Origin of the sequence: Bradyrhizobium sp. UBA2491, assembly GCF_002341725.1 — a bacterium.
Taxonomy (GTDB): domain Bacteria; phylum Pseudomonadota; class Alphaproteobacteria; order Rhizobiales; family Xanthobacteraceae; genus Bradyrhizobium.
On the sequence record NZ_DDOP01000079.1, the window covers coordinates 12,592 to 68,930 of the forward strand.

The window sequence follows — 56,339 nt, forward strand, 5'->3', positions numbered from 1 at the left end:
GAACCAGTCGTCCTTGTTGCCTTCCTCGAGTACGGCTTGCAGCGACGCCAGACCGATCGCCATCGTGGCGATGCCGAGCCAGTCGCCCTCGCGGAGCAACTGCAACTGCATCGGTTGCCGCTCCAGCGTGAGATAGAGGGTCGTGACCATCACCACGGTCGGGACCACGTTGACGAAGAAGATGGTCTGCCAGCCGTAATTCTCGGTCAGGTAGCCGCCGATGGTCGGGCCGATCGCCGGGGCAAAGGTCACGGCGAGCGCGAACATGGCTAGCCCGATCGGCTGCTGCACTTTCGGCAGCTTGGTGAAAACAAGCGTGAAAGCCATCGGGATCAGCACGCCGCCGAAGAAACCCTGCAAGCCGCGCATCGCGATCATCGAGGGCAGGTCGTGGGTGAAGGCACAGGCGACCGAGAAGGCCGCGAACAGCGTCGCGAAGCTGAGGATGATCTTGCGGAAGGAGAAGACGCGGCTGAGATAGTCGGTCAGCGGGATCACCACGATCTCGCCGATCAGATAGGACGTCGAGATCCAGGAGCCGTTGTCGACCCCGGTGCCGATGCCGCCTTCGATGTTGAGCAGCGAGGCGTTGGTGATCTGGATGTTGAGGATCGCCATGAAGGCGCCGATCATCGCCGCGACGATGGAAATCCACACCGCCATGCTGGCGCGGTTGGGATCGACCGCGGTCGCTGCCGCGCGGGGCGCGGCAGCCGGGGAGGAGAGCGCGAGGTCGGACATGGCATCACCTATTTGAAGGAGGCGACAGCGAGCTTGGGAGAGGTGCCGGAGCGCGGCGCCTCGGCAGGTTGTGACGCAGTTGCGATGGTCGGGATCACGGACATGCCGGGCCGCAACTCGACAGGCGTCGCGTCGAGCGCGATCTTGACGGGGATGCGCTGCACCACCTTGGTGAAGTTGCCGGTGGCGTTATCCGGCGGCAGCAGCGCGAACTCCTGGCCGCTGGCGGGCGCCAGGCTGTCGACATGGCCGCGCACGACCTGGCCCGGGAACATGTCGACCTCGATCTCGACCGGCTGGCCCTTGCGGACATTGGTGAGCTGCGTCTCCTTGTAGTTCGCGATCACATAGGCGCCGGTGGCTGGCACCAGCGACATCAACTGCGTGCCGGCCTGGACGAACTGGCCGGTGCGCAGGGTGCGGTTGCCGACCACGCCGTCGATCGGCGCACTGATGGTGGTGTAGCCGAGGTTCAGCTCAGCCTGATGCTGGAGCGCGGTGGCGCGTCCCTGCGCCGCGACAGCCTGGGCGATGTCGGCCTTGAGCAGCTCGACCTGGCGGAGCGCGGAGGCGAGGTTCGCGGTGTCGCGGGCCACGGCGGCCTGCGCGCTGGCGTAACGCGACTGCGCCTGCTGCGCGTTCTGCACGCTGCCGAAGCCGGTGCCGGCGAGGTCGGTGTAGCGCTTGTTCTCCTGCTCGGCGAAGGTCTGCGTCGCGCTGTCGACGGCGAGCGTCGCGCGAGCGGCTTCGATCACCGAATGCTGCACGTCGAGCTGGGCGCGCTTGCTGGTGATCGCGGCTTCCGCGGCCGCGACGTCGGCCTTGGTCTGGTCCAGCGCCACCTTGAAATCGCGATCGTCGATCCGTGCCAAGATCTGGCCGGCGCGCACGTGCTCGTTGTCGCCGACCAAGACCGCGCTGAGATAGCCGGAGACCTTTGGCGCGATCGTCGTGTTGTCGGCCTTCACATAGGCGTCGTCGGTCGAGACCTGAAAGCGGCCGACCGTCCAGTAATCCCAGCCGTACCAGCCGCCGCCCGCGAGGACGGCGAGGGCCGCGCCAGCCAGCAGCAGGCGGCGCAGCTTGCCTTTCGCAGCGGTCGGCGCCGGGGCCTCCGCGCTGCCGATCAATTGCTTGGCGGTCTCGGCCGGAACCTGGCTCTCGGCCTTGAAGGCGGTCTCATGTTGGCTCATGGCAGTCGCTCCTGGAGCTCTCTATCCCTCTGGCAAACCGTGGGAATTCTGATCTCGGCGACCCGGGATAATTAGGAAACTTGATGTTTTCCAAAATAGAGCCCATATTGGGAGTGTCAATAGAATGACAGGCATCATCCAAAAGCATGGCTCGGCGATGAACCGGAATGACAAAGATCAGACTGAGCAGGCTCTGGCGGTGCCGGAGCGGCGCGGCCGCGGCCGGCCGCAACTGCGCTCCGACGAGGAGACCCGCGCGCTGATCTATGATGCTGCGCGGCGCGAGTTCTCGGCGCGCGGCTTCGCTGCGGCCAGCATCGCCGACGTCGCCTGCCGCGCCGGCGTCTCCACCAAGACGCTGTACCGGCTGGTGCCGACCAAGCTGGCGCTGTTCGAGGGCACGGTGACGGACCGGATGGACCGCTTCATCTCCGCGGTGAATCTCGGCGCGTGCGACGGTCGCGATATCGCAACCGCACTGGAGCGGGCGCTGCTGGCCTGTGCCGAACTCATCCTCGATGTCGAGGTCATCGCGCTTCAGCGCATCATCCTGGCCGACAGCGACAAATTCCCCGATATCGCCGAGATGTTCTACGAGAAGGCGATGCAGCGGACGCTTGGCGCGCTGGCGGCGTGGCTGGGCGTGCAGCAGGGGCGAGGACGGATCGCCGTCGATGACGCGCAGGCCGCCGCGGGCATGCTGCTCGGGATGCTCGTCTTCCAGCCGCAACGCGACGTGATGTACGGCCACCGGCCGCCGTTGTCGCGGGCGCAGGTCGAGGCCCGGGCCAAGGCCTGTGCGACGCTTTTCCTGTCCGGATGCGCGGTGCCGGCCGATCAGAGCCGATCCAGCTTCGACCGCTGATGCTGCCGCGCTACTTGGCCGCCACCGCCGACGCCGGAGGCTGCGTCAGCACCTGGCGGATCATCCGCGCGAGATCGGCCTTGCGGTAAGGCTTCGGCAGCAGCGTCACGTCGGGATCGAGACGGCCGTGGTGGATGATCGCATCCTCGGTATAGCCCGAGGTGAACAGCACCCGCACCGAGGGCAGCTTTGCGACCACGGCATCGGCCACCTGCCGGCCGTTCATGCCGCCGGACATGATCACGTCGGTGAACAGCACGTCGCAGACGAAGCCGTTGTCGACCGCGGCCAATGCTTCCGGCCCGTTGGCCGTGACCATGGTGCGGTAGCCGAGCTGCTCGAGCTGAGCGCTGACGTAATTGCGGACCAGTGGATCGTCCTCGACCACCAGGATGGATTCATGGCCGCCGCGCGTGTCGACCGGAGGCGGCGGCTCGACGTCGACCATGTCGCCCATGCTGCGCGGCAGATAGAGCTTGATCGACGTGCCGTGGCCCTCTTCGGAGTAGATCTTGAGGTGGCCGTCGGATTGCTTGATGAAGCCGTAGACCATGCTCAGCCCGAGGCCGGTGCCCTTGCCGGTGTCCTTGGTGGTGAAGAACGGTTCGAACACCTTGTCGCGGATCCCTGCGGGGATTCCGCCGCCGGTGTCGCTGACCGCGACCATCACATACTCGCCCGCGCGCACGTCGGGGTTGGCGGCGGCATAGACCTCGTCGAGAATGACGTTGCTGGTCTCCAGCATCAGCTTGCCGCCATCGGGCATCGCATCGCGGGCATTGACCGCCAGATTGAGCAATGCGGTCGCCATGTGGTTGGGATCGATGAAGGCCGGCCAGGCATCTGGCTCGAGCGCGGTGTCGATCTCGATCTGCTCGCCGAGCGAGGGGCGCAGCAGCCTGGCTGTGTCCTGCACCAGCGTGTTGAGATTGGCTTCCCGCGGTTGCAACGGCTGCTGCCGCGAGAACGCCAGCAAATGCTTGGTCACCTCGGCGCCGCGAAACGCTGCATCGCTGATCATCTTCGTCACCGACGACAGCGCGGCATCGTGCTCGACGGCCTCGGCGAGGATGTCGATCAGGCCGGTGATCACGGTCAGGATGTTGTTGAAGTCGTGCGCGATGCCGCCGGTGAGGTGGCCGACGGCCTCCATCTTCTGCACCTGGCGCAGCTTCTGCTCGGTTTCAAGCTGCTCGCGGGCCTCCTCGACCTCGCGGGCGCGCATGAAGATTTCCGCTTCCATCTGCTCGGTGCGCTCGCGCAGCCGGTCGGTCAGCTTGTCCTGCTCGGCGCCGCGCTGCTTCAGCTGGATGAAGCTGGTGACGTCTTCGACCCGATGGATGATGTAGGTGAATTGTCCGCTCGGCCCGAACACCGGCGTGTTGCGCGGGCTCCAGTAGCGTTCCTCGAAGCCGCCGCCCTCCGACTCGGGCTTGCGGATGTCATATTTCTGCACAGACATGGTGTCGGGGCGGCGGAACTGGACCACGCGCTCCAGCGAGGAGCGCAGATTGCGCACCCCGTCGGCGGCTGGATCAGCCGGATTGTCGGGAAAGACTTCGAACAGCCCACGGCCGAGGATTGCGGCGCGCTCGGTCCTGGTGGCGCGCAGATAGGCGTCGCTCACGGCCACAATGCGGAACTCAGGCTGGGTCAGCACCAGATAGAGGCCGGGCACCGCCTCGAATAACGCCTTGAAGTCAGGCATCGGCGGGGACTGGTTCTGCAGTTCATCCTCCCTCGCAGGGATACGGTCCACTAGGTGACCGCGATCAAGATGTGGCACGCGTTTGGCGGAACTTCAATGCCTAACATACGGCACCGGCTTGGTCTTTTCGATCGTGCCGGCGCCGCGGCTCTAGCGCGAATTGGGCAGATAGCGCCAGCCCTCCTTGCCGAGGAAATCCAGCATGGCCTGCGCGGGCGGCAGCAGGATCTTGTCGGTGCGCCTGATTGCGTGCCACTGCCGGACGATCGGCAGGCCCTTGACCTTGAGCACCACCAGCCGGCCGTCCTCCAGCTCGTGAAAAACCGTGTGCTGGGAGATGAAAGCGATGCCGAGACCGGCCATGACCGCCTGCTTGATGGTCTCGTTGCTGTCCATCGCCATGCCGAGCTTCGGCTCCAGTCCGACCCGCTCGAAATATTGCTGCATCAGCATCCGCGTGCCTGAACCTTGCTCGCGGGTGATGAAGGTTTCATTGGCGAGCTCCGGTGCGGCGACGTGCCGCCGTCGTGCCAGCCGGTGATCGGGTGCGGCGATGATGAAATGCGGATGCCGGCCGAGCGGCTTCATCTCGACCTCGACATCGGCGGGCGGCCGGCCCATGACGGCGATGTCGAGATCATAACCGCGCAGCGCGTCGCGGATCTCCTCGCGGTTGCCGATCCGCAGCGTCACTTCGATCTTGGGAAAGCGGCGCGAGAACGCCGCGATCGCGAACGGCACGAAGTATTTCGCGGTCGAGACCGCGCCCATCGCCACGCGTCCGCCGCTGCGGCCGGCGATCATGTCGAGCGATTGCTCGCAGTCCTTGAGCGCCGCCTCGATCCGCTCGACCAGCGTCAGCACATGCGCGCCGGCATCCGTCACCGCCATGCCGTCGCCGGTGCGCTGGATCAGCGGCAATCCCGCAAGCGCTTGCAGGTTGCGGAGTTGCAGCGTCACCGCCGGCTGCGTCAGGTTGAGGCGGTTCGCCGCCGACGTGATCGAGCCCGCCTCATGCACGGTGGACAGTGCGCGCAGCTGGCGGATCGTCAAGTCGCGCGAGAAGTTGCCGGCCATGCCGAATTCCATAAGAAAAACTTTGCCCGGACCAAAGATAATGAAATTTCCCTAATTGGGCAATTCGCGCGTTGATACGGCGAAGGCGACTCCATGAGGTCGCCTCTCGAAGCCTCGGGACAGAGGGCGCGATCATAGGGAGAGGCCGGTGGAGACCAGTCCTGCATTGCATGCCCATCTGGAGTGGCCGGCGCGGCAAAACCCGTTGCGCGCCGCGACCGTCAAAGTCATCGAAGCGCTGGCCGGTGCCGCGATCGAACTCTCGCGCATCATCGCGGCCGGGCCGCTCGCCGGCATCCGCGGCGAGGGCGGCGGTATCAACCCCGACGGCGATCGCCAGACCTCCATCGATATCGTCGCCGACCGCCTGATGCGCGATGCGTTGCGTACCGTGCCGGTCGCTGGCGTCCTGTCGGAGGAGATCGAATTGCCGGAGACGATCGATTGCGACGCGCCGCTCTGCGTCGCGATCGATCCGCTCGATGGCTCGGCGAACCTCGCGAACAACATCTCGGTCGGCACCATTTTCTCGATCCGGCCGAAGGGCCACGACGTCATCTCGACCTTCTTCGAGCCCGGCACGGCGCAATGCGCCGCCGGCTGCTTCATCTACGGTCCGCAAACGGTGCTGGTGCTGGCGCTCGATCAACATGTCGACTGCTTCACGCTCGACCCGCGAACCGGCGAGTTCGTCCTGACCGCGCGGGACCTGCGGGTGCCGCAGGGCGCGTCGGAGTTCGCCATCAATGCCTCGAACCGGCGGCACTGGAGCGGCCCGGTGCGCAACTACATCGACGACTGCCTTGCCGGGGTCAACGGCGAACTCGGCCAGGACTACAACATGCGCTGGATCGGCTCGCTGGTGGCGGAAGCCTACCGCATCCTGATGCGCGGCGGCGTGTTCCTGTATCCGGCCGATGCGCGCAAGGGATACCGCGAGGGCCGGTTGCGTCTGCTGTACGAAGCCCACCCGATCGCGCTGATCATGGAATGGGCCGGCGGCGCCGCGTCGAGTGGCCGCTCGCGGATCCTCGAATTGTCGGCGCGGACGCCGCATCAGCGGGTGCCGCTCATCATGGGATCGGCGCGCGCCGTGCGCGACGTCGATGCGATCCACCTGACCGTCGAGCCGTTGTTCGAGAGCAGCGATGCCCCGCTGTTCGCGCGGCGCGGCCTGTTCCGCTGACGGAGGATCGTATGTCTCGCAGGCATCCCATCATCTCGATCACCGGCTCGTCCGGCGCCGGCACCACCTCGGTGAAGAAGACGTTCGAGAACATCTTCCGCCGTGAGAACGTGGTCGCGGCCTATATCGAGGGCGACGCGTTCCACCGCTACGACCGCGCCGAGATGCGCAGCCTGATGGCGGAGCGGGCCGAGCGCGGCAACAAGCACTTCAGCCATTTCAGCCCCGAGACCAATCTGTTCGAGGAGCTGGAGAAGCTGTTCAGCGACTATGCCGAGACCGGCACCGGAACGACGCGGCACTATGTGCACGATGACGAGGAGGCACGGCTCTACGGCGCCAAGCCAGGCACCTTCACCGCATGGGAAGCACTGCCGGAGAATTCCGACCTGCTGTTCTATGAAGGCCTGCATGGCGCCGTGGTCACCGACAAGGTGAACGTGGCGCAGCACGCCGACCTCAAGATCGGGGTCGTGCCGGTGATCAACCTCGAATGGATCCAGAAACTGCATCGCGATCGCAGCCACCGCGGCTACTCCACCGAGGCGGTGACCGACACCATCCTGCGTCGCATGCCGGACTACGTGAACTACATCTGCCCGCAATTCACCGAAACCGACATCAACTTCCAGCGCGTGCCGACGGTCGACACCTCGAACCCGTTCATCGCGCGCTGGATCCCCACCCCCGATGAATCGATGGTCGTGATCCGGCTGAAGAACCCGCGCGGCATCGATTTTCCGTATCTGCTCTCGATGATCCCGAACAGCTTCATGTCGCGCGCCAATTCGATCGTGGTTCACGGCGCCAAGCTCGACCTCGCGATGCAGCTCATCCTGACCCCGCTGATCCTGCAACTGATCGAACGAAAGAGGCGAACGATATGACCGCGCTTGCGTCCGTTGCCCGCCGCCCCGACGTCAGCCACGACGAGATGGCCAACGCGATCCGCTTCCTCGCCATCGACGCGGTGGAGCGGGCGAAGTCCGGCCATCCCGGCATGCCGATGGGCATGGCCGATGTCGCGACCGTGCTGTTCACCGACTTCCTGAAATTCGATCCGGCCGATCCGGCCTGGCCCGACCGCGACCGCTTCGTGCTGTCGGCAGGGCACGGCTCGATGCTGCTCTATGCGCTGCTCTACCTGACCGGCTACGAGAGCATGACGCTCGATCAGCTCAAGGCGTTCCGGCAATGGGGATCGCAGACCCCGGGTCATCCGGAGCATGGTCATACGCCCGGCGTGGAGACCACGACCGGTCCGCTGGGGCAGGGCATCGCGACCGCGGTCGGCATGGCGCTCGCCGAGCGATTGATGAACGCGCGCTTCGGCGACGACCTCGTCGACCATTACACCTATGTGATCGCCGGCGATGGTTGCCTGATGGAGGGCCTCAGCCATGAGGCGATCTCGCTCGCCGGCCATTTGCGGCTCAACCGCCTGATCGTGCTGTTCGATGACAATCACATCTCGATCGACGGCGCCACCTCGCTGTCCTGCTCGGACGACCAGGTTGCACGATTCCAGGCCAGCGGCTGGAACGTGTGCCGCATCGACGGCCACGATCCGCAGGCGATCACTGCTGCGATCCGGCAGGCGCGGTCGAGCGATCGTCCGTCGCTGATCGCCTGCCGCACCGTGATCGGGTTCGGCGCGCCGAACCGGCAGGGCAGTGAGAAGGTGCATGGCGCGCCGCTCGGCACCGACGAGGTGGCGAAGACCCGCAGCGCGCTGCACTGGCCGTATCCGGCCTTCGAGATTCCCGATGCCGTGCTGGCCGAATGGCGCGAGCTCGGCGGCCGTGGCCGCGATGCGCGGCGCGCCTGGATCGAGCGGTCGCGTGCCGCCTGCAAGGGCGAGCGGTCTCCGTTCCATGATGCGCTGAACCGGAGACTGCCCTGCGCCTATGTCGAGGCGATGACGAAGCTCGTGCAGCGCTTTGCAAGCGAGAAGCCGAAGCTCGCCACCCGCCAGGCCTCGCAGCAGGTCATCGACGTGATCGCGGACGCCTTGCCGAACCTGCTCGGCGGCTCCGCCGACCTCACGCATTCCAATCTCACGCTGGCGAAGTCGCAGGTTCCGGTGCGGCCGGACACGCTCGACGGCAGCTACATCCACTACGGCATCCGCGAGCACGGCATGGCGGCGGCGATGAACGGCATCGCGCTGCATGGCGGCTTCATTCCTTATGGCGGCACCTTCCTCAGCTTCGCCGACTACAGCCGGCCGGCGATCCGTCTCGCGGCACTGATGGGCATCCGGGTCATCCATGTGATGACCCATGACTCGATCGGGCTTGGCGAGGACGGGCCGACGCACCAGCCGGTCGAGCATCTGGCGGCGCTGCGGGCGATCCCGAACCTGCTGGTGTTCCGTCCGGCCGACGCGGTCGAGACCGCGGAAGCCTGGGACTGCGCGCTGAGGGCGGAGAGCTCGCCGTCGATCCTCTGCCTGTCGCGGCAGGCGCTGCCGACGGTTCGCGACGGCAGCAAGGACAACCAGGTCGCGCTCGGCGCCTACGTTCTGGTCGAGCCGGCCTTCGGGCGTGACGTCACCCTGATTGCAACGGGTTCGGAGGTGGCGATCGCGCTCGAAGCCGCAAAGCTGCTGGCGGAAGGAGGAGTGCAGGCCGCGGTCGTCTCGGCCCCGTGCTTCGACCTGTTCCGCCAGCAGCCGAGCGACTATCGCGCAGAGGTGCTGGGCAGTGCGCCGCGCGTCGGCGTGGAAGCTGCCGTCGAAGGCGACTGGACGCGCTGGCTCGGTGACGACGGCGCTTTCGTGGGCATGACCGGCTTCGGCGCTTCGGCGCCGGCCGACGTGCTGTACCGCGAGTTCGGCATCACGCCCGCGGCGGTCGCTGCCGCAGCGAAACAGCTCATTCAACGAGCGAATTGAAGGGAGGACGCCACGATGGCGCGGATCACACTGAGGCAATTGCTGGACCATGCCGCCGAACGCGGCTACGGCGTGCCGGCCTTCAACATCAACAACATGGAGCAGGGCCTCGCCATCATGGAGGCGGCGGCGGCCTGCGATGCGCCGGTCATCATCCAGGCCTCGCGCGGCGCGCGCTCCTACGCCAACGACATCATGCTGGCGAAGATGATCGATGCGCTGGAGGAGATGTATCCGCAGATCCCGCTCTGCCTGCACCTCGATCACGGCAACGAGGAGGCGACCTGCGCCACCGCGATCCGCTACGGCTTCACCTCGGTCATGATGGATGGCTCGCTGAAGGCCGATGCCAAGACCGCGGCCGACTATGACTACAATGTCGACATCACCCGCCGGGTCGTCGAGATGGCGCACTGGGTCGGCGCCTCGGTCGAAGGCGAGCTCGGCGTGCTCGGCTCGCTGGAGCACGGCGGCGGCGAGCAGGAGGATGGTCATGGGGTCGAAGGCACGATCGGCCACGATCAGCTTCTCACCGATCCCGACCAGGCGGTCGACTTCGTGCGCGCCACCAAGGTCGACGCGCTCGCGATCGCGATGGGCACCTCGCATGGCGCCTACAAGTTCACGCGCAAGCCGGACGGTGAAATCCTGGCGATGCGGGTGGTCGAGGCGATCCACGCCCGCCTGCCGAACACCCATCTGGTGATGCACGGCTCGTCCTCGGTGCCGCAGCCGTTGCAGGACACGTTCAATGCGTTCGGCGGCGAGATGCCGCAGACCTGGGGCGTTCCGGTCGAGGAGATCGTCCGCGGCATCAAGCATGGTGTGCGCAAGGTCAACATCGACACCGATTGCCGGCTGGCGATGGCCGCGGCCTTCCGCAAGGTCGCCACGCAGTCGAAGAGCGAGTTCGACCCGCGCAAATTCCTCAAGCCCGCGATGGATGCGCTGCGCGAACTTTGCCGCGACCGCTTCGAGCAATTCGGCACGGCCGGCAATGCAGCGCGGATCAAGGTCGTTGCGCTGCCGGAGATGGCCCGGCGCTATCGCGCCGGCGCGCTCGATCCGCAGATCGGAAAGATCACCCAGGCCGCCTGAGCAATTGGCCAGCAAAAGACAGGAGATTGAGATGAACATGCAGCAGTCGATCACCGTGCGCGGCAAGGATCGCTACAAGTCCGGCGTGATGGAATACAAGCGGATGGGCTATTGGGAGCCGAATTACGAGCCCAAGGACACCGACGTCATCGCGCTGTTCCGCGTCACGCCGCAGGACGGCGTCGATCCGACCGAGGCCTGCGCCGCGGTGGCGGGCGAGTCCTCGACCGCGACCTGGACCGTGGTGTGGACCGACCGGCTGACCGCCGCGGAGAAGTACCGCGCAAAATGCTATCGCGTCGATCCGGTGCCGAACTCGCCAGGCAGTTATTTCGCCTATATCGCCTATGACCTCGATCTGTTCGAGCCGGGCTCGATCGCGAACCTGACCGCGTCGATCATCGGCAATGTGTTCGGCTTCAAGCCGCTGAAGGCGTTGCGGCTCGAGGACATGCGGCTGCCGACCGCCTATGTGAAGACCTTCCAGGGCCCGGCGACAGGGATCGTGGTGGAGCGCGAGCGGCTCGACAAGTTCGGTCGGCCGTTGCTCGGCGCCACCGTGAAGCCGAAGCTCGGCCTGTCCGGCCGCAATTACGGCCGCGTCGTCTACGAGGCGTTGAAGGGTGGGCTCGACTTCTGCAAGGACGACGAGAACATCAATTCGCAGCCCTTCATGCATTGGCGCGACCGCTTCCTGTATTGCATGGAAGGCGTCAATCGCGCACAGGCGGCTACCGGCGAGGTCAAGGGCACCTACCTCAACGTGACCGCGGCCACCATGGAAGACATGTACGAGCGCGCCGATTTCGCCAAGCAGCTCGGCTCCGTCATCATCATGATCGACCTCGTGATCGGCTACACGGCGATCCAGTCGATGGCGAAATGGGCGCGCCGCAACGACATGATCCTGCATCTGCATCGCGCCGGCCACTCGACCTACACGCGTCAGCGTTTGCACGGAGTCTCGTTTCGCGTGATCGCCAAATGGATGCGGCTCGCCGGTGTCGATCACATCCATGCCGGCACCGTCGTCGGCAAGCTTGAAGGAGACCCGGCGACGACGCGTGGCTACTACGACATCTGCCGCGAGGACTTCAACCCGATGACGCTCGAGCATGGCGTGTTCTTCGATCAGCCTTGGGCAAGCCTCAACAAGATGATGCCGGTCGCCTCGGGCGGCATCCACGCCGGCCAGATGCACCAATTGCTCGATCATCTCGGCGAGGACGTCGTGCTGCAGTTCGGCGGCGGGACCATCGGTCATCCGAAGGGTATCCAGGCCGGCGCCACCGCCAACCGCGTTGCGCTCGAAGCCATGATTCTCGCCCGCAACGAGGGCCGCGACTACGTCCACGAAGGTCCGGAGATCCTCGCCAAGGCCGCCCAGACCTGCACGCCGCTGCGCGACGCGCTCGAGGTCTGGAAGGACGTGAGCTTCAACTACGAGTCGACTGACTCGCCGGACTTTGCCCCGACCGCGACCCCGGCAACGTGACGCAGCGAAAGGAGAACCGACATGAGAGTGACCCAAGGCTGCTTTTCTTTCCTGCCCGATCTCACCGATGAGCAGATCGCAGCGCAGGTGCAATACTGCCTCGACAAGGGCTGGGCGGTGAACATCGAGTTCACCGACGACCCACATCCCCGCAACACCTATTGGGACATGTGGGGTCTGCCGATGTTCGACCTGCGCGATGCCGCCGGCATCATGAAGGAACTCGCCGATTGCCGCCGTGTCTATGGCGAGCGCTACATCCGCATGAGCGGGTTCGATTCTTCCCATGGCTGGGAATCCGTGCGCATCTCCTTCATCGTCAACCGGCCGAAGAATGAGCCCGGCTTCCGGCTCGAGCGGCAAGAGGTCGGCGGCCGGAGCGTTAGTTATACGACCAGGGCTTACGCGCTGGATCGCCCCGAGGGCGAACGCTACGCAGATCAGTGACCGCGTCCGGTTGGCAAGCCAGGCGAATTGCTCCCTCGACCGCCTGGTCCGGATGCACTTCTCCGTCGTCGCCGCAGCGGCGACGGAGCTTTTCTGAAAGCGAGAGGATAATGACGCAAGCGCAGGAACAAGTCCAAGAACAGACCAGCGAACTTGTCGACGAGCAGATCAGCGAGACGCCACCCGAGACCATCGACCTCAGGCTCGAATTCGCCGATCTCGGAATCGGCGAGGTGCTCGACCAGCTCGATTCCGAACTGATCGGCCTCAAGCCCGTGAAGACCCGCATTCGTGAGATCGCCTCGCTGCTGCTGGTCGAACGCATCAGGCAGAAGATGGCGCTGGCGACCACGTTTCCAACCTTGCACATGTCGTTCACCGGCAATCCCGGTACCGGCAAGACCACCGTTGCGCTCAAGATGGCCGGCATCCTGCACAAGCTCGGCTTCGTGCGCCGCGGCCACGTCATCAGCGTGACGCGCGACGATCTCGTCGGGCAATATATCGGCCACACCGCGCCGAAGACCAAGGAGATCCTGAAGAAGGCGATGGGCGGCGTGCTTTTCATCGACGAAGCCTATTACCTCTATCGCCCCGAGAACGAGCGCGACTACGGCCAGGAGGCGATCGAGATCCTGTTGCAGATCATGGAAGCGCAGCGCGAGGATCTGGTGGTGATCCTGGCCGGCTATGGCGACCGGATGGAGAAATTCTTCCAGAGCAATCCGGGGTTCCGATCGCGCATCGCGCATCACATCGACTTCCCGGACTATTCCGATGGAGAGCTGCTCTGGATCGCCGAGCTGATGTTGCAGCAGCAGAATTATCGTCTGTCCCCGGAAGCGCGCGAGGCCTTCGCCCGATACATTGCCATCCGCAAGCAACAGCCGCTGTTTTCCAATGCGCGCTCGATCCGCAACGCGCTCGACCGTATCCGGTTGCGCCAGGCCAACCGGATCGTGGCCAAGCTCGATCGCACGCTGACGGCCGACGACGTGATGTCGATCGAGGCCGGCGACGTGCTGGCCAGCCGGGTGTTCGGCAAGGGGACCGGCGCGGCGGGCGAGGGGCGATGAACGAGGCGCTCGCGGCGATCCGCACCAGGGCGGCGCGCGAGACGATCGCAGGCGCCCGCGCGCTGATCTTCGACGTCGACGGCACGCTCGCCGAAACCGAGGAGGTGCACCGCCGCGCCTTCAACGCGGCGTTCGCCGAGGCCGGCCTCGACTGGTTCTGGGATCAGGTCACTTACGCGCGGCTGCTTCGGGTGGCCGGCGGCAAGGAGCGCATCCGCGCCTTCGATCAGCGCAATCCGGTTCCGTCGCTGAGCTTCGCCGAGATCGCCGGACTGCACCGCATCAAGACCGCGCGCTATGCCGCGCTGATCGCGGCCGGCGGCTGCCCGTTGCGGCCGGGCGTGCGTGCGCTTGTTGGCAACGCGCGCCGGCGTGGCCAGCGGCTGGCGATCGCGACCACGACCTCGCACGGCAACATCGACGCGCTGCTTTCGGTCGCGCTCGGGCTGGGCTGGGCCGATCTGTTCGAGACGATCGTCGCCGGCGACGATGTTCCGCGCAAGAAACCCGCGCCCGACGTTTACGTCGAGGTGCTGGCCAGGCTCGCGCTTGCGCCGGCGGACTGCATCGCCGTCGAGGATTCCGGCAACGGCCTCGCCGCCGCTGCGCGCGCCGGGATTCCCGCGATCATCACCCGAAGCGCGTATTTCGGCGATGATGATTTCACCGGGGCGCTGCTGGTGGTCGATGATCTCTCCGAGATCGACGAATAGGGGACGCAGCCGGGCAACTCGCTCCGATCAATTTATTCAGATACTTAAATAAATCGCGCTTGCATCCATCCCATAGTAGGGGCAACCTTGGCCGGAAGCAGTGCCGATCCGCCATACGCTCTGGCGGTAGGTGATAAACAGCAACAATTCCGGGAGATGGCGCCTCATGATCCTCAGTGCCCTGGATCAATTTATTCGGTTGATTGAATAAATCGTGCTTGCATCCATGGTAAGGTAGGGGCACCATCCACCCAAGATTGCCAGATGCAGGACCAAGCTACCGGAAGTTATGGGGGACGTTGGTGCTTGCAAGAATTCCGGGAGACAGCGCCTCGTGATCCTCCAGGTCTACGCCTCGTTCGTCCCACGGCATGACCGGCGGGTGACCGGGCACGGCGGGATCGACAGAGGTGATCGCGCGGAGTGAGCATGGCGCTGTTGACGGGTTCAATCGACATTCCGCGATTTCGGTTCGTGACGGCCCGGTGCCGATCGGGCATCGCTGGAGATCTGCGACCAGCCAACGAATGATCGCCATCGATTGATGCTGGCGACGGTATTTCAACTCAAAAAGGCCAAGGGAGAGACGCATGTTCAAACTGAAAGTCTCGGTGTTTGCGCTGGCGTTGGCATGTCTCGGCGGGGCCGCGTCGGACGCGTCCGCCCAGAGCAAGCCGACCATCGGCATCGCGATGCCGACCAAATCCTCGGCGCGCTGGATCGACGACGGCAACAACATGGTCAAGGTGCTGAAGGAGCGCGGTTACGGCACCGACCTGCAATATGCCGACGATGACATTCCGAACCAGCTCTCCCAGGTCGAGAACATGGTGACTAAGGGCGCCAAGGTGTTGGTCATCGCGGCGATCGACGGCACCACGCTGTCCGACGCGCTGAAACAGGCCAAGGCGCAAGGCATCACGGTCATCGCCTACGACCGTCTGATCCGCGACACGCCGAATGTCGATTATTACGCGACGTTCGACAATTTCCAGGTCGGCGTGCTTCAGGCGAGCTCGCTCGTGAATGCCCTCGGGCTGAAGGACGGCAAGGGGCCGTTCAACATCGAACTGTTCGGCGGCTCGCCCGACGACAACAACGCCTATTTCTTCTACGATGGCGCGATGTCGGTGCTGAAGCCCTACATCGACAGCGGCAAGCTGGTGGTCGCCAGCGGCCAGATGGGTATGGACAAGGTTGCGACCCTGCGCTGGGACGGCGCCACCGCGCAGGCGCGCATGGACAATCTGTTGAGCGCGTTCTACGGCAAGAAGCGCGTCGATGCCGTGCTGTCGCCCTATGACGGCCTGTCGATCGGCATCATCTCCTCGCTGAAGGGCGTCGGCTACGGCAGCAAGGACCAGCCGATGCCGTATATCAGCGGCCAGGATGCCGAGGTGCCCTCGATCAAGGCGATGCTGCGCGGCGAGCAATACTCGACCATCTTCAAGGACACCCGCAATCTCGCCAAGGTCACGGCCGACATGGTCGACGCCGTGCTGAGCAAGAAGGAGGTCACCGTCAACGACACCAAGACCTACAACAACGGGGTCAAGGTGGTTCCCTCCTATCTGCTCAAGCCGGTCGTGGTGGACAACACCAATTGGGAGAAAGTCCTGATTGACAGCGGCTACTATAAGCGCTCGCAATTCGACTAGGGCGGGCGAGCGGGAAGCGCCGCGCCGAGGCCGACTGACATTGCGGGACATGATCCGATGACGGCAATGCTGGAGATGCGCGGCGTCAGCAAGAGCTTTGCCGGCGTGCAGGCGTTGCGCGACGTCGGTTTCACCGTCGAAGCCGGCCAGATCCATGCGCTGGTCGGCGAGAACGGTGCCGGCAAGTCGACCCTGATGAAGGTGCTGAGCGGGGTCTATCCCGCCGGCAGCTATGACGGGTCGATCCTGTTCGACGGCGAGGAGCGCCGGTTCGGCGACATCAACGATTCCGAAGAGCTGGGGATCATCATCATCCACCAGGAGCTGGCGCTGATCCCGCTGATGTCGATCGCCGAGAACATCTTTCTCTCGCGCGCGCCGTCGCGGTTCGGGGTGGTGGATCGCAACGCCGTGTACCGGCGGACCGCCGAGCTACTGGCGCAAGTCGGCCTGCGGGAATCGCCTGATACGTTGGTCACCGACCTCGGCGTCGGCAAGCAGCAGCTGGTCGAGATCGCCAAGGCGCTGTCGAAGCGGGTGCGCCTTCTGATCCTGGACGAGCCGACCGCGAGCCTCAACGAGGCCGACAGCGCCGCATTGCTGGACCGGCTGCTGGCGTTCCGCGAGCAGGGCATCGCCTCGATCCTGATCTCGCACAAGCTGAACGAGGTCGCGCGCGTCGCCGACCGCATCACCGTGCTGCGTGACGGCCGCACCGTCGACAGCATCGATTGCCGGACCGAGCAGGTCGACGAGGACCGGATCATCCGCAGCATGGTCAACCGCGACCTCGCGCATCGCTTCCCGGAGCGCAACGTTGCGATCGGCGATCCCGTGATGACGGTCGAGAACTGGTCGGTGTATCATCCGCTGCACACCGCCCGGCAGGTGATCAAGAACGTCGACTTCACGGTGCGGCGCGGCGAGGTGGTCGGCATCGCCGGCCTGATGGGCGCCGGCCGCACCGAGTTTGCCATGAGCCTGTTCGGCCGCGCCTGGGGCTACAACATCACCGGCAGGATCAGCCTCGACGGCCGCGAGACGCATCTTCCGAACGTGCCGGCCGCGATCCATGCCGGCCTTGCCTATGTCACCGAGGATCGCAAGCAGCTCGGGCTGGTGCTCGCCGACGACGTCCGCAAGAACGTGACGCTGGCGAGCCTCCGCCAGGTGTCGGAGCGCGGCGTGATCGACGATGTCGTCGAGCTGAAGGCCGCGAGCGATTACCGCAACCGGATGCGGATCCGCTGCTCCGACGTCTATCAGGAGACCGGGCAGCTCTCGGGCGGTAACCAGCAGAAGGTGGTGCTGTCGAAATGGCTGATGACCGATCCGCAGGTGCTGTTGCTGGACGAGCCGACCCGCGGCATCGACGTCGGGGCGAAATACGAGATCTACTGCATCATCAACGAGCTCGCGGAGGCCGGCAAGGGCGTCGTGGTGATCTCGTCGGAAATGCCGGAACTGCTCGGCATCTGCGACCGGATCTGCGTGATGAATGACGGCGCTTTCGTCGGCGAGTTCGGCAAGGACGAGGCCACGCAGGAGAAGATCATGCGCGCCATCATGCGCAATGTCCGGATCTCAGGAAGCGTCGCCCATGATGGTGCCGTGCGGGTGGCAGGAGGAGCGCAATGACCGACAAGACGGTGTCACTTCCCGAGGCGCCCAAGCATTCCGGCTTCATCAAGAACAATCTGCGCAACTATGGCATGCTGCTGTCGCTGCTGGCGATCATGCTGTTCTTCGAGATCGTGACCGACGGCACGCTGTTGCAGCCGGTCAACCTCACCAATCTCGTGCTGCAGAACAGCTACATCGTGATCATGGCGCTCGGCATGCTGCTGGTGATCGTGACCGGGCATATCGACCTGTCGGTCGGCTCGGTCGCCGGTTTCGTCGGCGCGGTCGCGGCGGTGCTGATGGTGACGTACCACGTCAGCTACCCGATCGCGTTCATCGCCTGTCTGCTGGTCGGTGCCGCGATCGGCGCGGCACAGGGCTACTGGGTGGCCTATTTCAAGATTCCGTCCTTCATCGTGACCCTGGCGGGCATGCTGGTGTTCAAGGGCCTTGCGCTCGCGGTGCTGCAAGGCCGGTCGGTCGGGCCGTTTCCGCCGACCTTCCAGAAACTCTCCTCGGGCTTCATCCCCGAGCTGTTTCCGAGCGCCGGCACGCTCTATCCGACCTCGCTTGCGATCGGCATCGTGCTGGCATTCGCGCTGGTGCTGGCGAGCGCCAGGGGGCGCGCGCGCGAGCAGTCGCACGGCATCGAGGTCGAGCCCTACGCGTTCTTCGTCGCCAAGAGCATCGCGCTGGCGGGCGCGGTGCTCTACTTCACCTATCTGATCGCCTCGCATCGCGGCCTGCCGAACGTGCTGGTCATCATGACCGTGCTGATCGCGCTGTATGGCTTCGTCACGCGGCGCACGGTGATCGGCCGGCAGATCTATGCGGTGGGCGGCAATGCCAAGGCCGCGAAGCTCTCCGGCGTCAAGACCGAGCGGCTGACCTTCTTCACCTTCGTCAACATGGGCGTGCTGGCCGCGCTGGCCGGGCTGGTGTTTGCGGCCCGGCTCAACACCGCGACCCCGAAAGCCGGTCTCGGCTTCGAGCTCGACGTCATCGCCGCCTGCTTCATCGGCGGCGCGTCGGCCTATGGCGGCGTCGGCCGGGTCGGCGGCGCGGTGGTCGGCGCCATGATCATGGGCGTGATGAACAACGGCATGTCGATCCTCGGCATCGGCATCGATTACCAGCAGGTGATCAAGGGCCTCGTGCTGCTCGGCGCCGTCTGCATCGACGTCTACAACCAGCGCCGCTGACCGCCACGCGGTCATATTTCTGCGGTAAGGTGCCTGCGCAATGCAGGAGAATGCCGCGTGAAATTGTCCCATGCCGATGCGCTGAACATCGGGAACATCCTCGCCGAAGTCGGCCACCGCGAGATCATGCCGCGGTTCCGCCGCGTGCGCGAGATCGAGGTCCGCACCAAGACATCCGCGTTCGACGTGGTCACCGAAGCCGACGAGCTCGCCGAGCAGGCGATCTCGGCGGCACTGCTTCGGGTTTTTCCGGATGCTTTGATCGTCGGCGAGGAAGGCACGGCGCGCGACGCGACGGCGCTCGACCGGATCGGAACCGCGGACCTTGCCTTCATCATCGATCCGATCGACGGCACGCGAAATTTCACCTCCGGCCTGCCGCTGTTCGGCACCATGGTGGCCGCGACCATCCGCGGCGAGATCGTGTTCGGCGCGATCCACGACCCGGTCTGCAACGACACCGCGTTTGCTATGCGCGGCGAGGGCGCCTGGCTCGAGCTACCGGACGGCAGCCGCTACGATCTGAAGGTCGCCGCGCCCGCACCGGTCAGCCAGATGGACGCGATCGTCGGCGTCAACTTCCTGCCGGAGCCGTTGCGGACCACGGTCGCCGGCAATCTCTCCAAGCTCGGCATGACGGCCTGGCTCCGATGCGCGGCGCATGAGTACCGCATGGCGGCGTCTGGCCATTGCCACCTGCTGTTCTACAACAAGCTGATGCCTTGGGATCATGCCGCGGGCTGGCTGCTGCATCGCGAGGCCGGCGGCTACAGCGCGCATTTCGACGGCTCACCCTACCGGCCCGTCAACCTGACCGGCGGCCTGCTCTGCGCGCCCGACGAAGCGAGCTGGCATGCGGCGCAGCAGGTGATCCTGACGCGGGCGGGTTAGTTCCATGCGGAGGGCATGCGCAACCCTTCCCGTGTCGTCCCTGCGAAGGCAGGGACCCATCCGCCGCGGCGGATGCAGGTGAAGGGACTCGCGGTTTTGGCATGGCCGCAACAATAGCCATTCGGGGTTCGCAGGGGCGACACGGAGTATGTTGCACGGCTGGCTTCTCGAGCCGCCAGGGTCTGCGCGGTCGGGCCAATCAGTGATTGGCAGTTTCTGCAAGCGGCGGATGCAAGATGCGTCGCGCGACGAGCGCGACGAGCGCCGTACAGGCGAGCGGCGCCAATTGCACGCCGTTGGCGGCCGCAGGCACCATGACGAATGGCGTCAGGTAAAGCGCAGCGAGTGCGATGCGTTCGTAGGGCAGCCAGCCTTGTGCCAGCGCTTGCGCGATCAGCCACGCGCCCGGGATCGCCAGGATCACCACCTCGTAGCTGCCGAGTGAGGGGACGCAGAGGCCGGTCGCTGCCACCATCAGCGCGATCTCGGCGGCGCCGCCGGGGCGCCTTCGCAGCACAAGGACGAGGACTGAGATCGCGATCGCGGCTGCCATCAGCTGGATGAGCCAGGCGGTGTTGCTCGTTCCGCCGGCGAGCCTGATCGCGGCGAACGGACTTACGAACTTCTCGAAGCCGGGCCGGCCATCCAGGCTCCAGGCCTTTGCTTCCGGCAGGACGCCGACAAACTTGATCCACGGCTCGATGCCGAAGATGGCGGTGGTAGCCAGTACCAGCACGAGCGTTGTCGCGATCGCCGCGGCGAGCGCGCGCCAGCGCCGTGTCAGGATCAGGACGAGCGGCGCAAGCAGGGCGAGCTGCGGCTTGTAGCTGAAACATCCGAGCAGCACGCCCGCGATCGCCGGATAGCGATCCAGCGTCGCGGCCGATCCGCCGAGCAGGGCCGCCGAGAACAGCGAATTCTGCCCGAACAGCGCGCATATCCATGCGCCGGGAAAGGCGAGCGCGGGAACGATCGATCCGCCTTTGAGCATGGCCCGCATCGCAGCCGCATAGGCTGCGCCGGTCGCGGCGATCCAGATGAAGGCGGCCGTGGCGAACGACACCAGCGCGAACGGAAGCCAGAACAACAGCGACGTCGGCGGGTAGAAGAACGGCGGGTAGCTGTTCTGGCCGAACAGGGCGGCGACGGCGGCGCGGCCTGCATCGCCATAGGCATCGGCGGCGCGGCCTTCGAGGGCGAGCTTTGCCGCGGTCCAGAATGCCGCGAAGTCGTGGCCGACATCCATCGTCGGCGCGAACCATGGAATGCTCGCAACGCAGCCGATGAACAGGAGGAGAAACATCCGGGTGAAGGCGGTGACCCGATCGGCCGTGAGCCACTCGGCGTCACGAAGCGCCGAGACCAGTCCGCCTGCGCCGGACCTGACCGACGGCGGATGCGCATCGGCGGCCTGCGTCAGAGCTGTCGGCGCATGGGGGGCTTGGCCGACGGCCGTGCGCTGGGGCATGGCGCCATCACGGCACGCGCGATCCGGCGAGCCCGCGAGGCCACGTCCGGCATCATCCGCGAAGGCCAGCCCGTGTCCCCCAAGATCCGATTTTTGCGACATCGGCCGCTTCATCCCAATCGCGTCGTGCACAGCCAACGTTTGGATCAAATCGTCTAAGGTTGCGTAAACCCGATCGTTGCAATTGGCATCGGAACCAGGTGCCGGCATGGCCCTTGCCGGCAGTGCGTCGCACCGGGCATGGTAAAGGAAGCCGGAATGCCGGCGGCAGCGTGCCGGCTGGTTCGGCTCGGACTTGCGACGGTCAACCGAAATGGCGGTACTGCTGAACTTCGGCCACGACATCTGGATTGCCGGAGGACCGAACGTGGCGGTCGCCGGGTTTCATTATCCCACCCGGATGGCGGTCGTCAGGCTTGCGGACGGCAGCCTGTTCGTCTGGTCGCCGGTCCGGCTGACAGAGGGTCTGCGGGCGGCCACGGACGCGCTGGGCCATGTCAGGCACATCGTGGCTCCCAATTCGCTGCATCATCTGTTTCTCGCCGAATGGAAGCGAGCCTATCCGGCCGCCGTGCTCCATGCCCCGCCGGGCCTGCGCAAGCGGCGCCGTGATATCGCCTTCGATGCCGATCTCGCCGATGGAGCGAGCCTTGATTGGGTCGGGCAGATCGACCAGGTGGTGATGCGCGGCAACCTGATCACGTCGGAGGTGGTCTTCTTTCATCTGGTGAGCGGCACCGTGCTGTTCACCGACCTGCTGCAACAGATTCCCGCCGAACTGGTCTCGGGCTGGCGGGCGACGATAGCGAAGCTCGACCTCATGGTCGGACCGGAGCCGTCGGTGCCGCGCAAGTTCCGTATTGCCTTCACCAACCGCCGTGCCGCGCGCGCGGCCTTGCAACGCGTCCTGGCGTGGCCGGCCGAGAAGGTGCTGATGGCGCATGGCACGCCGGTCGAGCAGGATGCGCCGGCATTCCTGCGCCGTGCGTTCGCCTGGCTGGCCGGATGATTGATGCGTGCGTCATGTCCGGGCAAGTCCGAACGTGACGCACGGAGGCTTTACTCGCTGCCGACTTCGCCGGTGATGATGTTGCCGAACAGCGTCCAGCTCTCGCCTTCGAACCGCATCAGCTGCGACTGTTCGATCGGCCGGAAATCGTTCGGGCCGGTATTGATCCTGATTCCGGGCAGGATCATCTTCGGCGCAAAGTCCTTCAGGCTGGCGGCCTGCTTCATCACGTTCTCGCGCGTCAGATCGTCGCCGCACTGCTTGAGCACTTGCGCGAGCGTTTGCGCAGCGGCGTAGCCATAGACGTGATTGCCGTTGGTCTTGTCGCCGTCGGGCATGTACTTGTCCATGAACGTCCGCCATTCCTTGGTCTCGGCGTCGTCGGCCCAGATCTTGTCGGTCGGGTCCTTCAGATAGGCGACCGAGATGATGCCTTGTGAATGCTCGACGCCGGCGGCGCGCATTACCGAGGCGACCGAAGTCGCCGTCGAGGTCAGGAAGAAGGTCGGCTTCCAGCCGAGCTCGGCGACCTTCTTGATGGTCTGCGCCGCGCCCTTCGGCGCCGCCCAGGTGAACAGGATGTCGGCGCCCGAGGCGCGCAGCGCCACGATCTGCGAGTCCAGCGTCGGATCGGTGAGTTCATACGACTTGTCGGCGACGATCATGCTGCTCGCCTTGTCGCCGAGGCCGTCGCGCAATCCCTTCAGCGCGTCCTTGCCGGCGTCGTCGTTCTGCCAGAGCACCGCGATCTTGCCGTTCGGGAATTTGTCCAGGATGTATTTGGCGTAGATGCGGCCCTCGCTCTGGTAGTTCGGCTGCCAGCCCATCGTCCAGGGAAAGTTCTTCGGTTCGCCGAACCGCGTCGCGCCCGACGCGATGAACAGGTGAGGGACCTTCTTGGCGTTGAGATATTTCTGGATCGCGACATTGGGCGCGGTGCCGAGCGGCTGGAACACCAGCAGCACCTCGTCGCCTTCGACCAGCTTGCGTGCCTGCTCGACCGATTTCGGCGGCGAGAAGCCGTCGTCGTAGCTGATGAAATCGACCTTGCGTCCGTTGATGCCGCCCTGGTCGTTGATCATCTTGAAATAGGCCGCCTCGGTGCGGCCGATCGCGCCGTAGGCGGAAGCGGGGCCGCTATAGGGCATGATGTTGCCGATCTTGATCTCGGTATCCGAGACCCCCGGGCCGTAATTCTTCTGCGCGAGCGCGGGCGACAGCGCGCCGATCATTGCCGCGGCTGCCACGCATGCGCGAAGACGAAATCCCTCCAACATCCTTCAGTCACTCCCTGATTGTTCGCTGATCGCCTTGTGGCGTCCGCGGGCCCGATGGCCGGCGCGTTGACGCCCGGCGGCAATTATCGTATGCGCTTCCGGTCTGGAAACGTTTCCAGACTAGCGCGTGTTCCCGCCGATGGCAATAATCCCTGCGACCGGAGAGATGTGACAAATGAGCAGACTGGTGCAGACGAGCCCGGACCACGGCGCGAGGCCGCCGCTGGTTGCCGAATGCGATGCCGTCGTGGTCGGAGCCGGCTTCGGCGGGCTGTATGCCATCTACCGGTTGCGCGAGCTCGGGCTGAAGGTGATCGGCATCGAGGCGGCAGCCGACGTCGGAGGCACCTGGTACTGGAATCGCTATCCCGGCGCACGCTGCGACATACCGAGCCTGTTCTACTCCTACACCTGGTCGGAAGAGCTGCGACGGGAATGGCGCTGGAGCGAGAAATACGCTGCCCAGCCGGAGATCCTGCGCTATGCGCAGCGTGTCGCCGACCGGTTCGAGCTGCGCTCGCTGATCCGCTTCGACACCCGCGTGACCAGCGCCGACTGGGACGAGGCCGGCGAGAGCTGGACCGTACGCACCGATCGCGGCGATTGCATCGTCGCGTCGATTTGCGTGATGGCGACCGGCAATCTCTCGATGCCGAACAAGCCGAACGTGCCGGGCCTGGAGCGGTTTCGCGGGCCGGTCTATCACACCGGACAGTGGCCGCATCAGGAGATCGATTTCTCCGGCCTGCGCGTCGCGGTGATCGGCACCGGTTCATCGGGCGTGCAGACCATCCCGATGATCGCGAAGGCGGCGAGCCGCCTGACCGTGTTCCAACGCACGCCGAACTACTCCGTGCCGGCGCGCAACGCGCCGCTGTCCGACGCCGATATCGCCGCCGCCGAACCCGTGATCGCCAGATATCGCGAGAGCCTCGAGACACCGGAGTTCGGGCGCGTGCCCGCCAATGCATTCGAGGCGCCGGTGCCGGAGCGCGAGGAGCAGTGGGCGCGCTATGAACAGCTCTGGGAGCAGGGTGGCGGCGGCATCCTGACCGCGTTCCCGAACATCCTCACCGATGAAGCCGTCAACGACGTCGCCTGCGACTTCGTGCGCGACAAGATCCGCGGCATCGTCGACGACGCGACCACCGCGGCGGCGCTGTCACCGCAGGACTATCCGCTCGGCGTCAAGCGCATCTGCATCGATACCGGCTATTTCGCGACTTACAACCTGCCGCATGTCGAGCTCGTCGACCTGCGCGCCGAGCCGCTCACGGCGGTCACCGAGACTGGCCTCGAGACCGCGACGCGGTCTTTCGCGCTCGACGCGCTGGTGCTGGCAACCGGCTATGATGCGATGACCGGGGCACTTGCCGCGATGCAGATCCGCGGCCGCGACGGCACGAGCTTGAAGCAGGCCTGGGCCGACGGGCCCAGCGCCTATCTCGGCCTGATGGTATCCGGCTTCCCGAACCTGTTCATCGTGACCGGCCCGGGCAGCCCATCAGTCATCGGCAATGTGATCCACGCCTGTGAGAACCATGTCGAATGGATCACCGCCTGTCTCGGCAGCATGCGCGCAAAAGGATTGACGCGGATCGAGCCCGAGCGCGATGCCGAGCAGGCCTGGATGGCACATGTCGCCGACGCCGCCAGCCGCACGCTCTATCCGAAGGCCAATTCCTGGTACCAGGGCGCCAACATCGCCGGCAAGCCGCGGGTGTTCATGCCGTATGTCGGGCAGGGCTACCGCCATCGCATCGCGCAGATCGCGCAGCACGGTTACGAGGGATTTGCATTGCGCTGAGCGTTTGCTTTCCGTCATTGCGAGCGGAGCGAGGCAATCCATCGCGAGGCATACGCGGATCAATGGATTGCTTCGGTCCGCTCGCAGTGACGAATGAAGCTGGAACCGTTTCCAGATTGGAAAAGTTGGAGGACTGAAGATGGACATCAAGCGCGCAGGAACGGTCCCGAGCCGCCGCGGCAACGCCGAATGGTTCAGCGGCACCGTATGGGCTGATGGGATCGTCAACGCACCGGCGCCGGCGCGGGTGCAGGCCGCGCGCGTCACGTTCGAGCCGGGCGCGCGCACCGCCTGGCACACCCATCCGCTCGGCCAGACGCTCCACGTCACGGCCGGCGTGGGATATGTGCAGAGCTGGGACGGTCCGATCCGGGTGATCCGCCCCGGCGACGTGGTGTGGATTCCGCCGGACGAGAAGCACTGGCACGGCGCGGCGCCGACCACGGGCATGAGCCATATCGCGATCCACGAAGTGCTCGACGGCGACTACGCCACCTGGATGGAGCACGTCTCCGACGTGCAATACGCGGCGGCGCCGCAGGCCGATTGATCGCGCGAGGCTATTTTCGGCCCCGCGCCGGCGTTGCCGGCGCGGCGCAGGAATGGCGCAGGATCAGGCGTGTCGGCAGGAATACCGGCTCGCTGCTGCGGGGCTTGTCGTCGTCGCGGATCTGCTCCAGCAGCAACCGCGCGGCGGTGCGGCCGACCTCGTTCATGTCCCAGCTCAAGGCCGAGATCGCGGGCGTCGCATGGCGGGCGAGGTCGGTGTCGCCGCTGCACACCAGCGAGACGTCCTGCGGATAGCGCAGGCCGTTGCTGGTGATCGCCTCCAGCACCTCGGCCAGCATGCTGGTGCCGAGCGAGATGATCGCGGTGGGCGGCTTTGCCGATTGCAGCAGCTGGCACACCGAGCTGAAGGCGGTGTTGGCGCCCTGCATGTGCGGGCGGATCAGCGTGGGGTCGACCTCGATCTTCGCTTCCTGGTGCGCCTGCCGGTAGCCCGCGAGCCGCTCCGTGCTCGGCAGCACCGCGGCGCTGCCGGTGAGCAGCGCGATCCGGCGATGGCCGAGGCCGAGCAGATAGCGCGTCGCTTCCAGCGCACCGCCGCGATGATCGACCCGAACCGGGACGCTGCCCGGCACCTCGCGGTCCACGCTCACGCAGGGCAGGTCGAGCGTCGCCAGCCCCTTCATGAAGTCCTTGTGGGAATTGTCGCCGGCGAACAGCAGCAGGCCATCCATCTGGCGGCGGCGCACCGCCGACAGGAACGCGGCCTCGCGCACCTCCTCGTGCTTGGTGGCGGCCAGCATCAGCAGGAAGCCGGCGCGCTGGAACTCCTCCTCCGCCGCGCTCACCATGCCGGTGTAGTGCGGGTTGGAGAAGTCGGCGACCATGCAGCCGATCGTGTTGGAGGCCCGCGAGCGCAACGCCTGCGCCGCCTGGTCCGGCTCGAAGCCGAGACGCTTCACCGCGCGCATGATGCGGGCGTGCAGCTCCGCGCTGGTGTAGATGCCGCCATTGAGCGTGCGGCTGACGCTCGAGACCGATACGCCGGCCTCGGCCGCGACGTCACGAATCGTCGGTCGTGTCCGTCGTGTCTTGGCCATCGCTGGTTGGATCCCGTCGGTTCGGCGACGCCGTCAGCCCCGCGGCAGACGGCGTCGCCGAACCTAATCAGGCTCCGCCGCGAATCTCAATTGATTCCTGTCGCGATGGTTGTCGCGTTACGCCGACGCCGGCCGATCGAAATAGGCGAAGGCCGTGCTGGTCAGGCTGCCGAGCAGGGCCCAGAATACCAGGCTGGTCAGCGTCACGGCGACCACGAATTGATGCGACAATGACGAAGGCACGTTGGTCTCGACATGCTCGAGCTCGGGCGCGCCGATCAGATGCGGCAGCATGATCAGGGCGACGCCGGCGATGGCGGCCGGCGCCGAGCGCCTGAACACGATCAGTCCGAGGCCGGCGGCCGTCGCCAGCACCGCCGTGATCCACCAGATCTGGCGCGAGAGCAGCGGCGCGGCCGGCACACCCGGCAGTTCGGGCGGCAGTCCAAGACTTGGCGCGATCGTGAAGACGGCAAAGCCCGCGAGCCCCCACATCAGGCCTTCGTGCCAGGAGATCGGTTCGCCCGTCGCACCACTGCGGACGGCGAAGAAGCCGCCGAGCAGGAGTGCGAAGCCGATCGCGGTCAGGATGTTCGCGCCCGCCGTGTAGAGGTTGCGCTCCAGCCCGTCCTTCGGCTCCCATGCCTCGGCGCCATGGTCATGATCTGCCGCGTCGTGCACGAGGACGACCTGCGGCGAAGCTGCGGCTTCATGCTTGTGCTCGGCCGCCTTCTCGTAGACCTCGGCCTTGAGGATCAGCGGAACGGTGCCGAACTGCTGGGCGGCGGTGACGATCAGGCCAACGATGAATCCGGCAATGACCGATGAGAAGACGATCGAGCGAAACGTGCTCATGCCAACGGGATCAGTGGCAGGGGAATGCGTTGGAATGACGCACGTCGTGCGCGGCATTGTGGACCACGTCGATGTGCGAGAATCCGACCACGCCGACAATGAACAGACCGAGCGTCATCGCCATCAGCGACTGCGCAAGCCGTCCGACCTGTCCGGCGGCAACCGGCAGATGCGCCGTCTGGGTTTGCGTAGCCTGGGATTGGCTCATGGTCGTTCTCCACCTTCGATTTGATCGGCTTCTAGCAGCTTTCGGGCGATGTCGCGACTGGTAAGATGCAGATTTGTTCCAAGCGGGATGCGCTTGCGTCGGATCTTGTCGCGTGCCGCGGCCCGGAACGCGTCTTCGTGTCGCTCGAAATAGCCGATGCAGGCCGACGGCTCTGGCTCCCTGCCGAGCAAGGTCCGAAACGCACCCCGATGCACTGCGCAGATCGCGCTGTGCTGCGGGAGAGCAAAGACCAGCGAAGCGATGTCGGCGCGCCACTGCACGCCGCCACTCGCGGTCGCGCGGTCAGCGTCGGATGGTGAACTCACCGGCACCTCGTCGCGATTCCCACTTGGCCTGCTCGAGCTCCGGACGGTCGCATTCCGCCTGAGGGTATCCGATGCAGAGATAGCCGACGAACTTCCACGACGCGGGCACGTCGAGAATGTCGTGGATGCGGTCCGGGTTGAGGATCGATACCCAACCGAGCCCGATCCCCTCGGCGCGCGCGGCGAGCCACATCGAGCAGATCGCGGCCACCACGGAATATTCCGTGGTCTCCGGCATCGTCGCGCGGCCGAGGCCGGCGCCGATCTGGTCGGTCTTCTCGGCGAACACGGCGAGATGGTCGGGTGCCTCTTCGAGGCCCGACAGTTTCAGCGCGGCATATTTCGCGGCGCGCTCGCCCGAATAGGACCGCAGCGCATCGGCGTTGCAGGCCTTGAAGTCTTCGATCACGGCACGGCGCCGCGCTCTGTCATCGACCATGACGAAGCGCCAGGGCTGGCTGAGGCCGACCGAAGGCGACAGGCAGGCGATCTCGATCAGCCGCTCGATCGTCCGATCCGGCAGCGGATCGGTGCGGAAGCGCCGTACGTCGCGCCGCCACACGAACAGTTCGTGCAGTTGATGGCGAAATGCGTCGTCGAACGAGACCATCGCGGAGCCTTTGCCAGGATCGGTCGCGGCGTTCATTTTAGCTTCATCGGCAGGCCGGCCACAACGAATTCGACCTCGTCGGCTGCGGCTGCGATCGACTGATTCATCAGGCCGGCGGCGTCGCGGAACGTTCGCGCCAGCGCATTGTCGGGCACGATGCCGAGGCCGACCTCGTTGGTGACCAGGATCACCGGGCTGCGCTGGTGCGGCAGCGCAGCCGCCAGCCGCGTGACCTCCTGCGACCAGTCGCGCTCGGCATGCAGCAGATTGGACAGCCAGAGCGTCAGGCAATCAACCAGCCTTGCGCCGCCGCCATCGGTCGCGGACAACGCCTCGACGAGATCGAGCGGCACCTCGCGTTCGATCCAGTCGTTGCCGCGCCGCGCGCGATGCCGGGCGATCCTCTCGTCCATTTCAGCATCGAGCGCCTCGGCGGTGGCGATATAGACCGGCTGCCCCGGAAAGGCGCGCGCACGACCTTCGGCGCGCCGGCTTTTCCCGGATCGCGCCCCGCCCGTGATCACAATGACCGCCATATCATCTCCTGTGCGACCGGCATCCGCTTCCGCTCGAAAACGCTCTAACCACCAATCGCGGTGAAAGACAAAGCCGAAAATCCACCGGCGAGGGCTTGCGCTCGGCCGACGTCTTGCGCATCACGGGAGATCGCGGCGAGGAGAGATGCGTGGGTTTTGCGGGAGCGATGGTGGTGGCGATGGCCGTGGATGCCTTGATCGGCTGGCCGTCCCCGCTGTTTGCGCGCATCGGCCATCCCGTGACCTGGCTCGGTTGGCTGATCAATTTGCTTGATGGCGCCTGGAACCGGACATCCGATCCGTCGCCATTTCGCCGCGCGGCAGGCGCTGCGGCGGCGATCCTGGTGATTGCGCTGGCGGCCGCGCTCGGCTGGGCCGTTCAGTCCATGCTCGCATCCGAATGGGCGGGTGTCGTCGTTGTCGGTGTGCTGGCGTGGCCGCAGGTGGCGTTGCGCTCGCTGCATGACCATGTCGCCGCGGTGGCCAAGCCGCTGGTCTCCGGTGACATCGCAGCTGCCCGTCTGGCGGTCGGGCAGATCGTCGGGCGCGATCCGGCGATGCTCGACGACGCCGGGATCGCGCGCGCGAGCATCGAGAGTCTTGCCGAGAACGCGTCCGACGGCATCGTGGCGCCGGTGTTCTGGGGCGCGCTGTTCGGCCTGCCGGGAATCCTGGGCTACAAGGCGATCAACACGCTGGACTCCATGATCGGGCATCGCACCGAGCGGCACGAAGCATTCGGCTGGGCGGCGGCCCGGATCGACGATCTCGCCAACATCATTCCGGCGCGGCTGACCGGGCTGCTGTTCGTGCTGCTCGCGCCAAACCGTTCGCAGGCGTGGTCATGCATGCTGCGCGATGCACGGCGGCATCGTTCGCCGAATGCCGGCTGGCCGGAAGCCGCGATCGCCGGCGCGCTCGGCGTGCGGCTCAGCGGCCCCCGCATCTATCACGGGCACGTCGCGGACGAGCCCTGGCTGAACGAGGCCGCGCGCGATCCGGCCGCCGCCGACATCCTCGCCGGGCTGACGCTCTATCGCCGTGCCATGACGCTGCTGGCCGGGGTGTTCGTCGCGCTGGCGTTGCTGTAAGAGAGCGGCGCATGCGAGAGCACGGCGGAAATCTTGACGTCGCCCAGCAACGCTTCGGCGGGGCCGCGGACGATTGGATCGACCTGTCGACGGGGATCAACCGGCAGCCTTATCCGCTGCTCGATGTCGAGCCGCGGCAATGGAGCGCGTTACCGTCGCGATCGGATATCGAATCTCTCCACCACGCCGCGCGGCAGGCCTACGCGACCGATGCGCCGATCGTAGCGATCGGCGGCGCACAGGCGGCCATTCAGCTGCTGCCGCGTCTCGCGCCTCGCGGGCGGGCGCGCATCCTGGCGCCGACCTATAATGAGTATGCCGCGGTGCTGTCGGCCGCCGGTTGGGACGTCGAGGAAGCATCCGATCTCGCAGCGCTCGCCGACGCTGATCTTGCCGTCGTCGTCAATCCGAACAATCCGGATGGACGGCGCCACGAACGGGGCGAACTGCTGGCGTTGTTGCCGCGCGTCGGCCGGCTCGTGATCGACGAGAGTTTTGCCGACGCCGTTCCCGACCTCTCCCTCGCAGCGGAGGCAGGACGGCCACACCTCCTGATCCTGCGCTCGTTCGGGAAATTCTACGGACTGGCCGGCGTCAGGCTCGGCTTCGCCATCGGCAGCGAACGCGATATCGCCGGACTTGCGGCGATGGCGGGCCCTTGGCCGGTCTCGGGAGCTGCCATTGCGATTGGGCGGCGGGCGTTGCTCGATCGGGACTGGGCAAGAGCGACGGTTGCGCGGCTCGCGGACGATTGCGTCAGGCTCGACACGGCAGCACGCTCGCGAGGCTGGACGCTGGTCGGCGGCACGCCGCTGTTTCGTCTCTATGATGTCGGCGATGCGCTGGCCGCACAGGAGAAGCTTGCCCGCGGCCAGATCTGGTCGCGGGTTTTCCAGCAACAGCCGGGATGGTTGCGCCTCGGCCTGCCGGGCAACGAAGCCGAATGGTCGCGGCTCTCTGCCGTGCTGGCGCGCGGATAATCTAGCGCGCCAGCGCCAGCAGGCCCTCGACATCGAGATGGCTCTCGATGTGCCCGGCCAGCGCGTCGAGCGCGCTTTCGACCCTGGCACCGTAGGGCTGATCCGCGGCCGCGATATCGAGTCGCGCAAGGAACGCCTTGCGGAAATCGTCCGAGGCGAACAGGCCGTGCAGATAGCTGCCGTGGACGCGTCCATCGGCGGAAACGGCGCCTTCCGCCGCGCCGTCGATCGATGCGAACGGCCGCGCGCGATCCGCCCCGTCGGTGTGCCCGATATGGATTTCGTAGGCGCTGATCGGCTGACGGGTTGCGGCATGGACCGCGCTGACGCGGGTCAACGTCTTCTGCTCGGTCATGACGGTCGTGACGTCGAGCAATCCGAGGCCGGGCGTTTCGCCGGCGGGACCTTCGATCCCATCGGGATCGGCGACGCTCCGCCCGAGCATCTGGTAGCCGCCGCACAGGCCGAGCACATGGCCGCCGCGGCGATGATGCGCCAAGAGATCGATCTCCCAGCCCTGCGCGCGCAGGAACGCGAGGTCGCCGCGGGTCGATTTCGAGCCGGGCAGGATGACGAGTTTTGCATCACCAGGGATGGCTTCGCCCGGACGCACCATCACGAGATCGACACCGGGCTCGAGCTTCAACGGATCGAGGTCGTCGAAATTGGCGATCCGCGACAGCGCCAGAAACGCAATCTTGCACTGGCCGGGCTTGCGCGCCTCGCCCAGCCCGAGCGCGTCTTCGGCCGGAAGCTCGCCGGCGCGGCCGAACCACGGCAGCACGCCAAAGCCGCGCCAACCGGTACGGGCTTCGATCAGCCGGTAGCCGTCGTCGAACAGCGTCGGATCGCCGCGGAACTTGTTGATGACAAAACCCTGGATCATCGCGGCATCGTCGGGATCGATCACCGTCTTGATGCCGACGAGCTGTGCGATCACGCCGCCGCGGTCGATGTCGCCGACCAGCACCACCGGCACGTCGGCCTTGCGCGCAAAGCCCATATTGGCGATGTCGGCCTTGCGCAGATTGACCTCGGCGGGGCTGCCGGCGCCTTCGACCAGCACCAGGTCGGTGCGTGCCTTGAGGCGGTCGAAACTTTCCACCACGGCACCCATCAGCGACGGTTTCATCGCGGCATATTCGCGCGCGCGTGCGGTCGCGATCCGCTTGCCGTGCACGATGATCTGGGCGCCGACATCGGTCTCCGGCTTCAGCAGTACCGGGTTCATGTCGGTGTGCGGCTCGACGCCGGCGGCGAGGGCCTGCAAGGCCTGCGCGCGTCCGATCTCGCCGCCGTCGATGGTCACGGCCGCATTGTTCGACATGTTCTGCGGCTTGAACGGCAGCACGCGCAGGCCGCGCCGCATGGCGGCACGCGCGAGGCCCGCGACGATGAGCGACTTGCCCACGTCGGAACCTGCCCCCTGGATCATCAATGCGCGCGCCATGGCGTTGGGCTCTTAGAATTCGACGCCCGGCTGGGCCTTGATGCCAGAGCGGAACGGATGCTTCACCAGGGTCATCTCGGTGACGAGATCGGCGATCTCGATCAACTCGTCCTTGGCGTTGCGCCCGGTGAGCACGACATGGGTCATCGCCGGCTTCGACGTCTTCAGGAAATCGACCACGTCTGCGATCGCCAGATAGTCGTAGCGCAGCGCGATGTTGATCTCGTCGAGCACGACCATGCGCAGGTTTTCGTCCGCGATCAGCTCCTTGGCCTTCTCCCAGCCGGCCTGCGCTGCCGCGATGTCGCGGGCGCGATCCTGGGTCTCCCAGGTGAAACCTTCGCCCATCGCGTGGAATTGACAGAGCTCGCCGAAATGCCCGGTCAGCAACCGGCGCTCGCCGGTATCCCAGGCGCCCTTGATGAACTGCACCACCGCGCAAGGAAAGCCATGGGCCACGCAGCGCACGATCATGCCGAAGGCCGACGATGATTTTCCCTTGCCGGCGCCGGTATGAACGATGATCAGGCCCTTTTCGCCGCTCTTGGTCGCCATGATGCGGTCCCGGGCGACCTTGATTTTCGCCATTTTGGCCGTGTGGCGCGCCTCCAGCGAAGCCTCGCTGCCGGCGTCCTCGCGCTCGCCACCCTGTTCAGAAATCATGTGATATTCCTTTGGCTTGACAAGTACTGGGCTTGGACGAATGGTGGGCCCGCGCTGGTTCCTGTCCTACGACAGGCGAAGAGGGAATGCGATAGGGCTCAGGTTCGGGCCCGAAGCGCAGCCGCCCCCGCGACCGTGACCGGAGAGATGTCCAAGGCCACTGATTTCCACGGAAATCGGGAAGGCGGGGATCGAAGGGCGACAGCCTGCTCCGCAAGCCGGGAGACCTGCCAGTGCAGCAATTGAGACCGGCGGACGGGGGTGTTCCGCGACGGGGAACGAGCCTCCATTGGTTGGTTCGTTTGCCTCATCGCCTCCAACTGCCAATTCGGGAAGAGCGATGAGCGTTACACTTCATGTCTGCATCACTTGCCGCGCCGGCCAGACGGTGGCCGAAGGTGAAACCACGCCGGGCGCACGTCTGCACGCCGCGATTCGCGACGCCGGCGTGCCTGATGGGGTCAATCTGGTTCCCGTCGAATGCCTGTCGGCGTGCAGCCAGGGCTGCTCGGTCGCGCTCAGCGCGCCCGGACGGTGGTCCTATGTCTATGGCCGCCTGTCGGAGGCCAATGCAAAGGACGTGATCGCCGGCGCGTCCGCCTATGCGGCGGCGCCGGATGGCATCGCGCCGTGGCGCAGCCGACCAGAAATCTTTCGCAAGCAGTCGCTTGCCCGCATTCCACCCATTGCCGTCGTGCCGGAGGCCGCTGAATGACAACGCTCACCAAAGTCCCCGTCACCGTCGTGACCGGCTTTCTCGGATCCGGCAAGACCACGCTGATCCAGCATCTGATCCGCAACGCCAACGGCAAGAAGCTCGCGGTGCTGGTGAACGAATTCGGCAGCGAAGGGGTCGACGGCGATATCCTGAAATCCTGCGCCGACGCCAATTGTCCGACCGAGAACATCGTCGAACTCGCCAATGGTTGTATCTGTTGCACCGTCGCCGACGATTTCATCCCGGCGATGGAGCAACTGCTGGCGCGTCCCGTGAAGCCCGATCACATCGTGATCGAGACCTCGGGGCTTGCGCTGCCGAAGCCGCTGCTCAAGGCGTTCGACTGGCCGGAGATCCGCTCGCGGATCACCGTCGACGGCGTGATCGCGCTGGCCGATGCCGAGGCGGTCGCTGCCGGTCGTTTTGCGCCGGATCCGGTCGCCGTCGATGCGCAGCGCGCCGCTGACGACAACCTTGACCACGAGACGCCGCTCTCGGAAGTGTTCGAGGACCAGATCGCCTGCGCCGACATCGTGCTGCTGACCAAGGCCGATCTCGCTGGCGCCGAGGGGATCAAGGCGGCGAAGCAGGTGATTGCCGCCGAGATGCCGCGTGAGGTGCCGATGCTGCCCGTGGTCGACGGCACGATCGATGCGCGCGTGATCCTGGGTCTCGGTGCGGCGGCGGAAAATGATCTCGCGTCGCGTCCGTCGCATCACGACGGCGAAGAGGAACATGAGCACGACGATTTCAATTCGGTGGTGATCGATCTTCCGGAGATCGCCGATATCGATGCGCTGGTGGCCTCGATCAAAGGGCTGGCGCGCGAGCAGAACGTGCTGCGCGCCAAGGGCTACATCGCGGTCGCGGGAAAGCCGATGCGCCTGCTGGTGCAGTCGGTCGGCGAGCGGGTGCGGCATCAGTTCGATACGCCGTGGGGTGCGCGGCCCCGGCAATCGAAGCTGGTCGTGATCGGCGAGCATGGCGACATCGATGAAGCGGCGATCAGGGCCCGGCTTGGTGTCTGATGCATGTCATCTTCCGCGAGAGTCGCGGCCTTGAGGAGACCGCGACACCAAGGGACCTCGGCCAGGATCCGGCCGATCTCGTGGTGTTGTCGTTTTCCGACAGCGATCTCGCGGCCTTCGCAGCCGGCTGGCGGCGGGGACGCGCCGCGTTACCGTCGCTGCGGCTCGCCAATCTCGCGGAGCTGCGCCATCCGCTGTCGGTCGATACCTATATCGAGCGGACGCTCGCTCATGCGCGCGGCATTCTCATCCGTCTGATCGGTGGCGAGCCCTACTGGTCCTACGGCCTGGCCGCGGTGCATCGGCTGGCGAAGGAGCGCGGCATCGCCCTGGTGGTGCTGCCGGCGGACGGCCGCGACGATCTGCGGCTGGATGAGTTCTCGACCTTGCCGGTCTCCGCGCTGCGACGGCTCAAGGTGTTGTGCGACAAGGGGGGGCCGGTTGCCGCGCAGGCGGTGATATCGCAACTGGCGCTGGCGTCCGGACTCTATGCCGGGCCTGTCGTCGGCGAGATCGATCTTCCCGAGACCGGCGTTTACGATCTCTCCCGTGGCGCCGTCGCGGCGCTGCCGGCATCGGATGGCCGGCCGCGGGCGCTGGTGACGTTCTATCGCTCCTATCTCGCGGCCGGCGACACCGCGCCGGTCGATGCATTGATCGATGCGTTGCGCGCGAAGGGCTTTGACGCCCACGGGATCTTCGTCACCTCGTTGAAGGCGGCGGGCGTCGCCGATTGGCTGCGGGCGCAATTCGCACCATGCGCGCCGGCCGCCATCGTCAATGCGACCGCGTTCTCCGCGGCTGGCGAGGACGGCAAGACGCCGTTCGACGCCGCATCGTGTCCTGTCTTCCAGGTCGCGCTATCCACCGCGCGGCGCGAGGATTGGGCCTTGTCGCTGCGCGGCCTGTCGCCCGGCGATCTCGCGATGCACGTGGTGCTGCCGGAGGTCGACGGCCGCCTGTTCGCGGGCGTCGTGAGTTTCAAGCAGCCGGGCGAGCGCGATCCCGATCTGCAATTCGCGCATCTCGCGCATCGGCCGGATGCCGGGCGCGTCGCGGCGATCGTCGCGCGTGTCGCTGCCTGGCACCGTCTTGCCGGCAAGTCCGCGCAGGACAAGCAGCTTGCGCTGGTGCTCTCGAATTATCCGGGCCGTCCGCATCAGATCGCGCATGCCGTCGGCCTCGATGCGCTGGCCTCGGTCGAGGCGTTGCTGGCGGATCTTGCGGCGGCGGGATTTGACGTCGAGCCGGTGAGGTCGCCGGGCGACGCGCTCTTGCGCCGTAAACTGGCTTGGGACGTGCGCGAATATCGCAAGGCGCTCGCCAGTCTTCCCGAGCAGCTCCAAGATGATCTGGCGCGCGCGTGGGGAGCACCAGAGGATGATCCCGATTGCCGTGACGGCGCCTTTCATTTCGCCGCGATCCGATGCGGCAAGTCGGTCATCGCCGTTCAACCGGAGCGCGGTGATGTCGGGCACCGCGATGCCGACTATCACGACCTGTCGCGCACGCCGCGTCATGCCTATGTCGCGTTCCATCTCTGGCTCCGGCAGCAGGCTATCGATGCCGTCGTCCACATCGGCGCGCATGGCACGCTGGAATGGTTGCCCGGCAAATCGGTTGCGCTGTCATCGGCGTGTTGGCCGGAAGCGTTGATCGGCGATCTGCCGGTTGTCTATCCCTTCATCGTCAACGACCCCGGCGAGGCGGCGCAGGCCAAGCGCCGGATCGGCGCCGTGACGATCGGTCACTTGCCGCCGCCGCTGGCACAAGCCGCGGTGCCGGAAAGCCTGCGTGCGCTCGAGCGCTTGCTCGATGAATATTCGACTGCCGACGGTCTCGATCCCGCCCGACGGCAGCGCCTGATCGCTGCGATCCGCGAGGAGGCACGCATCGCGGGCCTCGAGGATGATCTGGGTCTTGCGGCGTCGGTCTCGGCGGCCGAGGCGATTCCGCAAATCGACCGCTTCGTCTGCGATCTCAAGGAGAGCCAGTTCGGCGACGGCCTGCACGTCTTCGGGCAGGGCGCTTGCGGCGAAGCGGAGAAGGCCGCGTTGCTCGATGCGCTCGCCGGCCGGCGGGTTGCGCCGGGGCCGTCAGGCTCGCCCTATCGCGGGCGCAGCGACGTGCTGCCGACCGGCCGCAATCTGTACGCGGTCGATCCGCGCGCGGTGCCGACGCCGTCGGCGCATGCGCAAGGCGTGAAGCTCGCCGAGGAACTGCTGCGCCGTCATTTGCAGGATCACGGCGACTGGCCGAAAGGGCTCGTCATCGATCTCTGGGGCTCGTCGACCATGCGCACCGCCGGCGAGGATTTTGCCATGGCGCTGCATCTCGCCGGCATCGCGCCGCGCTGGGATCACGGATCGGGTCGGGTGACCGGCTACGACATCATCGCGCCGGCGGAGCTCGGCCGTCCCCGTATCGACGTGACGCTGCGCGTATCGGGCTTGTTCCGCGACGTGTTTTCGGGGCTTGCCCAATTGTTCGAGGCTGCCACGGAAGCCTTGTCCGAACGCAGCGATGAAGCGGACGAGAATCCTTACCGGCAGCGCATCGCGCGCGTGTTCGGTCCGCGCCCCGGGCATTATGGCGTCGGCATCGCGTCGCTAGCCTATGTCTTCACGCCGGAGGCCCGTGACGCCGCCGGCGAAGCGTGGTTGTCGGCGTCCTCCTGGGCGATTGCGTCCGATGGCGAGATCCGCCCCGATCGCGAAGGCATCGAGGCGCGGCTCGGTGCTGCCGACAGTTTCGTGCATACCCAGGATCTGCCTGAGACCGACCTGCTGCTGGCGGCGGATTATGCCGCGCATGAGGCCGGCATTGCAGCGGCTGCTGTCCGGCTGGGCACCAAGATCCCGTCGCTCTATCACCTCGACGCGACCCGGCCGGATCAGCCGCATGCCCGCTCGCTGACCGAGGAAATCTCGCGGGTGGTGCGGGCACGCGCCGCCAATCCGGCATGGATCGCAGGCATGATGCGCCATGGCTTCCGCGGCGCTGCCGAGATCACTGCGACGCTGGAGCATATGGCGGCATTTGCCCATCTCGCCGGCGCGGTGCCGCCGCATCTGTTCGACCTCTATTACGACGCGACGCTCGGCAATGACGAGGTTCGCGGCTTCATGGCGCGCGACAATCCGGCGGCGCTGGCTGCGATCGAAACCTGCTTTGCCCGTCTGCATGACGCGTCGCTCTGGCAGACGCGGCGCAATTCGATCGCGGCAGCGTTGCAGGAGGCGACATGAGCGCGGTTGCGATCAAGGGCTGGTGTCCCGGCGCGCTGCGGCCGATGCAGTCGGGCGACGGGCTCGTGTTGCGCATCCGCCCGCGAGGTGGACGGCTTGAAGCAGCGCAGGCGGTCGGGATCGCCGAGCTGGCCGCACGATACGGCAACGGCCTGATCGACCTGACCAGCCGCGCCAACCTCCAGATCCGCGGCGTCAGCGAAGTGGGTTATCCGGCCTTGATCGACGGACTCGGGGCGCTCGGTTTGCTGGACGCGGATTCCGAGACCGAGGCGCAGCGCAACATTCTGGTGACGCCGTTCTGGATCGCCGGTGACGACACGAGCTCGCTCGCGGCCGAACTTGAACGGGCGCTCGCCGGTGCTTCGCTCGATCTTCCGACCAAGTTCGGTTTCGCAATCGATGACGGCACTGTCCGGGTGCTGACCGGCGCGTCGGCGGACATCAGGATCGAACGCGATCGCAACGGTGGGCTGCTGGTGCGTGCCGATGGCGTCGAGCGCGGCCGTTCAGTCACCCGCGGCGAGGCCGTGCCGGTCGCGTTGGCGGTGGCCGAATGGTTCGTCGCCTCCGGAGGCGCCAAAGGCGAGAAGCGGCGGATGGCGACGCATCTGGCCAGCGGCGCGACCTTGCCCGACTTCCTGCGCGGCGATGCCGAGCCCGTGGCCCGATCGGCGGCGCCTGTTCCCGGCCTCTACCCGATCGGCGCGATGGTCGGCGTCGCGTTCGGGCAAATGCCGCACCAGACGCTCAACCATCTCGCCGCATCCGCGCAGGCGCTGCGGATGACGCCGTGGCGGATGCTGCTGGTGGAGGGGATGCATGAGATGCCCTGCGGGGCGGACCTCGTCACCGACGCCGACGATCCGGCGCTGCGCGTCATCGCTTGCAGCGGCGCGCCACGTTGCGGTGAGGCGCATGCCGATACGCGTATGCTGGCGTCAGCGCTCGCCCGGCACATCCCGGCCGACGCCCGGCTGCACGTCTCCGGTTGCCCCAAAGGTTGTGCCCATTCCGGTCCTGTTGACATCACGCTCGTGGCAACGCGAGAAGGCTTCGACCTGATCCGCCGCGGCACCACGCGCGATACGCCGGTCAGGCGGGGCCTGACCGGCGCGGAGCTCGCCGCCAACCCCTTGCTGTTGATGGGAGGCGGTTGATGCCGCACGTCTATGAGACCGATGGCGCGGCGATCTATCGCCAGTCGTTTGCCACGATCCGCGCCGAGGCCGACCTTGCCAGGTTCACGTCCGACGAGGAGCCGGTGGTGGTGCGCATGATCCATGCCGCGGGCATGGTGGGCCTGGAAGCGCATGTGCGCTTCACCGCCGGCATGGCCGCCCGCGCAAGGGAAGCCTTGCGGAACGGCGCGCCGATCCTCTGCGACGCGCGCATGGTGTCGGAGGGAATCACGCGCGCGCGCCTGCCGGCTGGCAACGCGGTGATCTGCACGCTCGGAGACCCTGATGTGCCCGCGCTGGCGCAATCGATGCGCAACACGCGGTCCGCTGCCGCGCTCGAGCTGTGGCGGCCGCATCTGGCCGGCGCCATCGTCGCGATCGGCAACGCGCCGACCGCGCTGTTCCATCTGCTCAACATGCTGGAGCATGCCGACTGCCCACGGCCGGCGGCGATCATCGGCTGCCCGGTCGGTTTCGTCGGCGCGGCCGAGTCCAAGGCGGCATTGATGGCCGAGCCGCCGGTGCCGGCGCTGACGGTCGAGGGACGCCTCGGCGGATCGGCGATCACGGTTGCCGCCGTCAATGCGCTGGCGAGCCGGAGCGAATAGCGATGGGACGCATCATCTGCTGCGGGCTCGGCCCAGGCGATCCGGACCTCATGAGCGTGCGCGCCGACCGCATCGTGCGTGGCGCGAGACACGTCGCGTATTTTCGCAAGAAGGGGCAGCCGGGCCAGGCCCGCCGCATCGTCGACGGCATGCTCGCGGCCGACGTCGACGAATATCCGATGGAATATCCGGTCACCACGGAGATCGCGTTCGACGATCCGGACTATGCGCGGCTGCTGGCGGATTTCTACGACGAATGGGCCGAGCGGCTGTTGCGGCTCGCGCGCGAGATCGACGTCATCGTGCTGTGCGAAGGCGATCCTTACTTTTACGGCTCGTTCATGCATCTGCACTCGCGCTTGCAGGGGCGCGTCGAGATCGAGGTGATCGCCGGCATTCCCGGCATGGTCGGTTGCTGGAATGCGGTCGGCCAGCCGATCGCGCTTGCCGACGATGTGACCACGGTTCTGATGGGCACGCTGCCGGAGGCGGAACTGGCGCAGCGGATGCATCAGTCCGATGCGTTGGTCGTCATGAAGACCGGCCGCAATCTTCCGAAAATCCGCCGCGCGCTCGTCTCCGCGGGGCGTCTCGACGATGCGTGGCTGGTCGAGCGCGGTACCATGCCGGATCAGCGCGTCATCAGGCTGGCTGATATCGGCGAGGCCGACGGTCCGTATTTCGCGATCGTGCTGGTGCACGGGCAGGGGCGGCGCAGGGAGGCGGGGCAGTGACCGGCACGCTGACCATCGCGGGGCTTGGACCCGGCGACGAGGCGCTGATCACGCCCGAGGTTTCCGCGGCGCTGGCAGTGGCGACCGATATCATTGGCTATGCGCCCTATGTTTCGCGCGTGCCGCCGCGCGCCGGGCTGACGCTGCACCCGTCGGACAATCGCGTGGAAGTGCAGCGCGCCAGTGAAGCGCTGCGGCTTGCGGCCGAAGGACACCATGTTGTCGTGGTGTCCTCTGGTGATCCCGGGGTGTTCGCGATGGCATCCGCGGTGTTCGAGGCGCTGGAGAATGCGCCGCAACGGCATGAGCTGCCGATCCGCGTGCTGCCCGGCGTCACGGCGATGCTGGCGGCGGCGGCCAGCGCCGGCGCGCCGCTCGGCCATGATTTCTGCGCGATCAACCTCTCGGACAATCTCAAGCCGTGGCCGCTGATCGAGACGCGCCTCCGGCTCGCCGCCGAAGCCGACTTCGCGATTGCGATGTACAATCCGCGCTCGGCCAGCCGACCGGACGGTTTCGGTCGCGTGCTCGAGATCCTGCGCGAGGCGGGCTGCGGCGAGCGCATCGTGATTTTCGCACGCGCCGTCTCGACATCAGAGCAGCGGATCGAGACGGTCTTGCTGCAAGATGCGCGGCCCGAGATGGCCGACATGCGGACGCTCGTGATCGTCGGCAATTCGGCGACGCGGCGGGTCGGCCGCTGGGTCTACGCGCCGAGGCAGGTCCGATGACCAAGCCATTCCATCACCTCGCTCACGCTGTCGACCCGCGGCCGGTCGGGCAGCAGCGGCCGCGTGATCATGATGACGGGAAGGCCGAGCCCGCGGGCGGCGTCGAGCTTGGCGCGCGCGCCGGTGCCACCGGAGTTGCGGGCGACGATCCATTCGATATGGCGCGCGCGTATCATCTCGAGCTCGCCCTCGAGCGTGAAGGGGCCGCGCGAGACGATGACATCCGCATCGGGCAAAGGCAGGGTTTCGGCGGGCGGATCGACAAATCGCAGCGTGTAGGCATGTTGCGGCCGGCTGCCGAACGGCGCGACGTGCTGGCGCCCGATCGCGAGAAACACGCGGGCCGGGTTCTCCGGCAAGGCCGCGACCGAGGCTGCGACGTCTGCGACCTCGATCCAGCGGTCGCCGGGAGTCTTGTCCCAGGGTGCGCGTTCGAGCGCGAGCAACGGCGTTGCGGTTTGCGTGCAGGCCGCGATCGCGTTGCGGCTCATCTCGGCTGCGAACGGATGCGTCGCGTCGATCACATGCGTGAAGCGTTCGCGACGCAGGTAATCGGCAAGGCCGCTAACGCCACCGAAGCCGCCGATCCGAGTCGGCAATGGCTGTTCGGCCGGCGCATGGGTGCGTCCGCCATAGGAATAGATCGCGTCGATCCCCGCGCGACTGACCGCCGCGGCGAGCGAATTGGCGTCGGCCGTTCCGCCCAGGATCAGGGCGCGCATCATGGGTAACCCCTGGTTGACCATCATCGGCATCGGCGAAGATGGCCTTGCGGGGCTCTCCGAAGCAAGCCGAAAGGCGCTCGATGCGGCCGAAACTATTTTCGGCGGCGAACGCCATCTCGCGCTGGCCGCCGTCACCGAGCGTGGCCGTGCCTGGCCGGTGCCGTTCGACGCCGATATCGTGCTGAGCTGCCGCGGCCGTCCGACTGTCGTGCTCGCCTCGGGCGATCCGTTCTGGCATGGCGCCGGTGGCAGCCTCGCCGAGCGGTTGCAGCCCGGCGAATGGATCGCGCATTCCGCGCCATCGACGTTCTCGCTGGTGGCGGCGCGCCTGGGCTGGCGGCTCGAGAATACTGTCTGTCTCGGTCTTCATGCCGCGCCCTTCGAGCGGCTGGTGCCGCATCTCGCGCGTGGTGCGCGGATCATCTGTCTGGTGCGCGATGGCAAGGCGGCTGTCGATCTCGCGCGCTGGCTCACGGAGCAGGGCTGGGGCGCGTCAGCGCTGTGGGCGCTGTCAGCCCTTGGTGGACCGCGTGAATCGATCACGCAGCATCACGCCGAGAGCTATGGTGGCAATCCTGACGACAGCCTGGTTGCGGTCGCGCTGGAAGCGAGCGGCGCGCAAGGCATGTCACGTAGCTCCGGGCTTCCCGACACATTGTTTATGCATGACGGGCAGCTGACAAAACGGCCGGTCCGCGCGCTGGCACTGTCGGCGCTTGCGCCGCGGCCTGGCGAGCGGCTGTGGGATGTCGGCGCTGGCTCGGGCTCGATCTCGATCGAATGGGCGCTCTGCGGCGGGACGGCTATCGCCATCGAGGCGCGCGGCGAACGCGCTGCCAATATCCGCGGCAATGCGGCGAGCTTCGGCCTGAACCACCGGATCATCGTGATCGAAGGCGAGGCGCCGGGCATCCTGTCCGAGCTCGAAGCGCCCGATGCCGTGTTCATCGGTGGCGGCCTCGATGCCGATATGTTCGCTGCGATCTGGTCGCGCATCGCGCCGGGCACGCGGTTGGTCGCGCATGTGGTGACCCTGGAAACCGAGGCGCTGCTCTCCGATCTTCAGCAGCGCCATGGCGGCGAACTGATGCGCGTCGAGATCGCCCAGGCCGAGCCGCTGGGCCGCTATCGCTCCTGGAAGGCCGCGCGACCGATCGTGCAATGGAGCGCCATCAGATGAAGGTCGCGGGTCTCGGATTCAGGCGCGATGCCAGTGTCGCATCCTTGCGAGAGGCCCTCCGCGCCGCCGGCGGCGCCGAAGGGCTTGCAGCGCTCGCGACCATGAGCGACAAGGCCGATGCACAGGCGTTGACATCGCTGGCGCAGGAACTCGGGCTGGCGATCCGGAGCATTCCCGCAGAAGCGCTGGCCGAGATCGAAACCGTGACGCATTCTGAATTGATCAGCGCGAGGTTCGGCACTGGCTCCGTCGCCGAAGCCGCGGCGATCGCGGCGGCAGGACGCGGTGCACGGCTGATTGCGGCAAGGGCCGTTTCGCAGGATCGGATGGCGACCGCGGCGATCGCGGAAGGAGACGGTGAATGACGGTGCATTTCATCGGCGCGGGACCGGGCGCTGCCGATCTCCTGACCTTGCGCGGGCGCGATCTCATCGCGTCCTGCCCGGTCTGTCTCTATGCCGGATCGCTGGTGCCTGCCGGCGTGCTGGCGCATTGCCCGCAGGATGCGCGTATCATCAACACCGCGCCGCTGTCGCTTGACGAGATCATCGCCGAGATCGCCGAGGCGCATGCCGAAGGCAAGGACGTCGCGCGGCTGCATTCGGGCGATCTCTCGATCTGGTCGGCGATGGGAGAACAATTGCGCCGATTGCGCGCGTTGCAGATTCCCTATTCGGTCACGCCCGGCGTGCCGGCCTTCTCGGCAGCCGCTGCGGCGCTGGAGGCCGAGCTCACGCTGCCCGGTCTTGCGCAATCGGTGGTGCTGACGCGCACGCCGGGCCGGGCGAGCGCGATGCCGGACGGCGAGACGCTCGCGGCGTTTGCTGCGACCGGCGCGGTGCTCGCGATCCATCTCTCGATCCATCTGCTGGACAAGGTCGTGGCTGAGTTGACGCCGCATTATGGCGCGGACTGTCCGGTGGCGATCGTCTGGCGCGCGAGCTGGCCGGACCAGCGTATCGTCCGCGCCACGCTCGCGACGCTGGATGCCGCGATCGGGCCGGAGCTCGAACGCACCGCGCTGATCCTGGTCGGCAAGACGCTCGGGGCGAACGAGTTCGCCGAAAGCCGCCTCTATGCCGCCGACTATGACCGCCGCTACCGTCCGGTTGGTGAGGCGCCGCGCTTTCCGGGATCATCTCAATGACCGCGGGCCTGGTGATCTCCGCGCCGGCCTCCGGCGTCGGCAAGACGACGCTGACCCTGGCGCTGGCGCGCGCCTGGCGCAATCGCGGGCTCAAGATACAATGTCTCAAGAGCGGACCTGACTACATCGATCCGGCGTTCCATGCGGTCGCCACGGGACGCGCCTCCGTCAATCTCGACAGCTGGGCGATGGCATCGGATGCGATCGCGCATCTGGCGAGCCGCGGCGCGGATGCCGATCTCGTGCTGGCGGAAGGCTCGATGGGCTTGTTCGACGGCGTCGCCGCGCGCGGCGTCTCGGGCACCGGGGCCACCGCCGACATCGCCGAGATGACGGGATGGCCGGTGCTGCTGGTGATCGATCCCTCGGGCCAGGCCCAGACGGCGGCGGCGATCGCTGCCGGGCTGCGCGATTTCCGTGCCGGCGTGCGGCTCGCCGGCGTCGTGCTCAACCGCGTCGCCAGTGCGCGGCACGAAGCCCTGGTGCGCGATGCCATGGCGGGGGCGGGCATTCCGGTGTTGGGCGCGCTGCCCCGTCACGCCGAGATCGCCTTGCCGAAGCGACATCTTGGCCTGGTGCAGGCCGAAGAGCAGGCCGAGATCGACGGCCTGATCGACGAAGCCGCGCGTTTCGTCGTCGCGCATGTCGATCTCGACGCCGTGCTGCGATCAGCCCGGGTCTCGCCGCCGCAACCGGCCGCGCGCCATCTGGACATCACACCGCCCGGCCAGCGCATCGCGCTCGCGCGCGACGCGGCGTTCTCCTTCGTCTACCCGCATATGCTGGAAGCCTGGCGCGCGGCCGGCGCCGAGATCGTGACGTTCTCGCCGCTTGCCGATCAGGGCCCCGATGCGGACGCGGATGTGTGCTGGTTGCCCGGCGGTTATCCCGAACTGCACGCGGGCCGGCTCGCGGCAAACAGGCACTTCCTCGACGGGGTGCGGGCCTTCGCCGGAACGAAGCCGGTGCATGGCGAGTGCGGCGGCTACATGGTGTTGGGCGCCGCGCTCACCGATGCCGACGGCGCGCGCCACGAGATGGCGGGGCTGCTCGGCCTCGAGACGAGCTATGCCAAGCGCCGCATGCATCTCGGCTACCGGATCGCCGAGCTGGCCGGATCGATGCCGGGCTATGGCCCAGGCGCACGCCTGCGCGGCCATGAGTTTCACTACTCCACGATCATCTCGCAGCCCGACACGCCGCTCGCGGTGGTGCGCGATGCGACCGGCGCGATCGTCGCGGAGACCGGATCGCGGCGCGGCCATGCGACCGGCACATTCTTCCATCTGATCGCGGAGGACCGGTGAGCGGCTTCGTCTCCTTCGTCTCGGCCGGGCCCGGCGATCCCGAACTCCTGACCATGAAGGGAGCCGCGCGGCTGCGCGACGCCGACGTGGTGCTGTATGACGACCTTGCCTCGGGCGCGATCCTCGATCTCGCGCGTTCCGGCGCCAATCTCGTCGCAGTCGGCAAGCGCGCCGGCCGGTTGTCGGCGCGACAGCATCATGTCAGCCGGCTGCTGGTCGACTATGCCGCGACCGGCGTGCGGGTGGTGCGGCTGAAGTCCGGCGATGCCGGCATCTTTGGCCGGCTCGAGGAAGAGATCGAGGCGCTGCGTGCCGCCGGCATCGGTTATGAGATCATCCCCGGCGTGACCTCGGCCTCGGTTGCCGCGGCGCAGGCCGGCATTCCGCTGACGCGGCGGCTGACCTCGCGCCGGGTCCAGTTCGTGACCGGCGCCGATGTCACCGGCGAATTGCCCGCGGATTTGAACTGGGCGGCGTTGGCCGATCCGGAGGCGACCACCGTCGTCTATATGGGCCGACGCACGTTTCCGGCATTGGCCGCAAAATTGATCGCGCAGGGTCTCGCTCCCGACACACCCGCATTGTTGGCGGAGTCGCTCGGTCACACAGACGAGCAGCTTGTCCGCACCACGATCGCGGCGCTGGCCGAACGGCTCACGGATGCAACTGCTGCCACCGCGGCGGCCGTCATTCTGTTCGGTGCGCTGGCGCCGGAGCAGGGGTGACGCGGCCATGTTGACGTTCTCGCTGATCGGTATCGGCTGCGGCGATCCGCGACAGCTCACGCTCGCTGCAACAGCCGCGATCAATGCCGCCGATCTGATCCTGATCCCGCGCAAAGGTACCGCGAAGTCCGATCTCGCCGACCTGCGTCGAACGATCTGCGCGCAAGCGCTGAGCAACGATCGCACGCGGATCGCCGAGTTCGATCTGCCGGTGCGTGACGCCGGCGACGAGGATTATCGGAGAGGTGTCGACGATTGGCATGATGCGGTCGCCGCGACCTGGTCGGATGAGATCGCACGCCATCTCGGCGGCGAGGGACGCGTCGCCTTGCTGATCTGGGGCGATCCTTCGCTGTACGATTCGAGCCTGCGGATCGCGCGACGGCTCGATCCGCTGCCCGACATCGAGGTGATCCCGGGCATCACGTCGATCCAGGCGCTGTGCGCGGCGCATGCGCTGCCGCTCAACGAGATCGGCGAACCGTTCCTGGTCACGACAGGCCGGCGATTGCGTGAAGGCGGCTGGCCGTCCGGCGTGGATACCGTGGTCGTGATGCTCGACGGCAGCGCGGCCTTCCAGACGCTGGATCCCGCGGGCCTCAAGATCTGGTGGGGCGCCTATCTCGGCATGCCCGATCAGATCATCATGGCCGGAGATCTCGCGGAGACAGGCCCCCGCATCGTCGCCGCGCGCCGCAATGCGCGTGAGCAGCATGGCTGGATCATGGACAGCTATATCCTGAAGCGGACATCTTGATTGGCACTTGATGTGCCACGGGCGATCAGGTCTTCAAGCCGCGAATGGAAGGTTGGATGGTCAGGCGATAGGCAACGAGCTTGTCGCCATTAAACTGCTCGAGACTTGTCTGACAGACCGGGCAGCGATACTCGCCTGCGCTTCCCGATCCGGATGCCAGTTCGAGGCGTCGGAACCCGGCCCCGCAGCGTGGGCACGTGACGTCGTCCTTCTTCATCAACTCAACCCCAGAACAACACCGGCGCCACTTCTTTAGCGCAGACCACGCGGCGGAACCATGTTCATCGCCGGAGAGCTACGGATCATTCCTGCATGGGAACAAGCGATGCGTCCGCGTCAAGCCGCAATGCCGCGCAACGGGCTGCGCTTTACAGTTGGCCAATTTCAACGCATTCGGCAAATTCGGCAATGGGTTAAGACTTGGCCTTGAAGACTTGTCCGATCGGACGCGCGCGGCAGTGGTGGCTGCCACGTCGCTATGCGTCGGAGTTGCTGCGCCTGCGCAATCTCCCGGCACGCGCAGTCGCCGGCGAACGCGAGGCTCGCCGGCGATCCGTGCCGTCGGCGGACCTATTGCCGCGTCAGGCCCGGATGACATGGTCGTCGAGATCCTCCGTGAGCAGACCGAAGCGGGTGAGCGCGCGGACCAGCGGATTCTGCATCGTGTTGGAACGCGTGGTCATGGTCGTGATCCTTCCGTTCGACTGACGTCGGTCGCGTCACGCGACTGCGGGGAAGTCGATGTCGGTGTCGTTGATGCGGTTGAAGACGTTGGTGAAGACGATGGTCGCGAACGCCAGGCTGATCTCGACCAGCTGCGCGTCGCTGTAGCCGGCGGCCTTGATCGCGGCGAAGTCCTCGTCGCTGACGGTGCCGCTCGACTGCGCGAGCTTGCGAACGAAGTCGATCAGGGTGTCGTACTTGGCGTCACCCGTAGGCGCGCCGGCGCGGACCTGCTTCAGCACGTCAGGCTTCACGCCGGCGAGTCCAGCGAGATGCGAATGCGCGGCGACACAATAGTCGCAACCGCCCGCGGCGCTGATCACGAGCTTGATGATCTCTCGCTCGCGCCTGGACAGGCTGCCGCCGGCGAGCACCGCGTCGGCTGCGAGCATCGCCTTGAGCGCGGCCGGGCCGTGGGCGGCGATCGCCGCATAAGCATTCGGGACACTGCCGACAGCCTTCTTGATCTGGGCGTAGACCTAGCCCGACGGGCCGGTGTCGGTTTCGAGATTGGGGACTGAGAGACGGGACATGGTGGCACTCCGTGTTTGGGGTGGCGAACGATTGCGGAGTGAGAATAGGAGGGCGGCATGAGACATTGAATGTTCATATATCTTGATTATATGCTCAATCGTCTCATGGGAGGCGCCTCGGGGGAGGATCGGCCATGGATTGGCTCAGCCGGCTGTTCGAGATGATGCCGGTCCGCGGGCGGCTCGATATTCGCTGCAGCTACAGCGTGCCCTGGCGTATCGAGCAGGGGCCGGGCGCGACCAACGAGATCCCCTATCATGCGGTGCTCGCCGGCTCGGCGATCCTGGACAATCCCGCAGGCGGTCGGCCGCTGCTGCTGAAGTCCGGCGACATTCTTTTGCTGCCCGGCAATCCGCGACACGTGATGCATGACGGCACCGAGGCGACACCTCTGCCGGCTAGAAACCGGGCGGCGCAGAATTTCACGATCAGCGAAAACCTGGGTTCGGACGAACGGCTCGACCTGCTGTGCGGGCACTTCGCGATCGCACCTCCGCACGACCGTCTGTTGCGCAGCTATCTTCCGCCGCGTCTCGTCGTGCATGCCGGCCCGCGGGTGGAAAAGCGGACGGCCGCACAGCTCGCTGGACTCGTATCCTTGATGCGCAGCGAAACGGCCGACGATCATCTGGGTGGCCGCGCCATGCTGAACGCGCTGTCCACGGCGATGTTCGCGCTTGCGCTGCGGCTTGCGAGCGAGACCGATGACGGCTCGCGTGGGTTGCTGGCGCTGGTCGGTGATCCCCGCCTGGCGCCGGCGGTGACCGCCATGTTCAACGAGCCCGCGCGTGCGTGGTCGCTGCCCGAACTCGCGCGCCTGTGCAACATGTCGCGCGCGACGCTCGCGCGGCAATTCCAGGAGAAGCTTGGCCGATCGGCAAGCGATCTGCTCACCGATATCCGGATGACGCTTGCGGCAAACGAGTTGAGGCGATCATCGCTTTCGACCGGCGCCGTTGCGGAGATCGCCGGCTACCAGTCGGAGGCCGCATTTCAGCGGGCCTTCAAGAGCCACATCGGCGTGACCCCGGCACAATGGCGCAAGGCGCAACCGCCGGACCAAGAGACTGCTGCGCAGGCTGGTCCGAACGGGTAGAGGCGCCAGATCAGGACTTGCGATGCCTTGCATTGACCGCGATCGCGGCGGCGGCAGTGCGGTTCTCGACCCCGAGCTTGGCATAGATCTGCTCGAGATGCTTGTCGACAGTGCGCGGGCTCAGGCCCAGGATCTGCGCGATGTCGCGGTTGGTCTTGCCCTTGGAGAGCCAGGACAGCACCTCGCCTTCGCGGGTGGTGAGGCCAAGCTCGCTGGAGAACTCGGCAGGCATGTCGCCGCTGGTGTCCTTGGCCAGCCGCAGCAGGAATTCGTTGGGGCCAAGCTTGCCCATATATTGCAGCCGAAGTTGCTCGTTGCCGGGAAAGGACGCCACGGTTGCGGTTTTCGATCCCGCCTTGCCCTTCTGTGCGTGGTCGAGCCATTGCGGCATCGGGTCCGGCAACACGAAATTGTCGGCGGCGTCGGCGAGCGTATCCGACAGCAGTTTCTGGGCCTGCGGCGTCGCCCATAGCAGCGCGCCGGCGTTGTTGACCGCGAGCAGATAGCGGCCGGAGACATCGAGCGCGGCGCGCGCGCTCTGCGTCATCCGCGCATTGGCGAGATGGACCCGAATGCGCGCCAGCATTTCCTCGATCACGATCGGCTTGGTGACGTAGTCGACGCCACCGGCTTCGAGCCCACGCACGATGTGCTCGGTTTCGGCGAGGCCCGTCATGAAGATGATCGGGACGCCGTCGAGCCCGGCATCGCGCTTCAGCCGCCGGCAGGTCTCGAAGCCGTCCATGCCCGGCATCACGGCGTCGAGCAGCACGATATCGGGCGTGATCTGGTCGACGATGCGCATCGCGGAGGCGCCGTCGAGGGCGACCATCACGGTCATTCCGGCGCCGTCGAGCGCGTCGGTGAGGAGGCGCAACGTCTCCGGCGAGTCGTCGACGACGAGCGCGACGTCGCGCTTTCTCTGTTCAATGGTCATAGCTGTGCAATATCTTCAACGTCGCCATATATTGATCGAGATCGAACCGGTCGACCAGCGTCCGCATCTGTTCGACGAAGTCCGCGTGCTCGGGACACTCGTTGCCGATCTCGTCGAGCTTGAGCTGGATCGCCCTGACATAGCCGAGCTGGCCGAGGCTGATCAGCTCTTCGACATATTTGACCGGCGGGCGCGTGCCGCTATCGGGCTTCCATTGCGGGGCAGGCGCCTGCTCGGCCTCATACTCCCACTCGATCTTGAGCAACTGGCGGATGGTCTCCAGCAGTCGCGGGATGTCGATCGGCTTCATCAAATAGCCGTCGTGGAACGGTTGAGCCAGCGGCGCGCCGTGCGCCTCCAGCGCGCTCGCCGAGATCATCAGGATGCGGGCCTGGTGATGGCCTTCGGAGCGCAAGGTCTCGGCGACCGTCCAGCCGTCCATCCCGGCCATCGAGATATCGAGCAGGAACATGTCCGGCCGGCAATGCTGGGCGAGGGCGAGGCAGCCCGGCCCGTCCGGCGCGCTGAGCAGGATGAAGCCGAGCGGCGCCAGGATCTCGCGCAGGAGGTCGCGCTGGGTCGGGTCGTCGTCGGTGATCAGGATCGTCTTGCGCGGGCCGTGATAGCCATAGACGGGAGCATCGACCGGCGCATCGCGGCGCGGGTTGGTGACCTCGGACAGCAGCAGCTTGACCTTGAAGGTGCTGCCGGTGCCGACCGTGCTCAACACCTTGATGTCGCCGCCCATCACGCCGGCGAGCAGGCGGCTGATGGTCAGGCCGAGCCCGGTGCCGGTCTGTGGCTGGGTGACGCCGAGTGCGCCGCGCTCGAACGGCGCGAAGATCCGCTCGAGGTCGTCGGGCTGGATGCCCGGCCCGGTGTCGATCACCTCGAACTCGGCGACCGGGCTGCGGTAATGCACGACGAATTGCACCTTGCCGGACTGGGTGAACTTGATCGCGTTCGAGAGCAGGTTGATCAGGATCTGCCGCAGCCGCTTCTCGTCGGCATAGACCACGACGGGCAGCACGGCCGGCCGCCTGAACACGAAGTCGATGCCTTTTGCCGCCGCTTGCAGGCGGAACATGCCGACCAACTGTTCGAGGAAATCGTTCAGCCGCACCTCGTCACGCGACAGATAGAGCCGGCCGGCTTCGATCTTGGAGATGTCGAGAATGCCGTCGATCAGACCCGACAGATGGTCGGCGCTGCGGCGGACCACGCGCACCTGCTCACGCGGCCGCACTTGGAGACTGTCGTCCTGCTCCAGCAGCTGGGCATAGCCGGAGATCGCGTTCAGCGGCGAGCGAAGCTCGTGGCTGAGGCCGACGACATAGCGGCTCTTGGCGAGGTTGGCTGATTCAGCGACCTCCTTGGCGCGCTGCAATTCGGCGTCGGTGCGCTTGTGGGCATCGATTTCCTGGATCAGCAGCGTGGTCTGTCGCCGGGTTTCCGCTTCCGCGGCGCGTCGGCTCTGTTGCGCCAGCACGAACAGCCAGGCGACCACGCCGATGATCAGCGTCAGCGCAAAGAACACCTTCCACAGCACGTCGGCCAACAGCTCGTTGGCATGCGCCGCCGTGGTTTGCAGGTAGATCAGGCCGAGCACCAGCGCCACGAGGCCGGCGGAGACCGCGAACACGCCGAGGTAATGTCCGAGCTGCGAGTTGAGGCGGGCGTAGATCGGCTGCGGCATCACCTTGCCCAGCGCGTCCGACACCTGGGCGCCGATCCGCCCATGCGGCTTGCAGAGATCGTGGCAGCGTGCGTCGAGCGAGCAGCACAACGAGCAGATCGGGCCGGCATAGGCCGGGCAGGCGGCCATATCCTCGGGCTCGAACGCATGCTCGCAGATACAGCACTGGATCGATTCAATGTTCTGCCAGCTCCGTTTCGGCTTGCGCGCGATGTAGTACTTGCCATCGGTCGCCCAGGCAATCAGGGGAGCCGTGACGAAGGCGACCGCGAGCGCGACGAAGGCGGACAGCGCCTTGGCGGTCGGGCCGAACAGGCCGTAGAACGCGCTGATCGAGACCACCGTCGCGATCGTCATCGCGCCGACGCCGACCGGATTGATGTCGCAGAGATGGGCGCGCTTGAACTCGATGTGCTGCGGCCGCAGGCCGAGCGGCTTGTTGATGACGAGATCGGCGACCAGCGCGCCGACCCAGGCGATCGCGACGTTCGAGTACAGCGCCAGCGTCTGCTCCAGCGCCTTGTAGACGCCGATCTCCATCAGCAGCAGCGCGACCACGACGTTGAACACCAGCCACACCACGCGGCCGGGATGCGAGTGGGTGAGGCGGGAGAAGAAGTTCGACCAGGCGATCGAGCCGGCATAGGCGTTGGTGACGTTGATCTTGACCTGCGACAGGATCACGAACGTTCCGGTCAGCGCCATCGCGAGATCCGGCTGTGACAGCACGTAGCGGAAGGCTTCGAGATACATGTTGGCGGGCTCGGCGGCGTGCTCGGCCGAGACGCCGTGGCTGAGCGCGAAGAAGGCCAGGAACGAGCCGGCCAGCAGCTTCAGCGCACCGAGCACGATCCAGCCGGGACCGGCGCCGAGCAGTGCGATCCACCAGGCCTTGCGCGAGGTGCGGCGGTCGCGCGGCAGGAAGCGCAGGAAGTCGACCTGCTCGCCGATCTGCGCCACCAGCGCGAACACGACGGAGGCCGCGGTGCCGAACAGCAGCAGATCGAGATGGCCGGAGGGATCGCCGTGGTCGCCGGCGAATTTGCGCCACTCGGTGAAGGAATGCGGATTGGCCCAGGCGATCGCCGCGAACGGCATGATGTGGAGGATGATCCACAGCGGCTGGGTCCAGAGCTGGAACCGGCTGATCAGCGTGATGCCGTAGATGACCAGCGGGATGATCACCACCGCGCTGATCAGATAGCCGATCGGCCGCGGAATGCCGAAGCACATGTCGAGTGCGCTGGCCAGGATCACCGCCTCGATCGCGAAGAAGATGAAGGTGAAGGAGGCGTAGATCAACGAGGTGATGGTCGAGCCGATATAGCCGAAGCCGGCGCCGCGGGTCAGCAGGTCGATGTCGATGCCGCTCTTCGCGGCGTGGTAGGCGATCGGCAGCCCGCACAGGAAGATGATGACGCTGACCACCAGGATCGCCGCGGAGGCATTCATCGCGCCATAGTTCAGCGTGATGGTGCCGCCGATCGCCTCCAGCGCCAGGAAAGAGATCGCGCCAAGCGCGGTGTTGGCGACGCGGGCGGCGGACCAGCGCCGCGCGCTCTTGGCCGTGAAGCGCAGCGCGTAGTCTTCCAGCGTCTGGTTGGCGACCCATTGATTGTATTGGCGCCTGACGCGGTCTATCCGCTGCCGCCCTGCCACTCGCTCAAACTCCTGGTCCACGATGCGCTGATCGCGGGCAAATCCCGTACCAAAAACCTACGTCGCTATTTTGCGGTGCAGTATACGCGATCTCACGTATCAGTGCGCTGCACAAAAGTAAGCAATCCTCGCCTCATCAATAAGCGTTCTCGAACCAGATGGGGTGCTCATGTCAGACGAAACCAAACCAGGACTGCCGTCTCCGCTCCGCCGCAAGCTCTTGATGGGCATGGCCGCATTGCCGGCCATCTCGATGCTGGGCCGTCCCGCATTTGCCGACGTTCCTGCAACTTCTGCGGTCAACACCACCGGTCTTGCAGTCACCGATAGCGAAGTCACCGTCGGCATCCTGCACTCCGTCACCGGCACCATGGCGATCTCCGAGACCGGGTCGGTCGAGGCCGAGAAGCTCGCGATCGAGCAGATCAACGCCGCCGGCGGCGTGCTGGGCCGCAAGATCAAGTTCATCCAGGAGGACGGCGCGAGCGACTGGCCGACCTTCGCGGAGAAAGCCAAGAAGCTGCTGGTCAACGACAAATGCGCCGCGGTGATGGGCTGCTGGACCTCGGCCTCGCGCAAGGCGGTGCTGCCGGTGTTCGAGCAGTACAACGGCATGCTGTACTACCCGACCTTCTATGAAGGCCTCGAGCAGTCCAAGAACGTGATCTACACCGGCCAGGAGGCCACCCAGCAGATCATCGCCGGCCTCGACTGGGTCAACAAGACCAAGGGCGCGAAGAGCTTCTATCTGCTCGGCTCCGACTACATCTGGCCGCGCACCTCGAACAAGATCGCGCGCAAGCACATCGAGAACCATTTGCAAGGCTGCAAGGTGGTCGGCGAGGAATACTTCCCGCTCGGCTCGACCCAGTTCAACTCGGTCATCAACAAGATCAAGCTGACCAAGCCGGACGTGATCTACGCGATCATCGTCGGCGGCTCGAACGTCGCGTTCTACAAGCAGCTCAAGGCGGCGGGTATCGACCTGTCGAAGCAGACGCTGCTGACGATCTCGGTCACCGAGGACGAGATCGACGGCATCGGCGGCGAAAACATCGCGGGCGCCTATGCCTGCATGAAGTACTTCCAGTCACTCGACAACCCGAACAACAAGGCCTTCGTGCCGGCGTTCAAGAAGATGTGGGGCGAGAAGACCGTGATCGGCGACGTCACGCAGGCCGCCTATCTCGGCCCGTGGCTGTGGAAGTTGACCGCGGAGAAGGCCGGATCGTTCGACATCGACAAGATCGCGGCGGCCTCGCCCGGGGTCGAGTTCAAGGGCGCGCCCGAAGGCTACGTGCGCATCCACGAGAACCATCATCTGTGGTCGAAGACCCGCGTCGGGCGCGCCAAGGCCGACGGCCAGTATGAGCTGATCTACGAGACCGCAGACCTCGTCGAGCCGAACCCGTTCCCGAAGGGCTACCAGTGAGGCCGGGCGGGTAAACCGCGCAACCGCTCCCTCAACGCATCGCGGCGTGGACGTCATCGCCCACGCCGCCGATCGGGCGCCGCACACGTCGCGGCGCATGCCCCTTGGACTGGAGGACGACAGATGTTCGGCGACTATTCGATCAGCGACCTCGGCGCCATCCTCGCGATGCAGGGATTTGCCGGGCTCATCCTGTTCTCCGTCTATGTGCTGATGGCGCTGGGGCTTGCCATCATCTTCGGCCAGATGGGCGTGATCAACATGGCCCATGGCGAGTTCATGATCCTCGGCGCCTACGTCACCTGGATGACGTCGAACGTGGTGCAGCACGCCGCGCCCTGGCTTTTCCCGGGCTACTTCTTCATCGCGATGATCCTGGCGTTCATCGCCTCGGGCGCGCTCGGCATGCTGGTCGAA

Annotated in this window: 54 protein-coding genes and 1 riboswitch (1 of these 55 running past the window's edge); of the genes, 34 read left to right on the top strand and 20 right to left on the bottom strand. The window is 66.2% G+C overall.

All coding sequences use genetic code 11. The features are described 5' to 3' along the window. Positions 1-663 (bottom strand): MFS transporter (locus tag B2W55_RS26775; RefSeq protein ID WP_291532390.1); only part of this gene is annotated, 663 nt, incomplete at its 3' end. An 86-nt stretch (positions 664-749) separates the two neighbouring features. After that, the gene (locus B2W55_RS26780; RefSeq protein ID WP_024579676.1) at positions 750-1,934 is read right to left on the bottom strand and encodes an HlyD family secretion protein; all 1,185 of its coding nucleotides are present in this window, start codon (positions 1,932-1,934) and stop codon (positions 750-752) included. A gap of 124 nt (positions 1,935-2,058) precedes the next feature. Between B2W55_RS26780 and B2W55_RS26785 the strand changes: the two genes are divergently transcribed. After that, positions 2,059-2,799: a TetR/AcrR family transcriptional regulator gene (locus tag B2W55_RS26785; RefSeq protein WP_343206170.1), complete on the top strand. Its 741-nt coding sequence runs from the start codon at positions 2,059-2,061 to the stop codon at positions 2,797-2,799. 10 nt (positions 2,800-2,809) lie between these two features. Here B2W55_RS26785 and B2W55_RS26790 read toward each other — a convergent pair whose 3' ends face one another. Together B2W55_RS26790 and B2W55_RS26795 are read right to left on the bottom strand one after the other, a co-directional pair. Next, entirely contained in the window at positions 2,810-4,507 is a 1,698-nt protein-coding gene (locus B2W55_RS26790) for an ATP-binding protein (RefSeq protein ID WP_145987182.1), read from the bottom strand. Positions 4,508-4,657: 150 nt separating this feature from the next. Then, the gene (locus B2W55_RS26795) at positions 4,658-5,584 is read right to left on the bottom strand and encodes a LysR family transcriptional regulator (protein ID WP_024579679.1); all 927 of its coding nucleotides are present in this window, start codon (positions 5,582-5,584) and stop codon (positions 4,658-4,660) included. A 148-nt stretch (positions 5,585-5,732) separates the two neighbouring features. Between B2W55_RS26795 and B2W55_RS26800 the strand changes: the two genes are divergently transcribed. The 8 genes from B2W55_RS26800 (at position 5,733) to B2W55_RS26835 (ending at position 14,495) form a co-directional block, all read left to right on the top strand. Next, the gene (locus tag B2W55_RS26800; protein WP_035635280.1) at positions 5,733-6,770 is read left to right on the top strand and encodes a class 1 fructose-bisphosphatase; all 1,038 of its coding nucleotides are present in this window, start codon (positions 5,733-5,735) and stop codon (positions 6,768-6,770) included. A gap of 11 nt (positions 6,771-6,781) precedes the next feature. Next, positions 6,782-7,657, top strand: coding sequence for a phosphoribulokinase (locus tag B2W55_RS26805; protein ID WP_024579681.1), 876 nt, complete (start codon positions 6,782-6,784; stop codon positions 7,655-7,657). Continuing rightward, the gene (gene tkt, locus B2W55_RS26810) at positions 7,654-9,666 is read left to right on the top strand and encodes a transketolase (RefSeq protein WP_024579682.1); all 2,013 of its coding nucleotides are present in this window, start codon (positions 7,654-7,656) and stop codon (positions 9,664-9,666) included. The genes B2W55_RS26805 and tkt overlap by 4 nt, the downstream gene beginning before the upstream one ends. A 15-nt stretch (positions 9,667-9,681) precedes the next feature. Further along, entirely contained in the window at positions 9,682-10,764 is a 1,083-nt protein-coding gene (fba, locus tag B2W55_RS26815; RefSeq protein WP_024579683.1) for a class II fructose-bisphosphate aldolase, read from the top strand. Between the two features lie 37 nt (positions 10,765-10,801). Then, positions 10,802-12,259 (top strand): form I ribulose bisphosphate carboxylase large subunit, encoded by a 1,458-nt coding sequence (locus B2W55_RS26820; RefSeq protein WP_035635343.1) that lies wholly within the window; start codon positions 10,802-10,804, stop codon positions 12,257-12,259. A gap of 21 nt (positions 12,260-12,280) precedes the next feature. Continuing rightward, positions 12,281-12,706 carry a ribulose bisphosphate carboxylase small subunit gene (locus tag B2W55_RS26825; RefSeq protein WP_024579685.1) on the top strand — a complete coding sequence of 142 codons (426 nt, stop codon included), beginning with the start codon at positions 12,281-12,283 and terminating at the stop codon, positions 12,704-12,706. 110 nt (positions 12,707-12,816) lie between these two features. Further along, complete coding sequence (gene cbbX, locus B2W55_RS26830) at positions 12,817-13,782, top strand: CbbX protein (protein WP_024579686.1); 966 nt, start codon at positions 12,817-12,819, stop codon at positions 13,780-13,782. Beyond that, the gene (locus B2W55_RS26835; protein ID WP_024579687.1) at positions 13,779-14,495 is read left to right on the top strand and encodes an HAD-IA family hydrolase; all 717 of its coding nucleotides are present in this window, start codon (positions 13,779-13,781) and stop codon (positions 14,493-14,495) included. Before cbbX ends, B2W55_RS26835 begins: the two co-directional genes overlap by 4 nt. A 277-nt stretch (positions 14,496-14,772) precedes the next feature. On the opposite strand, the gene B2W55_RS26840 is transcribed toward B2W55_RS26835, so the two are convergent. Then, the gene (locus tag B2W55_RS26840) at positions 14,773-15,093 is read right to left on the bottom strand and encodes a hypothetical protein (protein WP_145987181.1); all 321 of its coding nucleotides are present in this window, start codon (positions 15,091-15,093) and stop codon (positions 14,773-14,775) included. Between B2W55_RS26840 and chvE the strand changes: the two genes are divergently transcribed. From chvE to B2W55_RS26860, 4 genes are read left to right on the top strand one after another with little or no spacing between them, the layout of a single operon-like run. Next, positions 15,086-16,153 (top strand): multiple monosaccharide ABC transporter substrate-binding protein, encoded by a 1,068-nt coding sequence (gene chvE, locus B2W55_RS26845; protein ID WP_024579688.1) that lies wholly within the window; start codon positions 15,086-15,088, stop codon positions 16,151-16,153. The genes B2W55_RS26840 and chvE overlap by 8 nt on opposite strands. Before the next feature lie 57 nt (positions 16,154-16,210). Further along, positions 16,211-17,791: a multiple monosaccharide ABC transporter ATP-binding protein gene (mmsA, locus tag B2W55_RS26850; RefSeq protein ID WP_024579689.1), complete on the top strand. Its 1,581-nt coding sequence runs from the start codon at positions 16,211-16,213 to the stop codon at positions 17,789-17,791. Then, on the top strand, positions 17,788-18,978 hold the full coding sequence (gene mmsB, locus B2W55_RS26855; protein ID WP_024579690.1) for a multiple monosaccharide ABC transporter permease: 1,191 nt from the start codon (positions 17,788-17,790) through the stop codon (positions 18,976-18,978). Before mmsA ends, mmsB begins: the two co-directional genes overlap by 4 nt. Before the next feature lie 57 nt (positions 18,979-19,035). Then, a complete protein-coding gene (locus B2W55_RS26860; RefSeq protein ID WP_024579691.1) occupies positions 19,036-19,869 on the top strand; it encodes an inositol monophosphatase family protein in 834 nt (277 codons plus the stop codon). A gap of 199 nt (positions 19,870-20,068) precedes the next feature. On the opposite strand, the gene B2W55_RS26865 is transcribed toward B2W55_RS26860, so the two are convergent. Further along, positions 20,069-21,682 (bottom strand): glycosyltransferase family 87 protein, encoded by a 1,614-nt coding sequence (locus B2W55_RS26865; RefSeq protein ID WP_080891063.1) that lies wholly within the window; start codon positions 21,680-21,682, stop codon positions 20,069-20,071. Between B2W55_RS26865 and B2W55_RS26870 the strand changes: the two genes are divergently transcribed. Next, positions 21,651-22,346 carry a DUF4336 domain-containing protein gene (locus B2W55_RS26870; protein ID WP_024579693.1) on the top strand — a complete coding sequence of 232 codons (696 nt, stop codon included), beginning with the start codon at positions 21,651-21,653 and terminating at the stop codon, positions 22,344-22,346. The genes B2W55_RS26865 and B2W55_RS26870 overlap by 32 nt on opposite strands. Before the next feature lie 50 nt (positions 22,347-22,396). On the opposite strand, the gene B2W55_RS26875 is transcribed toward B2W55_RS26870, so the two are convergent. Beyond that, positions 22,397-23,623, bottom strand: a complete 1,227-nt coding sequence (locus tag B2W55_RS26875) for an ABC transporter substrate-binding protein (RefSeq protein ID WP_024579694.1) — start codon at positions 23,621-23,623, stop codon at positions 22,397-22,399. A 175-nt stretch (positions 23,624-23,798) separates the two neighbouring features. Here B2W55_RS26875 and B2W55_RS26880 point away from each other — a divergent pair, with 175 nt between their 5' ends. Next, positions 23,799-25,430, top strand: coding sequence for a flavin-containing monooxygenase (locus tag B2W55_RS26880; RefSeq protein ID WP_024579695.1), 1,632 nt, complete (start codon positions 23,799-23,801; stop codon positions 25,428-25,430). 139 nt (positions 25,431-25,569) lie between these two features. Further along, positions 25,570-25,980 (top strand): (R)-mandelonitrile lyase, encoded by a 411-nt coding sequence (locus tag B2W55_RS26885; RefSeq protein WP_024579696.1) that lies wholly within the window; start codon positions 25,570-25,572, stop codon positions 25,978-25,980. A 10-nt stretch (positions 25,981-25,990) separates the two neighbouring features. On the opposite strand, the gene B2W55_RS26890 is transcribed toward B2W55_RS26885, so the two are convergent. From B2W55_RS26890 to cobU, 6 genes are all read right to left on the bottom strand, one after another. Beyond that, on the bottom strand, positions 25,991-27,037 hold the full coding sequence (locus B2W55_RS26890) for a LacI family DNA-binding transcriptional regulator (RefSeq protein WP_024579697.1): 1,047 nt from the start codon (positions 27,035-27,037) through the stop codon (positions 25,991-25,993). Between the two features lie 117 nt (positions 27,038-27,154). Next, positions 27,155-27,892 carry a CbtA family protein gene (locus B2W55_RS26895; RefSeq protein WP_024579698.1) on the bottom strand — a complete coding sequence of 246 codons (738 nt, stop codon included), beginning with the start codon at positions 27,890-27,892 and terminating at the stop codon, positions 27,155-27,157. Positions 27,893-27,902: 10 nt separating this feature from the next. After that, positions 27,903-28,100: a CbtB domain-containing protein gene (locus B2W55_RS26900; RefSeq protein ID WP_024579699.1), complete on the bottom strand. Its 198-nt coding sequence runs from the start codon at positions 28,098-28,100 to the stop codon at positions 27,903-27,905. Beyond that, a complete protein-coding gene (locus B2W55_RS26905; RefSeq protein ID WP_051404252.1) occupies positions 28,097-28,426 on the bottom strand; it encodes a hypothetical protein in 330 nt (109 codons plus the stop codon). The genes B2W55_RS26900 and B2W55_RS26905 overlap by 4 nt, the downstream gene beginning before the upstream one ends. After that, on the bottom strand, positions 28,404-29,036 hold the full coding sequence (bluB, locus tag B2W55_RS26910) for a 5,6-dimethylbenzimidazole synthase (RefSeq protein ID WP_024579700.1): 633 nt from the start codon (positions 29,034-29,036) through the stop codon (positions 28,404-28,406). Before bluB ends, B2W55_RS26905 begins: the two co-directional genes overlap by 23 nt. Before the next feature lie 32 nt (positions 29,037-29,068). Next, a complete protein-coding gene (gene cobU, locus B2W55_RS26915) occupies positions 29,069-29,572 on the bottom strand; it encodes a bifunctional adenosylcobinamide kinase/adenosylcobinamide-phosphate guanylyltransferase (protein ID WP_024579701.1) in 504 nt (167 codons plus the stop codon). Between the two features lie 149 nt (positions 29,573-29,721). Here cobU and cbiB point away from each other — a divergent pair, with 149 nt between their 5' ends. Further along, positions 29,722-30,663, top strand: coding sequence for an adenosylcobinamide-phosphate synthase CbiB (gene cbiB, locus B2W55_RS26920; RefSeq protein ID WP_024579702.1), 942 nt, complete (start codon positions 29,722-29,724; stop codon positions 30,661-30,663). An 11-nt stretch (positions 30,664-30,674) separates the two neighbouring features. Then, the gene (cobD, locus tag B2W55_RS26925; protein WP_024579703.1) at positions 30,675-31,643 is read left to right on the top strand and encodes a threonine-phosphate decarboxylase CobD; all 969 of its coding nucleotides are present in this window, start codon (positions 30,675-30,677) and stop codon (positions 31,641-31,643) included. 1 nt (position 31,644) lies between these two features. Here cobD and B2W55_RS26930 read toward each other — a convergent pair whose 3' ends face one another. Next, positions 31,645-33,093: a cobyric acid synthase gene (locus tag B2W55_RS26930; RefSeq protein WP_024579704.1), complete on the bottom strand. Its 1,449-nt coding sequence runs from the start codon at positions 33,091-33,093 to the stop codon at positions 31,645-31,647. 12 nt (positions 33,094-33,105) lie between these two features. Further along, positions 33,106-33,756 carry a cob(I)yrinic acid a,c-diamide adenosyltransferase gene (gene cobO / locus B2W55_RS26935; protein ID WP_024579705.1) on the bottom strand — a complete coding sequence of 217 codons (651 nt, stop codon included), beginning with the start codon at positions 33,754-33,756 and terminating at the stop codon, positions 33,106-33,108. Between the two features lie 38 nt (positions 33,757-33,794). Beyond that, positions 33,795-34,005, top strand: a riboswitch (cobalamin riboswitch). A gap of 91 nt (positions 34,006-34,096) precedes the next feature. Between cobO and B2W55_RS26940 the strand changes: the two genes are divergently transcribed. From B2W55_RS26940 to cobJ, 7 genes are read left to right on the top strand one after another with little or no spacing between them, the layout of a single operon-like run. Then, positions 34,097-34,471, top strand: a complete 375-nt coding sequence (locus B2W55_RS26940) for a DUF1636 family protein (protein WP_024579706.1) — start codon at positions 34,097-34,099, stop codon at positions 34,469-34,471. After that, complete coding sequence (cobW, locus tag B2W55_RS26945; RefSeq protein ID WP_024579707.1) at positions 34,468-35,502, top strand: cobalamin biosynthesis protein CobW; 1,035 nt, start codon at positions 34,468-34,470, stop codon at positions 35,500-35,502. Before B2W55_RS26940 ends, cobW begins: the two co-directional genes overlap by 4 nt. Continuing rightward, positions 35,502-38,750 carry a cobaltochelatase subunit CobN gene (cobN, locus tag B2W55_RS26950; protein WP_024579708.1) on the top strand — a complete coding sequence of 1,083 codons (3,249 nt, stop codon included), beginning with the start codon at positions 35,502-35,504 and terminating at the stop codon, positions 38,748-38,750. The genes cobW and cobN overlap by 1 nt, the downstream gene beginning before the upstream one ends. Beyond that, positions 38,747-39,910 (top strand): precorrin-3B synthase, encoded by a 1,164-nt coding sequence (gene cobG / locus B2W55_RS26955; RefSeq protein ID WP_024579709.1) that lies wholly within the window; start codon positions 38,747-38,749, stop codon positions 39,908-39,910. The genes cobN and cobG overlap by 4 nt, the downstream gene beginning before the upstream one ends. Then, the gene (locus B2W55_RS26960) at positions 39,910-40,539 is read left to right on the top strand and encodes a precorrin-8X methylmutase (RefSeq protein WP_024579710.1); all 630 of its coding nucleotides are present in this window, start codon (positions 39,910-39,912) and stop codon (positions 40,537-40,539) included. Before cobG ends, B2W55_RS26960 begins: the two co-directional genes overlap by 1 nt. A gap of 2 nt (positions 40,540-40,541) precedes the next feature. Further along, the gene (locus B2W55_RS26965; RefSeq protein WP_024579711.1) at positions 40,542-41,273 is read left to right on the top strand and encodes a precorrin-2 C(20)-methyltransferase; all 732 of its coding nucleotides are present in this window, start codon (positions 40,542-40,544) and stop codon (positions 41,271-41,273) included. Beyond that, the gene (gene cobJ, locus B2W55_RS26970) at positions 41,270-42,004 is read left to right on the top strand and encodes a precorrin-3B C(17)-methyltransferase (protein WP_024579712.1); all 735 of its coding nucleotides are present in this window, start codon (positions 41,270-41,272) and stop codon (positions 42,002-42,004) included. The genes B2W55_RS26965 and cobJ overlap by 4 nt, the downstream gene beginning before the upstream one ends. Here the strand turns inward: cobJ and B2W55_RS26975 are convergent. Continuing rightward, complete coding sequence (locus B2W55_RS26975) at positions 41,980-42,729, bottom strand: cobalt-precorrin-6A reductase (RefSeq protein WP_024579713.1); 750 nt, start codon at positions 42,727-42,729, stop codon at positions 41,980-41,982. The genes cobJ and B2W55_RS26975 overlap by 25 nt on opposite strands. Between B2W55_RS26975 and B2W55_RS26980 the strand changes: the two genes are divergently transcribed. Genes B2W55_RS26980 through cobF form a run of 6 tightly spaced genes read left to right on the top strand, consistent with a single transcriptional unit; the run spans position 42,728 to position 47,845 of the window. Further along, positions 42,728-43,909 carry a bifunctional cobalt-precorrin-7 (C(5))-methyltransferase/cobalt-precorrin-6B (C(15))-methyltransferase gene (locus tag B2W55_RS26980; RefSeq protein WP_024579714.1) on the top strand — a complete coding sequence of 394 codons (1,182 nt, stop codon included), beginning with the start codon at positions 42,728-42,730 and terminating at the stop codon, positions 43,907-43,909. The two genes, B2W55_RS26975 and B2W55_RS26980, sit on opposite strands and share 2 nt — an antisense overlap. After that, entirely contained in the window at positions 43,906-44,274 is a 369-nt protein-coding gene (locus tag B2W55_RS26985; protein ID WP_024579715.1) for a cobalamin biosynthesis protein, read from the top strand. The genes B2W55_RS26980 and B2W55_RS26985 overlap by 4 nt, the downstream gene beginning before the upstream one ends. Then, positions 44,271-45,056, top strand: a complete 786-nt coding sequence (cobM, locus tag B2W55_RS26990; protein ID WP_024579716.1) for a precorrin-4 C(11)-methyltransferase — start codon at positions 44,271-44,273, stop codon at positions 45,054-45,056. The genes B2W55_RS26985 and cobM overlap by 4 nt, the downstream gene beginning before the upstream one ends. Then, entirely contained in the window at positions 45,053-46,363 is a 1,311-nt protein-coding gene (locus tag B2W55_RS26995; RefSeq protein WP_024579717.1) for a cobyrinate a,c-diamide synthase, read from the top strand. The genes cobM and B2W55_RS26995 overlap by 4 nt, the downstream gene beginning before the upstream one ends. Continuing rightward, positions 46,360-47,088 carry a uroporphyrinogen-III C-methyltransferase gene (gene cobA / locus B2W55_RS27000; RefSeq protein ID WP_024579718.1) on the top strand — a complete coding sequence of 243 codons (729 nt, stop codon included), beginning with the start codon at positions 46,360-46,362 and terminating at the stop codon, positions 47,086-47,088. Before B2W55_RS26995 ends, cobA begins: the two co-directional genes overlap by 4 nt. 7 nt (positions 47,089-47,095) lie before the next feature. Beyond that, a complete protein-coding gene (gene cobF, locus B2W55_RS27005) occupies positions 47,096-47,845 on the top strand; it encodes a precorrin-6A synthase (deacetylating) (RefSeq protein ID WP_024579719.1) in 750 nt (249 codons plus the stop codon). A 25-nt stretch (positions 47,846-47,870) separates the two neighbouring features. On the opposite strand, the gene B2W55_RS27010 is transcribed toward cobF, so the two are convergent. Together B2W55_RS27010 and B2W55_RS27015 are read right to left on the bottom strand one after the other, a co-directional pair. Continuing rightward, positions 47,871-48,062, bottom strand: a complete 192-nt coding sequence (locus B2W55_RS27010; protein ID WP_080891064.1) for a hypothetical protein — start codon at positions 48,060-48,062, stop codon at positions 47,871-47,873. 502 nt (positions 48,063-48,564) lie between these two features. Beyond that, positions 48,565-49,035 carry a carboxymuconolactone decarboxylase family protein gene (locus tag B2W55_RS27015; RefSeq protein WP_343206171.1) on the bottom strand — a complete coding sequence of 157 codons (471 nt, stop codon included), beginning with the start codon at positions 49,033-49,035 and terminating at the stop codon, positions 48,565-48,567. A gap of 200 nt (positions 49,036-49,235) precedes the next feature. Between B2W55_RS27015 and B2W55_RS27020 the strand changes: the two genes are divergently transcribed. Next, entirely contained in the window at positions 49,236-50,198 is a 963-nt protein-coding gene (locus B2W55_RS27020; RefSeq protein ID WP_024579720.1) for an AraC family transcriptional regulator, read from the top strand. Positions 50,199-50,208: 10 nt separating this feature from the next. Here the strand turns inward: B2W55_RS27020 and B2W55_RS27025 are convergent, their stop codons facing one another. After that, a complete protein-coding gene (locus tag B2W55_RS27025; protein WP_024579721.1) occupies positions 50,209-51,135 on the bottom strand; it encodes a response regulator in 927 nt (308 codons plus the stop codon). After that, entirely contained in the window at positions 51,125-54,490 is a 3,366-nt protein-coding gene (locus tag B2W55_RS27030; protein ID WP_024579722.1) for a hybrid sensor histidine kinase/response regulator, read from the bottom strand. Before B2W55_RS27030 ends, B2W55_RS27025 begins: the two co-directional genes overlap by 11 nt. 169 nt (positions 54,491-54,659) lie before the next feature. Between B2W55_RS27030 and urtA the strand changes: the two genes are divergently transcribed. Together urtA and urtB are read left to right on the top strand one after the other, a co-directional pair. Beyond that, on the top strand, positions 54,660-55,922 hold the full coding sequence (gene urtA, locus B2W55_RS27035; protein WP_024579723.1) for an urea ABC transporter substrate-binding protein: 1,263 nt from the start codon (positions 54,660-54,662) through the stop codon (positions 55,920-55,922). 123 nt (positions 55,923-56,045) lie between these two features. Then, on the top strand, positions 56,046-56,339 hold the start of the coding sequence (gene urtB, locus B2W55_RS27040) for an urea ABC transporter permease subunit UrtB (protein WP_024579724.1). The gene runs 633 nt beyond the window's last position; only the first 294 of its 927 coding nucleotides appear in the window; the start codon lies at positions 56,046-56,048; its stop codon lies off the right edge, out of view.

What these genes read in the sequence shown, in the direction of transcription:
- cobF (WP_024579719.1), top strand. Translation starts at nt 47,096, where the DNA reads ATGTTGACGTTCTCGCTGATCGGTATCGGCTGCGGCGATCCGCGACAG.
- mmsB (WP_024579690.1), top strand. Translation starts at nt 17,788, where the DNA reads ATGACCGACAAGACGGTGTCACTTCCCGAGGCGCCCAAGCATTCCGGC.
- B2W55_RS26880 (WP_024579695.1), top strand. Translation starts at nt 23,799, where the DNA reads ATGAGCAGACTGGTGCAGACGAGCCCGGACCACGGCGCGAGGCCGCCG.
- B2W55_RS26780 (WP_024579676.1), bottom strand. Translation starts at nt 1,934, where the DNA reads ATGAGCCAACATGAGACCGCCTTCAAGGCCGAGAGCCAGGTTCCGGCC.
- B2W55_RS26825 (WP_024579685.1), top strand. Translation starts at nt 12,281, where the DNA reads ATGAGAGTGACCCAAGGCTGCTTTTCTTTCCTGCCCGATCTCACCGAT.
- bluB (WP_024579700.1), bottom strand. Translation starts at nt 29,036, where the DNA reads ATGGTCTCGTTCGACGACGCATTTCGCCATCAACTGCACGAACTGTTC.
- cobM (WP_024579716.1), top strand. Translation starts at nt 44,271, where the DNA reads ATGACGGTGCATTTCATCGGCGCGGGACCGGGCGCTGCCGATCTCCTG.
- B2W55_RS26965 (WP_024579711.1), top strand. Translation starts at nt 40,542, where the DNA reads ATGGGACGCATCATCTGCTGCGGGCTCGGCCCAGGCGATCCGGACCTC.
- cobW (WP_024579707.1), top strand. Translation starts at nt 34,468, where the DNA reads ATGACAACGCTCACCAAAGTCCCCGTCACCGTCGTGACCGGCTTTCTC.
- B2W55_RS26900 (WP_024579699.1), bottom strand. Translation starts at nt 28,100, where the DNA reads ATGAGCCAATCCCAGGCTACGCAAACCCAGACGGCGCATCTGCCGGTT.
- B2W55_RS26785 (WP_343206170.1), top strand. Translation starts at nt 2,059, where the DNA reads ATGACAGGCATCATCCAAAAGCATGGCTCGGCGATGAACCGGAATGAC.
- B2W55_RS26835 (WP_024579687.1), top strand. Translation starts at nt 13,779, where the DNA reads ATGAACGAGGCGCTCGCGGCGATCCGCACCAGGGCGGCGCGCGAGACG.
- mmsA (WP_024579689.1), top strand. Translation starts at nt 16,211, where the DNA reads ATGACGGCAATGCTGGAGATGCGCGGCGTCAGCAAGAGCTTTGCCGGC.
- B2W55_RS26820 (WP_035635343.1), top strand. Translation starts at nt 10,802, where the DNA reads ATGCAGCAGTCGATCACCGTGCGCGGCAAGGATCGCTACAAGTCCGGC.
- cobU (WP_024579701.1), bottom strand. Translation starts at nt 29,572, where the DNA reads ATGGCGGTCATTGTGATCACGGGCGGGGCGCGATCCGGGAAAAGCCGG.
- urtA (WP_024579723.1), top strand. Translation starts at nt 54,660, where the DNA reads ATGTCAGACGAAACCAAACCAGGACTGCCGTCTCCGCTCCGCCGCAAG.
- B2W55_RS26865 (WP_080891063.1), bottom strand. Translation starts at nt 21,682, where the DNA reads ATGTCGTGGCCGAAGTTCAGCAGTACCGCCATTTCGGTTGACCGTCGC.
- B2W55_RS27025 (WP_024579721.1), bottom strand. Translation starts at nt 51,135, where the DNA reads ATGACCATTGAACAGAGAAAGCGCGACGTCGCGCTCGTCGTCGACGAC.
- B2W55_RS26980 (WP_024579714.1), top strand. Translation starts at nt 42,728, where the DNA reads ATGGGTAACCCCTGGTTGACCATCATCGGCATCGGCGAAGATGGCCTT.
- B2W55_RS26930 (WP_024579704.1), bottom strand. Translation starts at nt 33,093, where the DNA reads ATGGCGCGCGCATTGATGATCCAGGGGGCAGGTTCCGACGTGGGCAAG.
- B2W55_RS26895 (WP_024579698.1), bottom strand. Translation starts at nt 27,892, where the DNA reads ATGAGCACGTTTCGCTCGATCGTCTTCTCATCGGTCATTGCCGGATTC.
- cobD (WP_024579703.1), top strand. Translation starts at nt 30,675, where the DNA reads ATGCGAGAGCACGGCGGAAATCTTGACGTCGCCCAGCAACGCTTCGGC.
- B2W55_RS26790 (WP_145987182.1), bottom strand. Translation starts at nt 4,507, where the DNA reads ATGCCTGACTTCAAGGCGTTATTCGAGGCGGTGCCCGGCCTCTATCTG.
- B2W55_RS26795 (WP_024579679.1), bottom strand. Translation starts at nt 5,584, where the DNA reads ATGGCCGGCAACTTCTCGCGCGACTTGACGATCCGCCAGCTGCGCGCA.
- B2W55_RS26885 (WP_024579696.1), top strand. Translation starts at nt 25,570, where the DNA reads ATGGACATCAAGCGCGCAGGAACGGTCCCGAGCCGCCGCGGCAACGCC.
- B2W55_RS26975 (WP_024579713.1), bottom strand. Translation starts at nt 42,729, where the DNA reads ATGATGCGCGCCCTGATCCTGGGCGGAACGGCCGACGCCAATTCGCTC.
- B2W55_RS26940 (WP_024579706.1), top strand. Translation starts at nt 34,097, where the DNA reads ATGAGCGTTACACTTCATGTCTGCATCACTTGCCGCGCCGGCCAGACG.
- cbbX (WP_024579686.1), top strand. Translation starts at nt 12,817, where the DNA reads ATGACGCAAGCGCAGGAACAAGTCCAAGAACAGACCAGCGAACTTGTC.
- B2W55_RS27020 (WP_024579720.1), top strand. Translation starts at nt 49,236, where the DNA reads ATGGATTGGCTCAGCCGGCTGTTCGAGATGATGCCGGTCCGCGGGCGG.
- B2W55_RS26960 (WP_024579710.1), top strand. Translation starts at nt 39,910, where the DNA reads ATGCCGCACGTCTATGAGACCGATGGCGCGGCGATCTATCGCCAGTCG.
- cobN (WP_024579708.1), top strand. Translation starts at nt 35,502, where the DNA reads ATGCATGTCATCTTCCGCGAGAGTCGCGGCCTTGAGGAGACCGCGACA.
- chvE (WP_024579688.1), top strand. Translation starts at nt 15,086, where the DNA reads ATGTTCAAACTGAAAGTCTCGGTGTTTGCGCTGGCGTTGGCATGTCTC.
- B2W55_RS26995 (WP_024579717.1), top strand. Translation starts at nt 45,053, where the DNA reads ATGACCGCGGGCCTGGTGATCTCCGCGCCGGCCTCCGGCGTCGGCAAG.
- cobG (WP_024579709.1), top strand. Translation starts at nt 38,747, where the DNA reads ATGAGCGCGGTTGCGATCAAGGGCTGGTGTCCCGGCGCGCTGCGGCCG.
- tkt (WP_024579682.1), top strand. Translation starts at nt 7,654, where the DNA reads ATGACCGCGCTTGCGTCCGTTGCCCGCCGCCCCGACGTCAGCCACGAC.
- fba (WP_024579683.1), top strand. Translation starts at nt 9,682, where the DNA reads ATGGCGCGGATCACACTGAGGCAATTGCTGGACCATGCCGCCGAACGC.
- B2W55_RS26805 (WP_024579681.1), top strand. Translation starts at nt 6,782, where the DNA reads ATGTCTCGCAGGCATCCCATCATCTCGATCACCGGCTCGTCCGGCGCC.
- B2W55_RS26875 (WP_024579694.1), bottom strand. Translation starts at nt 23,623, where the DNA reads ATGTTGGAGGGATTTCGTCTTCGCGCATGCGTGGCAGCCGCGGCAATG.
- B2W55_RS26985 (WP_024579715.1), top strand. Translation starts at nt 43,906, where the DNA reads ATGAAGGTCGCGGGTCTCGGATTCAGGCGCGATGCCAGTGTCGCATCC.
- B2W55_RS26870 (WP_024579693.1), top strand. Translation starts at nt 21,651, where the DNA reads ATGGCGGTACTGCTGAACTTCGGCCACGACATCTGGATTGCCGGAGGA.
- B2W55_RS27010 (WP_080891064.1), bottom strand. Translation starts at nt 48,062, where the DNA reads ATGAAGAAGGACGACGTCACGTGCCCACGCTGCGGGGCCGGGTTCCGA.
- B2W55_RS26890 (WP_024579697.1), bottom strand. Translation starts at nt 27,037, where the DNA reads ATGGCCAAGACACGACGGACACGACCGACGATTCGTGACGTCGCGGCC.
- cobO (WP_024579705.1), bottom strand. Translation starts at nt 33,756, where the DNA reads ATGATTTCTGAACAGGGTGGCGAGCGCGAGGACGCCGGCAGCGAGGCT.